This is a genomic window from Rhizobium sp. YTUHZ044 (genome assembly GCF_051123975.1).
Classification (GTDB): domain Bacteria; phylum Pseudomonadota; class Alphaproteobacteria; order Rhizobiales; family Rhizobiaceae; genus Rhizobium.
Window position 1 is genome coordinate 110,892 of record NZ_CP101426.1, and the last position, 57,491, is coordinate 168,382.

Annotated in this window: 49 protein-coding genes, 2 tRNA genes, 1 pseudogene and 1 riboswitch (2 of these 53 cut by a window edge); of the genes and pseudogenes, 23 read left to right on the top strand and 29 right to left on the bottom strand. The window is 62.6% G+C overall.

Annotated features, from left to right (window positions below; genetic code table 11):
- The 3 genes from otsA to NL154_RS00575 form a co-directional block, all read right to left on the bottom strand.
- Nucleotides 1-234 carry the beginning of an alpha,alpha-trehalose-phosphate synthase (UDP-forming) gene (gene otsA / locus NL154_RS00565; protein ID WP_434733420.1) on the bottom strand. The gene continues 1,164 nt to the left of window position 1, outside the view, so only the first 234 of its 1,398 coding nucleotides appear in the window; it begins with the start codon at nt 232-234; its stop codon lies off the left edge, out of view.
- Nucleotides 235-881: 647 nt separating this feature from the next.
- Complete coding sequence (pgi, locus tag NL154_RS00570) at nt 882-2,507, bottom strand: glucose-6-phosphate isomerase (RefSeq protein ID WP_434733421.1); 1,626 nt, start codon at nt 2,505-2,507, stop codon at nt 882-884.
- 136 nt (nt 2,508-2,643) lie between these two features.
- The gene (locus tag NL154_RS00575) at nt 2,644-4,344 is read right to left on the bottom strand and encodes a long-chain fatty acid--CoA ligase (protein WP_221145859.1); all 1,701 of its coding nucleotides are present in this window, start codon (nt 4,342-4,344) and stop codon (nt 2,644-2,646) included.
- A 259-nt stretch (nt 4,345-4,603) separates the two neighbouring features.
- On the opposite strand from NL154_RS00575, the gene NL154_RS00580 reads away from it, so the two are divergent.
- Entirely contained in the window at nt 4,604-4,996 is a 393-nt protein-coding gene (locus tag NL154_RS00580) for a PRC-barrel domain-containing protein (protein WP_037143114.1), read from the top strand.
- Between the two features lie 149 nt (nt 4,997-5,145).
- Here the strand turns inward: NL154_RS00580 and NL154_RS00585 are convergent, their stop codons facing one another.
- From NL154_RS00585 to osmF, 6 genes are all read right to left on the bottom strand, one after another.
- Nucleotides 5,146-7,599 (bottom strand): glycoside hydrolase family 2 protein, encoded by a 2,454-nt coding sequence (locus NL154_RS00585; RefSeq protein WP_434733422.1) that lies wholly within the window; start codon nt 7,597-7,599, stop codon nt 5,146-5,148.
- Between the two features lie 65 nt (nt 7,600-7,664).
- Nucleotides 7,665-8,060, bottom strand: coding sequence for a VOC family protein (locus tag NL154_RS00590; RefSeq protein ID WP_210629366.1), 396 nt, complete (start codon nt 8,058-8,060; stop codon nt 7,665-7,667).
- Nucleotides 8,061-8,107: 47 nt separating this feature from the next.
- Nucleotides 8,108-8,857 carry an ABC transporter permease gene (locus NL154_RS00595; protein WP_210629365.1) on the bottom strand — a complete coding sequence of 250 codons (750 nt, stop codon included), beginning with the start codon at nt 8,855-8,857 and terminating at the stop codon, nt 8,108-8,110.
- The gene (locus NL154_RS00600; protein ID WP_210629364.1) at nt 8,854-9,798 is read right to left on the bottom strand and encodes an ABC transporter ATP-binding protein; all 945 of its coding nucleotides are present in this window, start codon (nt 9,796-9,798) and stop codon (nt 8,854-8,856) included. The genes NL154_RS00595 and NL154_RS00600 overlap by 4 nt, the downstream gene beginning before the upstream one ends.
- The gene (locus tag NL154_RS00605) at nt 9,795-10,961 is read right to left on the bottom strand and encodes an ABC transporter permease (RefSeq protein WP_434733423.1); all 1,167 of its coding nucleotides are present in this window, start codon (nt 10,959-10,961) and stop codon (nt 9,795-9,797) included. Before NL154_RS00605 ends, NL154_RS00600 begins: the two co-directional genes overlap by 4 nt.
- 71 nt (nt 10,962-11,032) lie before the next feature.
- Entirely contained in the window at nt 11,033-11,941 is a 909-nt protein-coding gene (gene osmF, locus NL154_RS00610; RefSeq protein ID WP_210629362.1) for a glycine betaine ABC transporter substrate-binding protein OsmF, read from the bottom strand.
- Nucleotides 11,942-12,353: 412 nt separating this feature from the next.
- On the opposite strand from osmF, the gene NL154_RS00615 reads away from it, so the two are divergent.
- On the top strand, nt 12,354-13,592 hold the full coding sequence (locus NL154_RS00615; protein ID WP_221145865.1) for a LysR family transcriptional regulator: 1,239 nt from the start codon (nt 12,354-12,356) through the stop codon (nt 13,590-13,592).
- On the top strand, nt 13,589-14,314 hold the full coding sequence (locus tag NL154_RS00620) for a copper homeostasis protein CutC (protein WP_210629360.1): 726 nt from the start codon (nt 13,589-13,591) through the stop codon (nt 14,312-14,314). Before NL154_RS00615 ends, NL154_RS00620 begins: the two co-directional genes overlap by 4 nt.
- 311 nt (nt 14,315-14,625) lie before the next feature.
- Here the strand turns inward: NL154_RS00620 and NL154_RS00625 are convergent, their stop codons facing one another.
- From NL154_RS00625 to NL154_RS00655, 7 genes are all read right to left on the bottom strand, one after another.
- Nucleotides 14,626-15,645 (bottom strand): zinc-binding alcohol dehydrogenase family protein, encoded by a 1,020-nt coding sequence (locus NL154_RS00625; RefSeq protein WP_210629359.1) that lies wholly within the window; start codon nt 15,643-15,645, stop codon nt 14,626-14,628.
- 264 nt (nt 15,646-15,909) lie between these two features.
- Nucleotides 15,910-16,884, bottom strand: coding sequence for an ABC transporter permease (locus NL154_RS00630; protein ID WP_210629358.1), 975 nt, complete (start codon nt 16,882-16,884; stop codon nt 15,910-15,912).
- Between the two features lie 75 nt (nt 16,885-16,959).
- Nucleotides 16,960-18,513, bottom strand: a complete 1,554-nt coding sequence (locus NL154_RS00635) for a sugar ABC transporter ATP-binding protein (RefSeq protein ID WP_210629357.1) — start codon at nt 18,511-18,513, stop codon at nt 16,960-16,962.
- Between the two features lie 103 nt (nt 18,514-18,616).
- Nucleotides 18,617-19,606 (bottom strand): ABC transporter substrate-binding protein, encoded by a 990-nt coding sequence (locus tag NL154_RS00640; protein ID WP_210629356.1) that lies wholly within the window; start codon nt 19,604-19,606, stop codon nt 18,617-18,619.
- Nucleotides 19,607-19,814: 208 nt separating this feature from the next.
- Nucleotides 19,815-20,261, bottom strand: coding sequence for an RbsD/FucU family protein (locus NL154_RS00645; protein ID WP_434733424.1), 447 nt, complete (start codon nt 20,259-20,261; stop codon nt 19,815-19,817).
- A gap of 10 nt (nt 20,262-20,271) precedes the next feature.
- Complete coding sequence (locus NL154_RS00650) at nt 20,272-21,291, bottom strand: aldo/keto reductase (protein WP_210629354.1); 1,020 nt, start codon at nt 21,289-21,291, stop codon at nt 20,272-20,274.
- A 48-nt stretch (nt 21,292-21,339) separates the two neighbouring features.
- Nucleotides 21,340-22,842, bottom strand: a complete 1,503-nt coding sequence (locus NL154_RS00655) for a UxaA family hydrolase (protein ID WP_210629353.1) — start codon at nt 22,840-22,842, stop codon at nt 21,340-21,342.
- 236 nt (nt 22,843-23,078) lie between these two features.
- Between NL154_RS00655 and NL154_RS00660 the strand changes: the two genes are divergently transcribed.
- From NL154_RS00660 to NL154_RS00670, 3 genes are all read left to right on the top strand, one after another.
- A complete protein-coding gene (locus tag NL154_RS00660) occupies nt 23,079-23,978 on the top strand; it encodes a GntR family transcriptional regulator (protein ID WP_434733425.1) in 900 nt (299 codons plus the stop codon).
- Nucleotides 23,979-24,140: 162 nt separating this feature from the next.
- A complete protein-coding gene (locus NL154_RS00665; protein ID WP_434733426.1) occupies nt 24,141-25,265 on the top strand; it encodes a hypothetical protein in 1,125 nt (374 codons plus the stop codon).
- Nucleotides 25,266-25,360: 95 nt separating this feature from the next.
- Nucleotides 25,361-27,310 carry an ABC transporter ATP-binding protein/permease gene (locus tag NL154_RS00670; protein ID WP_434733427.1) on the top strand — a complete coding sequence of 650 codons (1,950 nt, stop codon included), beginning with the start codon at nt 25,361-25,363 and terminating at the stop codon, nt 27,308-27,310.
- Between the two features lie 229 nt (nt 27,311-27,539).
- On the opposite strand, the gene NL154_RS00675 is transcribed toward NL154_RS00670, so the two are convergent.
- On the bottom strand, nt 27,540-29,030 hold the full coding sequence (locus NL154_RS00675) for an MDR family MFS transporter (RefSeq protein ID WP_434733428.1): 1,491 nt from the start codon (nt 29,028-29,030) through the stop codon (nt 27,540-27,542).
- A gap of 229 nt (nt 29,031-29,259) precedes the next feature.
- A complete protein-coding gene (locus NL154_RS00680) occupies nt 29,260-29,616 on the bottom strand; it encodes a hypothetical protein (RefSeq protein WP_259669840.1) in 357 nt (118 codons plus the stop codon).
- Nucleotides 29,617-29,846: 230 nt separating this feature from the next.
- On the opposite strand from NL154_RS00680, the gene NL154_RS00685 reads away from it, so the two are divergent.
- Entirely contained in the window at nt 29,847-30,983 is a 1,137-nt protein-coding gene (locus NL154_RS00685) for an acyltransferase family protein (protein ID WP_434733429.1), read from the top strand.
- Nucleotides 30,984-31,733: 750 nt separating this feature from the next.
- Complete coding sequence (locus tag NL154_RS00690; protein WP_434733430.1) at nt 31,734-32,315, top strand: hypothetical protein; 582 nt, start codon at nt 31,734-31,736, stop codon at nt 32,313-32,315.
- 66 nt (nt 32,316-32,381) lie between these two features.
- Here the strand turns inward: NL154_RS00690 and NL154_RS00695 are convergent, their stop codons facing one another.
- From NL154_RS00695 to NL154_RS00705, 3 genes are all read right to left on the bottom strand, one after another.
- Nucleotides 32,382-32,855, bottom strand: coding sequence for a hypothetical protein (locus tag NL154_RS00695; protein WP_434733431.1), 474 nt, complete (start codon nt 32,853-32,855; stop codon nt 32,382-32,384).
- A 203-nt stretch (nt 32,856-33,058) separates the two neighbouring features.
- Nucleotides 33,059-33,134, bottom strand: a tRNA-Thr gene (locus tag NL154_RS00700).
- A gap of 118 nt (nt 33,135-33,252) precedes the next feature.
- A complete protein-coding gene (locus NL154_RS00705; RefSeq protein ID WP_221122728.1) occupies nt 33,253-34,212 on the bottom strand; it encodes an NAD(P)H-dependent flavin oxidoreductase in 960 nt (319 codons plus the stop codon).
- Between the two features lie 283 nt (nt 34,213-34,495).
- Here NL154_RS00705 and NL154_RS00710 point away from each other — a divergent pair, with 283 nt between their 5' ends.
- A complete protein-coding gene (locus tag NL154_RS00710) occupies nt 34,496-35,695 on the top strand; it encodes a regulator (RefSeq protein WP_210629331.1) in 1,200 nt (399 codons plus the stop codon).
- Nucleotides 35,696-35,708: 13 nt separating this feature from the next.
- Here NL154_RS00710 and ppk2 read toward each other — a convergent pair whose 3' ends face one another.
- Nucleotides 35,709-36,590: a polyphosphate kinase 2 gene (gene ppk2 / locus NL154_RS00715; RefSeq protein ID WP_210629330.1), complete on the bottom strand. Its 882-nt coding sequence runs from the start codon at nt 36,588-36,590 to the stop codon at nt 35,709-35,711.
- Nucleotides 36,591-36,827: 237 nt separating this feature from the next.
- Here ppk2 and phoR point away from each other — a divergent pair, with 237 nt between their 5' ends.
- The 7 genes from phoR (at nt 36,828) to phoB (ending at nt 44,848) form a co-directional block, all read left to right on the top strand.
- On the top strand, nt 36,828-38,048 hold the full coding sequence (gene phoR / locus NL154_RS00720) for a phosphate regulon sensor histidine kinase PhoR (protein WP_221163642.1): 1,221 nt from the start codon (nt 36,828-36,830) through the stop codon (nt 38,046-38,048).
- A gap of 346 nt (nt 38,049-38,394) precedes the next feature.
- Nucleotides 38,395-39,429 carry a substrate-binding domain-containing protein gene (locus NL154_RS00725; RefSeq protein ID WP_221122729.1) on the top strand — a complete coding sequence of 345 codons (1,035 nt, stop codon included), beginning with the start codon at nt 38,395-38,397 and terminating at the stop codon, nt 39,427-39,429.
- Between the two features lie 167 nt (nt 39,430-39,596).
- Nucleotides 39,597-41,078 (top strand): phosphate ABC transporter permease subunit PstC, encoded by a 1,482-nt coding sequence (gene pstC, locus NL154_RS00730; protein ID WP_210629328.1) that lies wholly within the window; start codon nt 39,597-39,599, stop codon nt 41,076-41,078.
- Entirely contained in the window at nt 41,075-42,397 is a 1,323-nt protein-coding gene (gene pstA, locus NL154_RS00735) for a phosphate ABC transporter permease PstA (RefSeq protein WP_210629327.1), read from the top strand. The genes pstC and pstA overlap by 4 nt, the downstream gene beginning before the upstream one ends.
- A gap of 15 nt (nt 42,398-42,412) precedes the next feature.
- A complete protein-coding gene (gene pstB / locus NL154_RS00740) occupies nt 42,413-43,228 on the top strand; it encodes a phosphate ABC transporter ATP-binding protein PstB (protein WP_085776826.1) in 816 nt (271 codons plus the stop codon).
- 43 nt (nt 43,229-43,271) lie between these two features.
- Nucleotides 43,272-43,985 (top strand): phosphate signaling complex protein PhoU, encoded by a 714-nt coding sequence (phoU, locus tag NL154_RS00745; RefSeq protein ID WP_096764942.1) that lies wholly within the window; start codon nt 43,272-43,274, stop codon nt 43,983-43,985.
- Nucleotides 43,986-44,164: 179 nt separating this feature from the next.
- A complete protein-coding gene (phoB, locus tag NL154_RS00750; RefSeq protein WP_004672768.1) occupies nt 44,165-44,848 on the top strand; it encodes a phosphate regulon transcriptional regulator PhoB in 684 nt (227 codons plus the stop codon).
- 293 nt (nt 44,849-45,141) lie between these two features.
- Here the strand turns inward: phoB and NL154_RS00755 are convergent, their stop codons facing one another.
- Nucleotides 45,142-45,675, bottom strand: coding sequence for a GcrA family cell cycle regulator (locus NL154_RS00755; RefSeq protein WP_210629326.1), 534 nt, complete (start codon nt 45,673-45,675; stop codon nt 45,142-45,144).
- A 423-nt stretch (nt 45,676-46,098) separates the two neighbouring features.
- Here NL154_RS00755 and NL154_RS00760 point away from each other — a divergent pair, with 423 nt between their 5' ends.
- The 3 genes from NL154_RS00760 to NL154_RS00770 all read left to right on the top strand — a co-directional run bounded on the left by NL154_RS00760 (nt 46,099) and on the right by NL154_RS00770 (nt 49,336).
- Nucleotides 46,099-47,298 (top strand): aspartate aminotransferase family protein, encoded by a 1,200-nt coding sequence (locus NL154_RS00760; RefSeq protein ID WP_210629325.1) that lies wholly within the window; start codon nt 46,099-46,101, stop codon nt 47,296-47,298.
- Between the two features lie 37 nt (nt 47,299-47,335).
- Nucleotides 47,336-48,250, top strand: a complete 915-nt coding sequence (gene argF / locus NL154_RS00765) for an ornithine carbamoyltransferase (RefSeq protein WP_210629324.1) — start codon at nt 47,336-47,338, stop codon at nt 48,248-48,250.
- Nucleotides 48,251-48,343: 93 nt separating this feature from the next.
- On the top strand, nt 48,344-49,336 hold the full coding sequence (locus NL154_RS00770; RefSeq protein ID WP_221102936.1) for an Hsp33 family molecular chaperone: 993 nt from the start codon (nt 48,344-48,346) through the stop codon (nt 49,334-49,336).
- Between the two features lie 196 nt (nt 49,337-49,532).
- Here the strand turns inward: NL154_RS00770 and apaG are convergent, their stop codons facing one another.
- Both apaG and NL154_RS00780 read right to left on the bottom strand, forming a co-directional pair.
- A complete protein-coding gene (apaG, locus tag NL154_RS00775) occupies nt 49,533-49,925 on the bottom strand; it encodes a Co2+/Mg2+ efflux protein ApaG (RefSeq protein WP_009988717.1) in 393 nt (130 codons plus the stop codon).
- A gap of 223 nt (nt 49,926-50,148) precedes the next feature.
- Nucleotides 50,149-51,333, bottom strand: a complete 1,185-nt coding sequence (locus tag NL154_RS00780) for an O-succinylhomoserine sulfhydrylase (RefSeq protein WP_221158007.1) — start codon at nt 51,331-51,333, stop codon at nt 50,149-50,151.
- A gap of 42 nt (nt 51,334-51,375) precedes the next feature.
- Nucleotides 51,376-51,454: riboswitch (SAM riboswitch) on the bottom strand.
- Nucleotides 51,455-51,528: 74 nt separating this feature from the next.
- Here NL154_RS00780 and NL154_RS00785 point away from each other — a divergent pair.
- Nucleotides 51,529-52,623, top strand: coding sequence for a 2'-deoxycytidine 5'-triphosphate deaminase (locus NL154_RS00785; RefSeq protein WP_041678538.1), 1,095 nt, complete (start codon nt 51,529-51,531; stop codon nt 52,621-52,623).
- Between the two features lie 61 nt (nt 52,624-52,684).
- Nucleotides 52,685-52,758 (top strand) — tRNA-Gly (locus NL154_RS00790).
- A gap of 24 nt (nt 52,759-52,782) precedes the next feature.
- Here the strand turns inward: NL154_RS00790 and NL154_RS00795 are convergent.
- Complete coding sequence (locus NL154_RS00795) at nt 52,783-53,061, bottom strand: hypothetical protein (RefSeq protein ID WP_210629321.1); 279 nt, start codon at nt 53,059-53,061, stop codon at nt 52,783-52,785.
- Between the two features lie 60 nt (nt 53,062-53,121).
- Between NL154_RS00795 and NL154_RS00800 the strand changes: the two are divergent.
- A pseudogene (locus tag NL154_RS00800) lies at nt 53,122-53,202 on the top strand (VOC family protein); the annotation flags it as partial.
- A 209-nt stretch (nt 53,203-53,411) separates the two neighbouring features.
- Here the strand turns inward: NL154_RS00800 and NL154_RS00805 are convergent.
- The gene (locus NL154_RS00805; protein ID WP_221145889.1) at nt 53,412-55,430 is read right to left on the bottom strand and encodes a methyl-accepting chemotaxis protein; all 2,019 of its coding nucleotides are present in this window, start codon (nt 55,428-55,430) and stop codon (nt 53,412-53,414) included.
- Nucleotides 55,431-55,765: 335 nt separating this feature from the next.
- Here NL154_RS00805 and NL154_RS00810 point away from each other — a divergent pair, with 335 nt between their 5' ends.
- The gene (locus NL154_RS00810; protein ID WP_210629319.1) at nt 55,766-56,641 is read left to right on the top strand and encodes a transporter substrate-binding domain-containing protein; all 876 of its coding nucleotides are present in this window, start codon (nt 55,766-55,768) and stop codon (nt 56,639-56,641) included.
- A 9-nt stretch (nt 56,642-56,650) separates the two neighbouring features.
- Here NL154_RS00810 and NL154_RS00815 read toward each other — a convergent pair whose 3' ends face one another.
- Together NL154_RS00815 and NL154_RS00820 are read right to left on the bottom strand one after the other, a co-directional pair.
- A complete protein-coding gene (locus NL154_RS00815; protein WP_210629318.1) occupies nt 56,651-57,064 on the bottom strand; it encodes a tellurite resistance TerB family protein in 414 nt (137 codons plus the stop codon).
- 88 nt (nt 57,065-57,152) lie between these two features.
- Nucleotides 57,153-57,491: the 3' portion of a thermonuclease family protein gene (locus NL154_RS00820; protein ID WP_210629317.1), read on the bottom strand. 366 nt of this gene lie beyond the right edge of the window; only the last 339 of its 705 coding nucleotides appear in the window; its start codon lies off the right edge, out of view — the gene reads right to left on this strand; the stop codon is at nt 57,153-57,155.

A 57,491-nucleotide genomic window follows, 5' to 3' on the forward strand; every position in this document is an offset into this window, starting at 1 on the left:
TTCCTCGACATCGGTGTCGGTGAGATCGGTCAGCGCATAGGTGATGTTGCCCTTCTGCAGCAGCGAGAGCGGGCCAGGCTCCCTTTCTCCGCTCGACTCTCCCGACCATCCCATCCAGATGCCGCCGCGCGCCTGCAGGGCTGCCTGCAGCGCAACCGCGAGGCCGCCGGCCGCGGCACTGCCATCCTTGGCTGGCATGGGGACACGATTGGAAACGACGATAAGACGGCTCATGAGCTTCCTTTAGTGATGATGAAACGTGAAAACGCTCTGTGCCGGGCGCCTTGGAGAGCCTTATGGACGGGGCAGGGACGATCCGATGCTGGCGCCGCCATCGAAAGGACACGTCCGGACGCGAGTGGCCCATGTATAGGCTTCGGAAAACGGTGAAACGGGGTGTCGTCCCCGGTTTGATAGGCCATGTCGTCGGAAGTACCCTGCGCACAGATTTTGCTTGAATCTAGGGCGACGACGGTGGATTGAAAGAATTCTTTCTACAATTTTCTATTAGCGGAACGTTCAATCCGGTTTCGCACCAACAGCCCATCGACACCGATGCGCTGGCCTGGCCGATATCAGGTCATCATTTGCGGCCGCATGACGCTGTCGTCCGATCCGCCCCGGGCGCGTGAATTTCCTGGTAATGCTGAAGCCGGCCTCCGCTCCTTGCCAGCCGCCGGCACCGCCCTTCAGACCCGCTTGCGGGGCGAAGGGATATATACCGCAGCCTCGCGCCTCCCTCTTCTCACCGGCGAGGAGGATACGCCGCGACCTCTCCGTTCCCCTACTCCCTCGCCCGGTTACGAGGCTCCGCAGGACGGGTCGAGACCAGTGGCTCGACCCCGAGGGTTAGGGTGAGGGGCGAGCCCGGCTTTCGAAACTTACTTCGCAAGCTTCGCCAGCGCCGCAACCAGCCCCTGGGTGGAGGAATCGTGGCTCGCCGCACTCTCTTTGCCCTCGACGACGGGCAGCAGGCCCGTTGCCAGTTCCTTGCCGAGTTCGACGCCCCACTGGTCGAAGGAGTTGATGCGGAAGAGCACGCCTTCGACGAAGACGCGATGTTCGTAGAGCGCGATCAGACGGCCGAGCGCATAGGGGGTCAGCTTGTCGTAGACGAAGGTGATCGACGGGCGGTTGCCCTGGAAGACGCGGTGCGGCGCGATGAAATCGGCCTTCTTGTCGTCCATGCCCTTGTCGGTCAGCTGCTTCTTGGCTTCCGCGAAGGTGCGGCCCTTCATCAGTGCTTCAGACTGGGCAAGCACGTTGGAGATCAAGAGCTGGTGTTGGTGGCGCAACTCCGACTCGAAGGCATTGGCGGCGATCATGAATTCGGCCGGGATGATGCTCGTGCCCTGATGGATGAGCTGGTAGAAGGCGTGCTGGCCATTGGTGCCGGGTTCGCCCCAGACGACCGGGCCGGAATTGCCCTCGACCGGCGTGCCGTCGATGGTGACGCCCTTGCCGTTCGATTCCATGTCGAGCTGCTGCAGATAGGCCGGGAAACGCGACAGGCGCTGGTCGTAGGGCAGGATGGCGCGGGTGGGATAGTTCAGCACATTGCGGTGGTAGAAGCCGATCAGGCCGAGCAGCATCGGCAGGTTTTCGGTAATCGGCGCCTTACGGAAGTGGTTGTCGACCGCATGCGCGCCGTCGAGGAACTTGCCGAAATTCTCAGGCCCGATCGCGATCATCAGCGGCAGGCCGATCGCCGACCAGATCGAGTAGCGGCCGCCGACCCAATCCCAGAAGCCGAAGACGCGGGCGCTGTCGATGCCGAAGGCGGCGACCTTGTCGAGCGCCGTCGAGACGGCGGCGAAGTGGTGCTGCACGGCCGATTCGCCGAGCGCCTTCGCGATGAAATTGCGCGCCGTCTGCGCATTGGTCATCGTCTCGACGGTCGTGAAGGTCTTCGAGGCGACGATGAACAGCGTCGTTTCCGGCTGCACCAGCTTCAGGATGTCGGCAATATGGGCACCGTCGATATTGGAGACGAAATGGGCGCGCGGGCCGTCATGGAAGGGGGCAAGCGCCAGCGTCGCCATGACGGGGCCAAGATCGGAGCCGCCGATGCCGATATTGATGACGTCGGTGATCGTCTTGCCGGTGACGCCCTTCAGCGTGCCGGAGCGGATGTCGTCGGCAAACTTGCCCATGGCGGCAAGCACGGCGTTGACGTCAGGCATGACATCCTTGCCGTCCACCAGAACAGGCGTATTCGACCGGTTGCGTAGCGCCGTGTGCAGGACGGCGCGGTCCTCGGTGAAGTTGATCGCCTTGCCGGAGAACATCTCCTCGCGCTTCTTCTCGACGCCGCCTTCTTCGGCAAGCCTGACCAAAAGCTTGAGGATCTCGTCGTTCACCGCCGTCTTGGAAAAGTCCATCAGCAGATCGTCGAGCGAGACGGAAAAGCGCGAAAAGCGCTGCGGATCGGCGGCGAAGGCGGCGCGGAGATCGGTCGCCTTGGTGGCATCAGCGGTGCTTTTCAGCTGTTCGACGATGGGGTTCATGGGAGGCTCCTTTTGAGGCGGAAAGGTTGCGGAAACTATTCGCTTTCTCAGGCGCAAATCAAGTTCAGCCGCCGCTCCAAATATGAAAAATCATCCGCGGCGAGCGGAGGGCTTTAATTTCATCAGATCGTCAAATTTAGCCGCGCAGGTCCTTGCGCAGGATCTTGCCGACAGGCGACTTCGGCAGTTCGGCGCGGAATTCGATGAAACGCGGGCGCTTGTAGTTGGTAAGATTGGCGATGCAATGGGCCCTCACCTCCGCCTCCGTCAGGGTCGGATCCTTTCTGACGACGAAGAGCTTGACCGCCTCGCCGGAATGCCCGTCCGGCACGCCGATCGCCGCCGCCTCCAGGATGCCGGCATGCATGGCGGCGACTTCCTCGATCTCGTTCGGATAGACGTTGAAGCCGGAAACGAGGATCATGTCCTTCTTGCGGTCGACGATCTTGGTGTAACCGCGCTCGTCCATGAAGCCCATGTCGCCCGAGCGGAAATAGCCGTCTGATGTCATCACCCGCGCCGTTTCCTCCGGCTTCTGCCAATAGCCGGCCATCACCTGCGGCCCGCGGATGCAGATCTCGCCGATTTCGCCTGTTGGCAGCGAACGGCCCTCCTCGTCGCGGATATCGAGTTCGGTCGAGGGAAGCGGCAGGCCGATCGAGCCGGTGAACTCGGGCGAATCGAAGCGATTGGCGGTGGCGACAGGCGACGTCTCGGAAAGGCCGTAGCCCTCTGTCACCGCCGTGCCCGTTATCTTCAACCAGCGTTCGGCAACCGGGCGCTGGACGGCCATGCCCCCGCCAAGCGACATGATGAGAGAGGAGAAATCGAGCTTGGCGAATTCGGCGTTGTTCATCAGCGCGTTGAACAGCGTGTTAAGGCCGGGGAAGATATGAATGTTCGACCTTCCGAATTCCTTGACGAGGCCGGGAATATCGCGCGGGTTGGCGATCAGGATATTGTGGGCGCCGAGCGACATGCCCATCAGCGAATTCACCGTCAGCGCGAAGATGTGGTAGAGGGGCAGCGCGCAGAGGAAGTTCAGCACCTCCGGTTGTTTCTTGCGCTGGAAAGCCGATCGCAGCCAGAGCGACAGCTGCAGCTTGTTGGCGAGCAGGTTCTGATGCGTGAGCACCGCGCCCTTGGCAATGCCCGTTGTGCCGCCGGTATATTGCAGGAAGGCGATGTCGCCGCCCGCAAGCGTGACCGGGCGGAGACTTTTCCTTGCGCCTTCGCTGAGCACCTGACCGAAGCTCTTATGCTGAGGGATCGACCAGGAGGGAACGAGCTTCTTTACCTTGCGCACGACGAAATTGACCATCAGCCCCTTCGGCCCCAGCATTTCGCCGAGCGAGGTGACGACGACATGGCGCAGGTCAGTCTTGTTGAGGACCTGCTCGACGGTACGGGCGAAATTCTCCAGCACGAAGATCGCTTTGGCGCCGGAATCACGCAGCTGGTGTTCGAGTTCGCGCGGCGTATAGAGCGGATTGACGTTGACGACCACCAGGCCGGCCCGAAGGATCGCATAGGTGGCGACGGGGTTCTGCAGGACATTCGGCATCATCACCGCGACGCGGTCGCCTTTCTCGAGGCCGATGCTCTGCAGCCAGGCGGCGACCTTGCGCGTCTGGCTTTCGAGCTCGCGGTAGCTCATCGCCCTGCCCATGCTCGAAAAAACCGTCCGGTCGGCGTAACGGGCGCAGGATTTTTCCAAAAGCTCGGCAAGCGAGGCATATTCCAGCGGCGGCAGTTCGGCCGGAACCATATCGGGATAGGTGGCAAGCCAGGGCTTGTCCGCTTTTGCTCCGTTCGGATGGACGGAAATGCTGCTCATCGTGTCTCTCTCTCCCTTGCGGCCGCCGCGCCGGTCGAGCCCTGGTCGACCGGCTCTCATTGACCGGAAGCATCCTCCATCTTCCAGTCCGGCAGCTTATGCCATTGCCTGAACGGTTCAAGCCGAATGAAGCTATACTAACCTTGACGTAAACGTCAACAATCAGGCCCGGTGCGGTCATGGAAAGGCAGGGAACTTTGAGTCCGCGTTGGCGTTGACCTTTCATACCAACCATGAGGAAACACCAAAGGAGGTTCAAATGTTGAATCAGGACACCGACGCCAGCCGCCGTGACCCGAACGCCAAGGAAACGCATTCGCTGATCGCCAGCGACCGCGTCGAAGGCACCCGCGTCTATGGCGCCGATGGCCGGCATATCGGCTCGATCGAACGCCTGATCATCGGCAAGCGCGACGGCCGCGTCGCCTATGCCGTGCTAAGCTTCGGCGGCTTCCTGGGCATCGGTCATGACCACTATCCGTTGCCTTGGGAAAAGCTGAATTACGACACCCAGCTGGACGGCTACCGCATCGACCTGACCAAGGAGCAGATCGAAGGCGCACCCAGCTATTCGGACGATGACGACACCTGGTACAACGACAATGGCCGCCGGGTGTATGATTATTACGGCGTGCCGCCCTACTGGATGTAACTTCGTTCGATGGACCGAGCTGGAAGGGCCCCGTTGGCAGCGGGGCCTTTTGGTGTGTGGTGACCGTCGCCACGCCCCCTGTGCCAGGGTCGGCGCTCACCCTAACCCTCTCCCCGTAAAAACGGGGCGAGGGGACGGATGAGGGGCTTTCACCGACCCGCGAGTAGATCATTGGCCGATCGCAGCACCGTGCCGGTAGCAATGTCATCAGCCTCAATCACCTTCGCCGTCCTCACGTCAAACACATGGCTCTCCCCCGGCAGCAGCGTCACCAGCATCGAATCGACGACCGCATCCGGATCCAGCCGATCCGCCATCAGGCAGAGATCCTTGAGAAAATTCTCGGCCTTCACCTTGACCGCGTAACCATCCTCTATCGCAGTCACATCGACGCTCAGCCGCGGCGCCGGCAGGGCAAGGTCGATATCCTCGACGAAATAGTGAAACGCTCGCCGGTCGAGCATGTCGACGACAACGACCTCGTCCTTCGGTAAATCCGGCCTGACGACCTCCTCGGGCAGCGGAAACTCCCTGGCCTCGAAGCGGTCGCAGAGCAGCCGCCAGAATTCGAATTCCGCAAGCACGCTGCCATCGAGCCTCAGGCGTTTGCCGCTGATCTTGGCTCGCCAGAACAGCGTCCTCTCGTTGATCGCCACCGCTGCCAGTCCGCCGTCGCGCGGCTGGATCGTTAGCAGGCGCGGGTCATAGGCCGCCTTCAGCGCATACCAGAGCGGCTTGCGGCGTCCGGCCGAATCGAGGGCGGCCCAGGAGGTTACCGGCCAGCAGTCGTTGAACTGCCAGACCACCGCGCCCTTGCAGATTGCCCGGTGCGAGCGCATGTGCTCGATGCCGAAGCGGATGGCGCGCGCCTGGTTGAGCTGGGTGGCGAAGTGCCAGTCGTCCATCGTCCTTGGCGCCGGCAGATGGCCGGCCAACCCGCGGATCAGCTTGTCATTGCCCTGCGTCGCCTTCTGGTGGTGGAAGACGCCGTTCGATTGCGGCGTCAGCGGCTGATCGTGGACGCTCTCTTCGATCGTCGCCCAATTGGCCGGCGCCTGCCAGCCGAATTCGGAGCAAAAACGCGGGATGTAGTTGCGGTAGACCTCGTAGCCGACATCGTTCCAGACGTCCCAGATATGTTTGCAGCCATGTCCGTCGGCATTCGGCTCGATCTCCATCGAGCCGGAATAGGGGCTGCCGGGATAATAGGGCCGGCGGGGATCGAGTTCGTCGCAGAGCTTCGGCAGCAGGTCGAGATAATAGCCGAGCCCCCAGCTCTCGCCCGCCTTGACGATCGGCCGCCAGCCCCATTCGTCGAAACCCCAGATATTCTCGTTATTGCCGTTCCAGAGGACCAGCGAAGCATGCGGCATCAGCCGCACGACATTGTCGCGCACCTCCGCCTCGACCTCGCTTCGAAGCGGCTCCTCCTCCGGATAGGCGGCGCAGGCAAAGAGGAAATCCTGCCAGACCAGCATGCCCATGCGGTCGCAGGCTTCGTAGAATTCGTCGCGCTCGAAGATGCCGCCGCCCCAGACGCGCAGCATATGAATATTGGCGCTCCTCGCCTCTTCGATCCGGGCAGCATAACGCTCGCGCGTCACCCGCGAGGGAAAACAATCGTCGGGGATCCAGTTGGCGCCGGCGATGAACAACGGCACGTCATTGATGACGAAGGTGAAGGCCGAACCGTACGCATCTGCAGCGGTATCGAGCCTGAGCGAACGGAAACCGAGCTCGCGCTCAAAGCTGTCGAGCCGATCGCCGCTGGCCTCATCGATCAGCGTAAGCGTCAGCGGATAGAGCGGCTGGGCGCCGAGATGATGTGGCCACCAGAGCTGCGGCGAGGGCAGCGTGATCTCGAACGAAACCTCGTCTTCGCTGGCGGCGATCGTAACCGACGTCGTCACATCGCCGATCTCGGCGACCAGCCGGAACGGCCTGGAATTGCTGTGGCGCGCCAGCCTTGCATGCACCGTCACCAGCCCGTCGCCGCCGGCAAGCGTGGCCGACGCCCGTGTCTCGGCGAGCCGCGCCCCATCCCAGCTCTCCAGCCTCGCCGGCTTCCAGATGCCCGCCGTCACCAGCGTCGGCCCCCAGTCCCAGCCGAAATTGCAGGCCATCTTGCGCATCAGATTGCCCGGCCCCGGATAGTTGTTGGGCCGGTAGCCGTAATGTTTTTCCATCTCAGCGCCATAGGCGTAGGCGGAGCGGAAGGTGACGGAGAGTTCGTTGGCGCCGGTCTTCAGTAGACCTGAAACATCGAAACGGTAGGTGCGGTGCATGTTGAATGTCCGGCCGATCTCTTCGCCGTTGAGGCTGATGACCGCGATCGTATCCAGCCCGTCGAAGACGAGTTCCTGCATTCTGCCATCGTCGGGCGTTGCCTCGAAGCGGCAGCGATAGGTCCAGTCCGCCCTGCCGATCCAGTCATTGGTGATCTCGTTGACATCGATATAGGGATCGGGGATCAGCCGGCTGGCGAGAAGGTCGGTATGGACGCATCCGGGCACCGTCGCCGGCATCGCATCCGGCAGGTCGGGTCTTCCTGTATCGTTGCAGGTGAGCGTCCAGCCGGAATTGAGCGCGGTTTTCTCGATCATGGCGGGCTCCTGGTTATGCCGCTCGAAGCTGTGGGATTATGGTTGGATCGGAAGATCGCGCGCCGTCAGAGAAACCGGCCGTGGCGCTGCAGCACTTCGATCTTGTAGCCGTCGGGATCGCTGACGAAGAAGAACAGGCCGAACAACTTGCCGTCGCGGTTGAGCTCCACCAGCTCGCCCGGCTTGAGCCCCAGTTTCACCATGCGCTCGCGCTCGACGGCGACTTCTTCGACCGAGACGGCGAGATGGCCATAGCCTTTGCCGAGATCATAGGGTTCGGTGCGGCCCTTGTTGACGGTCAGCTCCAGCTCAAAGCCGGTCTCGGCATTGCTCAGATAGATCAGCGTGAAGGTGTCGAAATCGACACGGTCGGCAACCGAGAGACCGAAGGCCTTGCCGTAGAACTCGACCGAGCGCGCCTCGTCGAGAACGCGGATCATGGAGTGGATCATCTTCGCCAAGGCGGCCTCCCGTTCAATCGATCACCGCAGCCTTGGTAGCGGTCCTCTTACGCCGGGCGCAAGCCGATTCTTCGCGTGATCGCCGCTTCGACGAGGCCCATGGCGTCATAGATCAGTACCGCCATCAGCCCGACGATCAGCCCGCCCTGCAGGATGAAGGCGGTATTGTCCGATATCAGCCCGGCGATGATCACCTCGCCGAGACCCTTGGCGGCAACCGTCGAGCCGATCGTCGCCGTGCCGATATTGATCACGGTCGCGACCTTCAGCCCTTCGAGGATCAGCGGCAGCGCAAGCGGCAGCTCGACGCGCGTGAGCCGCTGCGTGCCGTTCATGCCCATGCCGTCGGCCGCGTCGAGCACCTGCGGCGACACCTGCTTCAGGCCGGCGACGGTGTTTTCGAAGATCGGCAGCAGGCCGTAGAGGAAGAGCGCGATCAGCGTTGGCATGGCGCCGAAGCCGGTGGCGGGCACGGCGAGCGCCAGAACGGCGACCGGCGGGAAGGTCTGGCCGGCATTGGCGATGGCGCGCGACAGCGGCAGGAAATCCGCGCCGCTTTCCCGAGTCACGAAGATGCCGCCGGCAACGGCGAGCACGGCGCTGCAGACGATCGATCCGATCACCAGTTGCAGATGTCCGAGCGCCAGCGAGACAAGGCTGTTCTGCGTATAGACAGCGGGCGCATTGTTGCTGGTCAGCGGCGTCAACAGGAAGGAAAGCCACTGGGTCCTGAAAAGCAGGATCAGCAGCAAGCCGAGTGCGGTCAGCCGGAAGAGATTGGCGACGACGAGTTTCATGCCTTGCGGCCCAGTTCGAGCAGCCTTGTCATCGAGATCGATCCCACCGGCGCCTTTTCGCCATCCTGCACCGCCGCCTCGTCGACCCCCTGCCAGATCATTTCGGCGAGCGCATCGCGAAGGCTGAGCGACTGCGGCAGGGCATAGGCGAGGCCGCTCTTGGCCGGCTCCATGCTCTCCTTCAGCGGCAGCAGCGACATCAGCTTCAGCGCCCGGTCGGAGGTGCCGGTCAGTTGCTGCACGAAGGGATCGGCCGGTTCGGTGAGGATCTTTTCCGGAGTCGAGCATTGCAACAGTCGCCCCTGGCTCATCACGGCGATCTGGTTGCCGAGATGGAAGGCCTCGTCCATGTCGTGGGTGACGAGGATGACGGTCGTGCCGAACTGCTTCTGGATCGCCAGGAGATCATCCTGCGCCTTTCCGCGGATGACGGGATCGAGCGCACCGAAGGGCTCGTCCATCAACAGCAGTTCCGGTTCGGCGGCGAGGGCGCGGGCGACGCCGACGCGCTGCTGCTGGCCGCCGGAAAGCTGATGCGGATATTTCTCGGCGAACTCGGCCGGATCGAGGTTGAAAAGCCCGAGCAGTTCCTCCACGCGGGCGGCTATGCGCCTGGAATCCCATTCGAGCAGCCGCGGCACTGTGGCGATATTCTGCGCCACGGTCCGGTGCGGAAACAGTCCGTGCCCCTGGATCGCATAACCGATCCGGCGGCGGAGCTCGGTCACCTCGACATCCATCACATTCTGGCCGTTGACGAAGATCTGGCCCTCGCTGATCGGCACCAGCCGGTTGATCATCCGCATCAGCGTCGATTTGCCCGAGCCCGACGTGCCGACGATGACGGTGATCTCGCCCTTTTCGACGTTCATCGAGACCTTGTCGACGACGGTGGCAGCACCATAGCGTTTGGTGACGTTCCTGATCTCGATCATGCTCATGCGGCAGGTCCCCGGATGCTGTCGATGACCGCATCGAGGATGACGGCCGATGAGAAGGCGAAGAAGACGGTCGGCACGGCGCCGAGCAGGACGAGGTCCATCGCCGTCTGGCCGAGCCCCTGGAAGATGAAGATGCCGAAACCGCCGCCGCCGATCAGCGCGGCAATCGTCACCATGCCGATTGCCTGCACCAGTACGATGCGGATTCCGGTGAGGATGACCGGAAAGGCAAGCGGCATGTCGATGCCAAAGAGGATCTGCCGGCGCGTCAGCCCCATGCCGGCGGCGGCATCGCGCACCGAGGGGTCGACGCCCTGCAGGCCGACGACGGTATTGGCGACGATCGGCAGCAGCGAATAGAGCACGAGTGCAATCAAGGCAGGCGCCGTGCCGATGCCGCGAATGCCGATGGCAGCAGCAAGCGGCACATGGGTGGCGAGATAGCCGAGCGGCAGCATCAACAGGCCGAAGAGCGCCAGGCTCGGGATCGTCTGGATCAGGCTTAGGCCCTGCAGCACGACGGCCCTGAGCTTCGGCACCCAGAAGCACAGAATGCCGAGCGGCAGCCCGAGAGTGATGGCGATAACGAGCGAGCCGAGCGCCAGCAGCAGATGTGAGAATGCCTCGGTCTCGAACTGTGCCGACCGCGTCGAGAATTCCTTCATGATCGAGAGGCTGTCCAGCAGGCCGGAGGCGAGAAAGGCGAAGAGCAGCGCCGCGTAGACGCCAAGCGCTGCCACCCGCATCCAGGGCGCCAGCCGGATCTTGACCAGCGCGTCCGATATGATGAGCCCGAGCACCGCGAACAGCACCCAGAAGCCGCCGCCGGGCGTCATGCGCGCCACCGTGCTGCCGGGCGGCGTCGCCGCGGTCGAGACCAGGCCGATCGCAGCGATCAGTGCGGCAAGGCAAAGGGTGGCAATGACGAGCCGCGCCATGGCATTTCGGAGAAACAAGGTGGCGAGGGCGGTCAGGACGAGAAGGGCGGTCAGGATGATGACGGAGGGCTGGGGAAGAAGCTGCGTCAGCAGCATCGGCTTGCCGGCGGCGATGCGGTTCGCCTTGACGTAGATGAAGGGCATCAGTGCCGTCGCCGCAATGCCGCCCGCCACCAGAACCACGCCGAGCCGATCCAGCCTGCGGACCGTTGAGCTTTCTTCCATCAATCCAACCCTGTCTGGCCGACCCTGTCGTCAGGGGAGGCTCCGCCCGCGACGGGGCGGAGCGGCAATGATTACTTCAGGAAACCTTTTTCCTTGAGATAGGCTTCGGCAACAGACTTTGCCGGCTCGCCGTCCACCTGGATCTTGGCATTGAGCTTGCGCAACTCGTCGGCGCTCAGGCTCTTGAAGATCGGCGAGAGGATTTCCTCAATCTTCGGATTGGCCTTCAGCACCTCTTCGCGGATGATCGGGGTCGGCGCATAGACCTGCTGCACGTTCTTGTCGTCTTCGAGAACGGTGAGCTCGGCCGCTTCGATCGCGCCGTCGGTGCCGTAGACCATCGCGGTGTTGACGCCGTTCGTCTGGTCGGCGGCCGCCTTGATCGTCGCCGCGGTATCGCCGCCGGAAAGAACGACCATCTGGTCGGGCTTCAGCTGGAAGCCATAGGTGGTCTGAAAGGCGGGCAGCGCGCCGGCCGAATTGACGAATTCGGCGGAAGCCGCAAGCTTGGCAGCGCCGCCGCCGGCGACCCATTTGCCGAAGTCAGTCAGGCTCTTCAGCTTGTTCGGCTGGGCGACGTCATTGCGCACGGCGAGCGCCCAGGTGTTATTAGCCGGCGACGGCGTCAGCCAGACGATCTTGTTGGCCTCGTAGTCGAGCTTCTTCGCCAGCTCGTAACCCTGGTCGATGTTCTTCCAGGCGGCGTCATCGGCCTTGTTGAAGAAGAAGCCGGCATTGCCGGTATATTCTGGGTAGATGTCGATTTCGCCTGCGGTGATCGCCTTGCGCACCACCGGTGTGGCGCCGAGTGCGATACGGTCCTGCGTCTTGATGCCGTTGGCTTCGAGCGCCAGTGCGATGACGTTGCCGAGCAGCGTGCCTTCCGTGTCGATCTTCGACGAGACGACGACGTCGGCGGCCTGAACCGCGCCCGCTGCGAAGGCGGAGAGCGAAACGGCAAGTGCGAGTTTCTTCAGCATTGAATATCCCCTTTTAAACACCGTGATGAGGCCCAAGCCGGCAAGGCTTGCGCGCAGGAAATCCGCCGGCGAAGGCGGTAAGGCCGCCATCATCCGAATTGCGTGCGTCATGGAAATAGCGTGCCCGCCCGAAAAATCGATGCAAGCCCCCTCCAGTATTTGCGGTCGCGCCGACGATTATGGCGGCGAACCTCTTTCCGCGCGCGGAAATGCATTCCCTTTTCCAAGGCCGGCGCGATTTGTTTTTGTCCCCTTGCGTGTTCCCACGATGGTCCGGTGCTCGTTTGCGGGAATTCCGCCGCCCGGCTTGTTATGAAGGTGACGATAGCCCCGCTCTCCCGGGGCAGGGATATCTTTTTTCGCGAACACGTCATATCGTCCGGTTCTTCCAGCGCTTTCCGGAGCCCGCCTTTTGCATCTCGGCGCCCTGTTCATAACGCACCACGTCCTGACCTCAGGTTCAGTCCGCGAGACCGCGCGCCGCTTCCAGCTGTCGCCGTCCACCGTGTCTGCGGCAATCCGTAATGCCGAGACCGAACTGGCGATGAAACTGACGGAACGCGCTTCCGGCGAACTGGTGATGCTGATCGCCGCCGGCGGGTTGCTCGAAGGCCTGCAGCCGATTACCGTCGCGATCGGCGAACTCGGCAAATTTGCAGGCCACGACGCCAGCGGGACGGCCGAGGCCTGGGCGTCGCGCATCCCCGTCAAGGTGGTTGCGATCGAGCGCTTTCTCGAGGTGGCCGACCAGGGCAGCATCAACCGCGCTGCCCGCCGCCTTCACTTGGGGCAACCGCAGCTTTCGCTGCAGCTCGCCAATTTGGAGCGATTTCTCGGCCGCCGCCTGTTCGAGCGGCAGGCGCAGGGCTCGGTGCTGACGGAGGAGGGCAGGCGCGCCTACCAGATCTTCATGGCGATCAGCCAGGCATGGAACGATCTGAAATCGGCCGCCGACGAGCGCTACCGCCGCACCGCGCGGTCGCTGCGCATCGGCTCGATCATCCCGACGGGATCGGAAAGCTGGGTGGCGCGCTGCCTGGGCCTGCTGGTCTCCGAATGGAATGCGCGCCGCAGCAACAACGCGATTTCGCTGGTCTCGATGACCGCCGACGACCTGCGCGAGGCGCTGAAGAGCGGCCGCATCGACGTCGCCGTCCTGGATTCGGTCTTCGGCCTGGAACATTTCCGGCATCGCGAATTGCTGCAGACCGACATGGTGGCGATCGCGCCGCCGCAAAGCACCCAAACCACAGTCGCCGAACTCGTCGCCGCGCATGCGATCTGCACGCCGAGCCCGCGCACCGGTCTCGGCCACGCCGCCATGGCCTTCAGCGAAGCGAGCGCACCCGACCGGCGCTTGCGCAGCCGGGATATCACCGCGGCGGATTCGCTGCCTGTCATCGTCGATCTCGTCGCCAATCACGGCTACGTCTCCTTCCTCGGCCGTGTCAGCGCCATGCCGATCGCCGACAAGGTGCGCATCGTCGATCTCGACGAGCATCTGCCGATGTCCTATCACGTCGCCTTCAACCATCGAAAAGCCGCTGCCGATGCCTGCGAGATGATCATCGCGGCGGCCGCCAAAATCACCTCGGAATCTGCCGCGCCCATCACAAAGCAGGTCGACGGGGCCAGGGAGACGGCAGCGTGACGATTTTACTGGAAGTCTGCGTCGACAGCGCCGCGGGCCTTGCCGCCGCAATCGAAGGCGGCGCCGGCCGCATCGAGCTGTGCTCGGCGCTGGAGCTCGGCGGTCTGACGCCGCTGCCGAGCCTGATGCGGATCGCCGCCCGGGCGCCGATTCCGGTCTATGCCATGATCCGCCCGCACGCCGGCCCCTTCATTTTCGACAGCGTCGACGAGGAGGCGATGATGCTCGATATCGACGCGGTGCGCGCAGCCGGCCTCGCCGGCGTCGTCATCGGCGCCAACCGCCCGGACGGCACGCTCGACCTGCCGCTGCTCCACCGTCTGAAGGCGCATGCCGCCGGCCTAGGCTCGACGCTGCACCGCGCTTTCGACCTGGTGCCGGATGCCGATCAGGCGCTGGAACAGGCGATCGAACTCGGCGTTGAGCGCATCCTGACCTCCGGCTGCGCGCCGAAGGCGGCCGACGGCCTCGATACGCTGAAGCGTCTTTCAGAGAAAGCGGCCGGCCGCATCTCGATCATGCCTGGCAGCGGCGTCCGCCCTGCCAATGTCGGCGAAATTCTCCGTGCGACCGGAGCCCGAGAGGTCCACGGCTCCTGCAGCTCGCCGGTCGAAAGCCGCGATCCGCGTGCGGTGGCTTTTGGTTTCGAGGCGAAAAGTGCGAACCGGACGGATGCCGCGGCGGTTAGGGAGATGAGCAGGGCGATTGCGGCGGTGTGTTAGCGGTTTCTGCACTGTTGACGACAAACGGTTGCAGTTTGGAACGCGAATGGAGCGCCTGCGGCCATGGGTCCTCGGGTCAAGCCCGAGCACGATGGAGAGTGGGGGAGCCTGTGCGGCAGGTACCGCAAACCCAGTGGCTTTTGCAGTTACCGTGTTTGCCTAGGCGAGTTCCACCCAAAACCGCTCGCATTTTGCTGGAATTCCTCCGGACGTCCCGCCTCTCGCTGCAGCCGCCTCCTCATACTCCGTCCTACTCGGGCTTGACCCGAGTATCCACGCGCAGCACTCCGCGCGCATGATACACGTCCTACCTACCCACCAACCCTGATCACCGCCTTGATCAGCCCGCTCTTCTCATGCGCCCAGCGGGCCACATCGCGCGGCGCGTCGGCGAGTGTCGTGCGGTGGGTGATCAGCTTGTCGACCGGCACCAGCCCTTTGGCGATCGAATCCGCCACGTGCTCGAAATCGGCGCGAGTGGCATTGCGGCTACCGATCAGCATCATCTCGCGCTTGTGGAACTCCGGATCGGAGAAGCGGATGTCGTCCTTGACGACGCTGACCAGCACCAGCGCGCCGCCGTGGGCGACGAAGGAGAAGGCTTTCTCCATCGACGGGCCGTAACCTGTGGCGTCGAAGACCACGTCGAAGCCGTCGCCATTGGTCTTTTCCTTGACGGCCTCGGCCGTCGCCTCGTTGGCGACGATGCCGGAGGTGAAGCCGAAGCGTTCGGCGGCCATCTGCAGCCGTTCGGCGCTGGTATCGAGCAGCGTCACGTCATGGCCGGCGATGCGCGAGAAGATCGCAGCGCCGAGCCCGATCGGCCCGGCGCCGATGACGAGCGAGCGCGCGCCGGCGCCGGCGAGCGAGCGGCGCACCGCATGGGCGCCGATCGCCAGAAATTCCGTCGTCGCCGCCGCTTCGAGGCTGAGGCCCTTGGCGGGATAGAGATTGCCTGCCGGAACGGAGATCTCCTCGCAGAAGGCGCCATCGGTATGGACGCCGAGGACCTTGATGTTGGTGCAGCAGTTCGGCTTGCCCTTGATGCAGGCGACACATTGACCGCAGGAGAGATAGGGGTTGACGATGACAGGCGTGCCGGCCGTAAGCGCCACGCCGTCGCCGGCCTCGATCACCGTCGCCGAGATCTCATGCCCCATCACCCGGGGATATTCGAGGAAAGGGTGCTTGCCCTCGTAGATGTGATAATCCGTGCCGCAGATGCCGACATGGCTGACGGCCAGCCGCACCCATCCGGGCGCCGGTGCGGAAGGTGATGGGCGTTCGACGATGTCGAGCACGCCGGGTTCGCGGCAAACAACTGCTTTCATGACGGGTCTCGCATTCTTCGTTCTTTACTCTGTGTCGTGCCAACTGCTGTTCGGTTCGGGCGGATAGCTGCCCCTCACCCTAGCCTTACCAGGGTCGAGCCACTCGTCTCGACCCGTCCTGCGGACCCCCGCTTGCGGGGCGAGGGGACGTGCCCAGCGAGACATTGGCGAGGGACCGAGAGGTTGCGGCCTGGTCCCTTCTCCCCGCGAGCGGGGAGAAGGTGGCGGCAGCCGGATGAGGGGCAGGCCGCTCTCTCTCGCTGCTCAGCTGCTCTTGCGGCGGCGCAACTGGTCGAAGAACACGATCACGATGATCAGCAGTCCGGTGATGATGCGCTGCCAGAAGGAGTTGACGTTCAGAAGGTTGGCGCCGTTGTTGATGGTGGCGAGAATGAAGGCGCCGATCAGCGGGCCGTGCACGGAGCCGACCGCGCCGAACAGGCTGGTGCCGCCGATGACCGAGGATGCGATCGCCTGCAGTTCCCAGCCGTCGGCTTGCGTCGCATTGCCGATCGCGATGCGCGAGGCGAGCAGCACGCCGACGAAGGCGGCAAAGCCGGCCGAGAGGATATAGGCGAGATAGATCATGCCCTTGACGTTGACGCCGGAAAGGCGCGCGGCTTCCGCATTCGAGCCGACCGCGAAGAGATAGCGGCCCCAGCGGCTGAGATGCAGGAAGACGAAGGAAGGCACCGCCACCAGGATGACCATCCAGAACAGACTGGGAATGCCGAGGAAATCGGCACGGGCGAAATTGCTGAAGCTCTCGTCGGTGATGCTGATCGTCGAACCGTTGGTGATCAGCAGGCCGATGCCGCGCAGCGATGTCAGCGTTGCCAGCGTGATGATGAACGGCGGCAGGCCCATATGGACGATGCCGAAGCCGTGGAAGGCGCCGATCGCCACACCGATGGCGAGCGTCAGCACGATCGCCGCCCAGAGCGGCACGCCGGCCTGCAGCAGCCAGGCGATGATGACCGTGCAGAAGCCGACGATGGCGCCGACCGACAGGTCGATGCCGGCGGTGATAATGACGAAGGTCTGGCCGAGCGCCAGAATCGCCGTCATCGCCCCCTGACGCAGCAGGTTCGAGATGTTGAGCGGCGTCCAGAAGCTGGCGGTGACGAAGCCGAGCACGACCCAGAGGAAGATCAAGAGCCCGATCAGCGTCAGGCCGAACAGGATATTCATTTTCCGACGCGGCGGCGGCGCGACGATTTCGGTGGGGGTGGCAGTCATGAATTTTCTCCCTCTTAGAGCCTTTCCGTTTTTCTCCGAACCGCGGAAATGCTCTATCTCTTTGTTGTCTCGTGCTCAGACGCCGATCGCTTCGCTGAGCACTTCTTCATGCGTCGCCGCGTGGAAATCATGGCTGGCGACGATCCTGCCGCCGCGGAAGACGTGCAGCCGGTCGGCCAGTTCGTAGACCTCTGGCAGATAGGAGGAGATCAGGATGATGCCCGCCCCCTCCTTCAGAAGCTTGGCGAACAGCCGGTAGATTTCCGCCTTGGTGCCGACGTCGACCCCGACGGTTGGTTCGTCGAAGATGAACAGCCTGGCGCCGTGGCTCAGCCACTTGCCGATGACGATCTTCTGCTGGTTACCGCCCGACATGCTGGAGGCCGGAACGCGCCGGCTCGGCGTCTTGATGCTGAGATTGCGGATCTGATTGTCGGCATTCGCCGATTCCCGCGCATGGTTGATGACCGGCCCGTGGCTGAGGCGCCCGAAGACCGGCAGGTTGATATTGAGGCCGATCGACTGATTGAGGCAGAGCCCCTGGTCGCGCCGGCTTTCCGGCGCCAGCGCAATGCCGAGCTCCATGGCCGTGCGTTCGTTCCGGATGTCGACGCGCTTGCCCATCCAGTGGATTTCGCCGGCGCTTTTCGGCTGGCGCCCATAAAGGCCCAGCGCGAATTCGCTGCGTCCGGCGCCGATCAGGCCATAGAGGCCGACGATCTGTCCTGATTTGACGCTGAGCGACACGTCCTCGAAGCCCGGACCCGAAAGCCCTTTGACCTCGACGATCGTCTCGCCGAAGGCGATCTCTTCCTTGTGGTAGATCTGCTCGATCGAGCGGTTGATCATCAAAGCGATCAGCTCGGCATCATTGGTCTCGCCGATCAGCCGCGTGCCGACATGCGTTCCGTCGCGCAGCACCGAGACCCGGTCGGCCAGTTCGAAGACCTCCTCCATGCGGTGGCTGATATAGACGATGGTCACGCCTTCGCCCTGCAGGCGGCGGATCAGCTTGAACAGCTGCGCCGATTCCTGGCGTGTCAGATAGGCGGTGGGTTCGTCGAAGATCAGGAATTGCGTGCCGCGCATCGCCGCGCGCGCCGTTGCCACCAGCTGCTGCTGGCCGATCGTCAGCGAACTTAGAAGCGCGCCGGCCGGCAGGCCGAAGCCAAGATCGTCGAGTACCGCCTGCGCCATCTTTTCCATCTGCTTCTTGCGCATCAGGCCATAGCGGTTGACCTCGTCGCCGAGGAAGAGGTTGGCGGCGACCGTCAGGTGCGGGCAGAGCACCACTTCCTGGTGGACGGCATTGATGCCGCGGGCGATCGCCTCGTTCGGCGTCGACAGCCCGACGGGATGGCCGCACCACAGCACCTCGCCGGCCGTGCGGGTGATGACGCCGGTGAGCAATTTGATCAGGGTGGATTTGCCGGCGCCGTTTTCGCCGACGATGGCGTGGATCTCTCCGGCCAGGAAGGTCAGCGTCGCCGGTTTCAGCGCCTGCACATGACCGTAATTCTTCTGCAGGCCCTTGAGTTCGAGGATAGGCGATCCGGCGGGAATGCGATTGGCTTCTTTCAGCGTGGCGCTGTCATCGTGGCGATGACTGACCTCTTCCAGTCCGATCATGGACCTCTCCTCCTCTTGTCGCGTCTGCTCCATCCCTGCTGAACCATACCATGGATGGAAAAGGCCGCGCCGGTTTTTGAGCCGGCGCGGCCCGTCTGTCGTCTTACTTGATCTTCGGGTTCAGGAGCGCGTCGATCTTCGGATCGGCCATGTTCGCCTTGGTGACGAGGTTTGCGCCGGTGTCGACATTCTCAGGAACCTTTTCGCCCTTGGAGACGGCAAGCGCGGTCTTGATGCCGTCATAGCCCATGCGATAGGGGTCCTGAACGACGAGGCCGGCAATCGCACCGTCCTTGAGGAAACCGACCGTCTTGTCGTCACTGTCGAAGCCGATGACCTTGATCTTGTCGCCGAGCTTGTTTTCGGCGATCGCCTGGCCGACGCCCTGCGCCAGGATCAGGTTCGAGGCGAAGACGCCGACGAGCTTCGGGTTGGCCGTGATCAGGTCGGTCATCATGTTGAGGCCGGTGGTTGCCTGGCCGTCACCATACTTGTCGGCGATGACCTTCAGACCCGGATGCTTGGTCTTGATCTGATCGAGGAAGCCTTCGCGGCGCTGTTCCAGTGAGCCGACGCCGGGAAGATTGGTCAGGATGACGATGTCGCCTTCTTCCTTGCCGGTCATCTCCTTGATGGCGGCGGCAAGACCGTCGGCGGCGATGCGGCCGCCCTGGACGTTGTCGGTCGTCAGGAACGAGCTGAACGCCTTGGAGTCGGCACCGGAGTCGATGCCGATGATCGGAACCGACTTGGCGGCTTCGTCGATCGGCTTGCCGAGCGCCTTGAATTCGGTCGGCGAGATGACGATGGCGGCCGGCTTGCCGGCAACGGCATTCTCCAGAATGCTGATCTGGCCGTTGATGTCGGATTCTGCCTGGGCGCCGAGTTCCGGCACGTTGACGCCGAGATCCTTGCCGGCCTTGCGGGCGCCGGCCAGAACGATCTGCCAGTAGAAGGACGTCGTGTCCTTGACGATGATCGGGATCGTCACGTCGGCGGCAAAGGACGTGACCGGCATCGCTGTGGCGATGACGGCGGCACCCGCGAGCGCGGTAAAGGCGCGGCGGGACAGCAGGGATTTCACGATGCTCATAAAAGTTCTCCTCTCAGGATGCGTTCTCCTCCAATAAACCGGACCGCTGAACGCTGGCGGAGGGTTTTTATCGATAAAAAACATTTGCAGACAGAAGCTAGCCGAGGCGCAATCAAATTGCAAGGGCGTCAATCCAGCTTTTTTGCTACGGAAAACTCCTTCCAAGCATCTGATTTTATTCCAATACTACGATAACCTAAAATAGCTATCAGGTGAAATCGACCTCGTGCGGATGCACGACGCCCTTTTTCAAAATCAGGTTGCCATACAGCCGGAATTCGGTTGTCGCCACGATATAGGCGGCCTTGCGCGCCATCGCATAAAAGGCGAAACGCTCCACCGGCACGATCGAAAACTCGCCGGCGCGCTGGGCGACGATTTCCTGAAATTCGGCGCAGACCTCGGGCACGGCCTGCGGGTCGCCGACTACCTCCATCCGCCAGGCAGTCTCGGGTACGAAAGTGTCGAGCGGCATATGTGTCAGGATCGCCTCGGCCATCGCGGTGGCGCTGACGCCGTCGGCGCGGATGACCGGTGGGCCCATCGAGCCCGCGGGGAAATTGGCGTCTGCGATGACCATGTCGTCGCCATGCCCCATCGTCTTCAGCGCATGAAGCAGATCGGGCCCGAGCAGCGGATGAATACCTCTCAGCATGTTGTCTCCCTCAGACCCGGACCGCTTCGGCGCCGAGCGGCGGCGCAGTGAGCGTATAGGGTTCGAATTCGTCGTAGATCTCGTCGGCTAGCGGCGGCTCGACTGTCTCCATGTTGCGCGTCAGGCTCGACGGTTTTGCCGTGCCGATCAGCACCGAGGCGACGATCGGGTCGCGCAGTGGAAATTGCATGGCGGCGGCCGCGAGCGGCACGCCGTGACGCTTGGCGATTGCCTCCATGGCGCCGACCTTGGCAAGAACGTCCGCATCGGCCGGCATATAGTCGAAATGTGAGCCCGGCACCGGGCCTGTAGCGAGGATGCCGGAGTTGAAGACGCCGCCGACGACGAGCGATGTGCCCTTCTGCCGGCAGAGCGGCAGAAGTTCGGCGACCGCCGAACGGTCGAGCAGCGTATAACGGCCGGCAAGCAGGATGCAGTCGAGATCGGCATGGCGCATGACGTCGAGGCAGACCGGCACCTCGTTGACGCCGAGGCCGAAGGCAGAGATGGCGCCCGATGACTTGAGCGCGTCCAGCGCCTTGATGCCGGAATCGAGAAGCTGCTTCTGGTAGACCGCGTTCTTCGCCGCGCCATGCGTATAGACGCCGATATCATGCACGTAGAGAATGTCGATGCGGTTGAGGCCGAGGCGCGCATAGCTGAACTCGACCGAGCGCATGATGCCGTCATAGGAATAGTCGTAATCGGCGTCGAAGGAGAGCGGATTGACATAGCTATAGTCGGGAACGGTACCCGTCGGCACCGGCCTCAGCAGCCGGCCGACCTTGGTGGAAAGCACATAGGCGCCATCCGGCTGATCGCGCAGGAAATCGCCAACGCGCCGTTCCGCAAGGCCGAGGCCGTACCAGGGAGCGACATCGAAATAGCGGATGCCGCTGTCCCAGGCTGCCTGCAGCGTCTCCATCGCCTGATCGCGCGGGCAGTCGCGGTAGAGACCACCCAGGGGAGCTGCACCGTAGCTGATCTCGGTCACCTCAAGCCCGGTCTTGCCGATCCGTCTCGTCTTCATCATGCCCCCCCCGGGAATTGCCTAAAAACAACAGCTTAGCATCGCAATCTAGAGCGTAGCGCCGAGATGCCAAGGCACGAATTCGTTATCGCCGTAACCGAAGATCTCGCTCTTGGTCTTCTTGCCGGAGGCCGTGTCGACGATCAGATCGAAGATCTCGCGGCCCTTGCCGCTGATCGTCGCGTCGCCGGTGGCGATCGTGCCGCAATCGATGTCCATGTCCTCTTCCATCGAGGCATAGAGCGCCGAATTGCTGGACAGCTTCAGCGACGGCGCCGGCCGGCAGCCGAAGCAGCTGCCGCGGCCGGTGGTAAAGGCGATCATATTTGCCCCGCCCGCCACCTGTCCGGTCGCTGAAACCGGATCGTAGCCGGGCGTGTCCATGAAGACGAGGCCGGGCGCGGTCACCCGCTCGGCATAGCCATAGACCGCCGTCAGCGGCGAGCGGCCGCCCTTGGCGACGGCGCCGAGCGACTTTTCCAGGATGGTGGTGAGCCCGCCGCGCTTGTTGCCGGGCGACGGATTGTTGTCGAGCGAGGCGCCGTGCAGCGCGACGTAATCTTCCCACCAGGCGATTTTCTCGTCGAGTTTTCGCGCCACCTCGTCGCTGACGGCGCGGCTGCGCAGCAGATGTTCGGCGCCATAGATTTCCGAGGTCTCCGACAGGATCGCCGTGCCGCCGGCCGCCGCCAGCAGATCGGCGGCGACACCGAGCGCCGGATTGGCGGTGATGCCGGAAAAGCCATCCGAGCCGCCGCATTGCAGGCCGATGATGATCTCGCCGATCGAAATCGGCATGCGCTTCTCCCTGCCGACATCGGCGGCGATCTCGCGCAGCACGCCCATGGCGCGCTCGACCGCGCGGCGCGAACCGCCGGCATCCTGAATGTTGAAGTGGCGCTTCGAGGCGCCCGCACCGCTCTGGCCGTAAAGCGTCAGCTGGTTGACCTCACAGCCGAGGCCGATCATCAACACGCCGCCGAAATTGACATGCCTGGTATAGCCGGCAAGTGTGCGGTGCAGCACGTTCATGCCGTCGCCGGTCGAGCTCATGCCGCAGCCCTGATCGTGCACGATCGGCACGAAACCGTCGATGCCGTCGTAATGCGGCAGGATCGTCCGGTTCGCCTCGTCGGCGATTGCCCGGCAGACGGTGGTGGAACAGTTCACGCTGGCGATGATGCCGATATAGTTGCGCGTCGCCGCCCGCCCATCGGCGCGGCGATAGCCCATGAAGGTGCGCGCCTTGTCCTCTGCGGTTGCTTCTGCCGGCGCCGAATTGGCGGTGGCGGCCAGACGGTCGTTTTCAAAATGCAGATTATGGCTGTGCACATGGTCACCGGCCTTGACCTCGGCGGTGGTGCGGCCGATCGCCTGCCCGTACTTCACCACGGCCGATCCCAGCGGAATATCCGCGATCGCCACCTTGTGGCCCGGCTCGATCTTCTGGCGGGCTGCAATGCCGGCAACCGTCGAGCCCTCGGCGATGGCGGCCGTTGCGACCGCTACATTGTCGCCGGCCGACAGGATGATCCAAGGCTGTTTGTCCAATCTCTTCTCCCTGAAGGAAACGCTCGCTGCATCGGCGAATGCGATTGATTTTGTTTTTTATCTACAATAAACATTTTCAAGTCAACGGGAATATTGAACCTGTGGACCAGGGAGGCAATGCGCCGCAGACGATCGGAAATACGCTAATGGTTTTTTCAACAAGCTCCGGTCGGGCGCCGTTTCGCTGTTGAAGCGGAACGGCAATCCCGGCACGCGGGCGGAAAGCGGGGGATCTGATGGCAAGGCAGAATACGGTCTTCAAGGAAGCCTACAACAGGTATGCCGCGGCCCTGCGCACGGATACGGCGCTGCCGTCGGAACCGGAGATCGCAGCCCAGCTCGGCGTCAGCCGTTCAACCGCGCGCGCCATCCTCACCCGCCTCAGCGATGAAGGCATCATCCGCTGGAACAAACGTCAGAAGATCGTGCTGCGCGAGCCCACCGACCGCGACCTCTTTCCTTCCGAAGAGACGGATTCGCTGCACGACATCATCGAGCGCAGCTTCATGCGGCGCATCCTGGCCGACGATGCCGCACCCGGCATGCAGATCAACGAGCTGGAGCTTGCCCGCGAGATCGGCACCGGCACAACGAGCGTGCGTGAATTCCTGATCCGCTTCTCCCGCTTCGGACTGATCGAAAAGCGGCCGAACAGCCATTGGACGCTGAAGGGCTTCACCCGCGAATTCGCGCTCGAGCTTGCCGATGTCCGCGAAATGTTCGAGCTGCACTCCGCCGCCGAATTCGGCAGGCTTTCGCGCGAAAATCAGGCCTGGATCGATCTGGCCGCCATGCGCGAGGAGCATCTTTCCATGCTTGCCGACATCAACCAGCGCTTCAAGGACTTCTCGGTCCTCGACGAGCGCTTCCACCTGTTGATCCACCGCGCCTCGAAGAACCGCTTCATTGCCGATTTCTACGATGCGATCGCCATCATCTTCCACTATCACTACCAGTGGAACAAGACGGCCGCCCGCGAGCGCAACGAACGCGCCATCCACGAACATCTGGATTATATCGCCGCACTGGAATCCGGCGACCAGGCAGCGATCGGAAAAGCCTGCCGCGTCCACCTGCGCTCCGCCCGTCAGACCCTGCTGCAATCTCTGCCGCAGAATATGAGCGAAAACGCCTGAGCCGAGGAGGGCTGCTCCGGTGCCGTGCCGCAGCCATGTCGGCAAACGTCTGGGTTGATGCGAATGCTCCGTTACAGCTATTGAAATAGCTCTTTGATGCGCATGGTCGATCTCCGCCGTCGGCGATGAGCGATGATCATGAATGGAGAGCAAGTTTCACCAATGGAAAACACCTCTGCACCCTCCACCGCTGCCGAATGGAAGCTGGCCGAATTCTTGAGCACCTATCGCTATTGGGCGGTCTTTTTGTCGTCGCTTCTTGTGGCGATGGCCGGACAAGGGTTGAGCACGGTCTTCCCCGTGATCTCGCAGATGGCGGGAAGCAGCGCGCAGACAATCGGCATTTTCTATTTCGGCTCCACCCTTGGCTGGGTGGTCGGCGCCTTCCTGGCCTTTGTCGTTGCGAGCCGCCATGGTCGGTCGGCTTTGATTTCGCCAGTTCTCGTCTGCGCGGTCGTAGCCGTCTGTTTGCTGCCGGCGCCTGCGCTCTGGGCATCGCCGGTATTTCTGTTTTTGTTCGGCCTGGTGGTCGGTGCGATGCGGGCTGTCTATCCTCTCGCGGCCGCGATATTCCTGGTGGGTGGGCGGCCGGGCAAGATCGACTTCGGCTGCGTCCTGACGCTGATGTCGACGACGATCCTGATTTCAGCCTTTGCACCGGCCGTCGCCTCGTGGTTGTACGGGTTCGATCTCGGCGCCGTGCCCGTTGTTTCAGCTTTTCTGGCCTGCCTGCTCCTCGCCGTCATAGTGCTGGTGCCGGCTGGAAACCTCGCCTTCGATGAACCGCCGCGTCCTCGGCACAAACCGCTTGCACCGCGGCGGCGATCACCCCTCTTGGTCGCCATCATCCTGGTCGCACCGCTGATCCTTATTTTCCTGACGGTGCTCGGGCTCAATCTGCTGCAGGCGGGTGATTTCGAGGTCGCCCGTTCTCCGGTCGCGCTGCTTTTGGCGCTTCTGGTCCTCGGCATCGCGCTGGCCGCCTTCGTCTACCTTGCCTATCGGGTCTATCGCATCCACGGGGAGCTTGCGGGCGCCGCACGGTCGCAGCGCCTGCTCACGCCGCTTGCGGCCATGCTGATCGCCATCCTCGTGCCGCTCGGATTGCCGGTTCTTGTCATGACCCTTGGCGACGTGCTGAGTGAGCGGGCCCGCGACAGAGGCCAGGGAAATCCGATCTCGATTGCCTGGCTCGGCATCTGGAGTTTCATCCTTCCGCCGATCGCCATCGCAATGGTCCAGAAGGCGGCGAACGACAGCTATGTCCTGGGTGCAAGCAGGACCTAACGGCGACAGTAAGGCCGTGGCCCTTCGGCGCCGCCGACGCCGTGTCCCGCACCGGCGCCATGAAACCTTCTGATTTGTACGCCGTTATGGTGCTCATGACCGACGTTACACTCAAACCGAAATCGGTCGATGGCACCGAGCAGGACGGTGCCGAAAAGACGCGCCAGGAGAAGGCATCGACTGTCGAGGTCGAGCCGCCGCAAGATGTCATCGAACCAAGTCAGAAGCTCACGCCCGAGGAGGCCGAGCAGGCGCGCAAGCGATATTTGCTGAGGCGTTTCTGGATCAGCGCCCGCCGCTACTGGGGCAGCAGTGGCGACAAGCTCGCCTGGCCGTGCTCGATCGGTCTGTTGACGATGATCTGCATGAATGTCGGCTTCCAATATGGGATCAATCGCTGGAACCGCGGGATCTTCGACGCCATAGAGCGACACGACGCCGGCACCGTCTATTATCTCAGCGCCGTCTTCGTGCCGCTTGTGCTCGGAAGCGTCGCCCTCGTCACCGCACAAGTCTATGTTCGCATGATGATCCAGCGTCGCTGGCGCTCCTGGCTGACGAAGGCGGTGATCACGCGCTGGCTGGCCAACGGTCGTTATTATCAGTTGAACCTTATCGACGGCGACCACAAGAATCCCGAGGCGCGCCTCTCGGAGGATTTGCGGATCGCGACCGAAGCACCGGTCGATTTCGTCGCCGGCGTCATTGCCGCGTTTCTGTCGGCCTCGACCTTCATCGTCGTGCTGTGGACGATCGGCGGGGCGCTCACGCTGCCGGTCGCGGGGTCGACCATCACCATCCCCGGTTTTCTCGTCGTCACCGCGGTCCTCTATGCCGTGATCACCTCGACCGTGATCGCGGTCATCGGCCGCCATTTCGTCCAGGTCTCGGAGGTCAAGAACCAGGTCGAGGCCGAACTCCGCTACACGCTGACCCGTGTGCGCGAAAACGGCGAGAGCATCGCATTGCTCGGCGGCGAGGAAGAGGAGCGTAGCGACCTCGACAAGACATTTTCCAATGTGCTCAAGCAATGGGCGCTGCTTGCGCGCCAGCACATGCGAACGACCTTCGTCTCGCACGGGTCGATGCTGATTGCTCCTGTTGTGCCGCTCCTGCTGTGCGCGCCAAAATTTCTCGCAGGCGGCATGACGCTTGGCGAGGTCATGCAGGCGGCCTCCGCCTTCGCCATCGTTCAGACGGCCTTCGGTTGGCTGGTCGATAACTACCCGCGCCTTGCCGACTGGAACGCCTGCGCCCGACGCGTCGCCTCGCTGATGATGTCGCTCGACGGCCTCGAGCGCGCCGAACAGAGCGACGTTCTGGGACGCATCAGGCACGGTGAAACCAAGGACAATGCGATCCTGAACTTGAACGATCTCGCGGTGTCTCTCGACGACGGCACCGCGGTGGTCAAGGAAGCCCAGGTCGAGATCGCACCGGGCGAGCGGGTCCTCGTGGCAGGCGAATCCGGCTCGGGCAAGAGTACGCTGGTGCGCGCCATTGCCGGTCTTTGGCCCTGGGGTCACGGCAGCGTCGATTTCCACGGCGAACGGCGCTTGTTCATGTTGCCGCAGCGGCCCTATATCCCGTCCGGGACGCTTCGCCGCGCGGTGGCCTACCCCCGCGCCGCCGACAGTTGGACGCCGGAGGAGATCAAGGCGGCCCTTGCCAAGGTGGGGCTGGATTATCTGAGCGAGAAGATCGAGGAAGACGCGCCCTGGGACCAGATCCTGTCCGGCGGCGAAAAGCAGCGGCTCGCCTTCGCACGGCTGCTGCTGCATACCCCCGATATCATCGTGCTCGACGAAGCGACCTCGGCACTCGACGAGAAGAGCCAGGACAGGATGATGGAGATGGTGATCGATGAATTGCCGGCGGCAACCATCATCAGCGTTGCGCATCGCGCCGAGCTGGAAGCCTTCCACAGCCGCAAGATCACCTTGGAACGGCGCGAGGGCGGCGCAAAGCTCGTCAGCGATATTGATCTCGTCCCACGCAAGGGAAGACGAAACCTGATCCTGCGGGTTTTGGACAACCGCCGCTAAAGCTATTTCAGGAGAAGGACGAAGCGGTTTCCGTAGTTACGTGGATACCGGCGACGTCATCCTCGGCCTTGTGCCGAGGATCTGAGCACGTCGAACAAGTACCTGACAATAAATGGTTCTCGTGAAATCGCGGTGCTCAGATGCTCGGCACAAGGCAGCACAAGGCCGAGCATGACGGAGGAAACGTTGTCAACAAACTGCCAGGCGCTCCCCGTGAGGAGCAACCGTGTCAATGCGAGGCCGCCTCGCTTGCCGCCGCCGGCTCTTCGCGTGCCTGGCGGTGGCCGACTGGGATCAGCCAGGTGGTGAAGAAGGTCAGCACCGCGACGACCACCACGCCCCAGAAGCTCCAGTGCAGGGCTGCGTCGAAAATGCTGCGGATCGCCGGATCGGCGGCGAGCGCCGAAAGTCCGGTCGGCTGGTTCAGCGCCTTATGAAGGGCGGCCGCCGTTTCGCCGCTCGCATAATGGCTGATGCCGGCATTGAGAATGGCGCCGAGTACCGTGGCTCCGAGGGTATTACCGAGGCTGCGGGCGAAGATGATCGAGGCCGTGGCGCTGCCGCGCATCGACCATTCGACGCTGTCCTGCACCAGCACGATGCTCGTCAGGCTGATCAGCCCCATGCCGAAGCCCATGAAGAAGGAGCCGGCGCCGGCCAGAACCGGCGAGCTTTCGGGCGTCAGGAACAACAGGAAGCAGGCGCCGAACGGAAACAGCAGGCTGCCGACGCGCAGTGTGCGGCGAATGCCGAAGGCCCTGTAGAAGCGGCTGGAGAGCATTACCGCCAGCGGCCAGCCGACGATGAGCATGGTGAGCGTGAAGCCGGCGACAACAGGCGAACGGCCGAGCACGCCCTGCACATAGATCGGCAGGATGGTGGAAAGCCCGATCAGCGCCATGCCGGCAAGCAGCGTGGCAGCATTGCTGGTCGCGATCAGCCGGCGGCTCCAGAGGGCGATCGAAATGATCGGCTCCGGCGCCCGCCTCTCCTGGGCGAGGAAGAAGAGCCCCGCGACGACGAAGACGGCGAAGAGCGACAGTAGGATCCAAGCGCTCGCTTCGGTTTCCGTCAGCATGACGAGCAGGGCGACGATCGAAATCGAGAACAGCACCGATCCGAGATAATCGATCCTCGCCTGCTTGTGCGCGACGTCCTCCTTCAGGAAGATCATGAAGGCGACGATCGAGACGATGCCGATCGGCAGGTTGATCCAGAAGATCCAGGCCCAGGAGAAGGTATCGACGATGATGCCGCCGGCAAGCGGCCCGACAACGGCCGACGTCGCCCAGACCGTCGCCATCGCGCCCTGCACGCGGCCGCGTTCCTCAAGCTTGAAGAGGTCGCCGATGATGGTCATCGTCACCGGCTGGATCGCGCCGGCGCCGAGCCCCTGCAAGAGCCGGAAGAGTACCAGCGACATCATCGACCAGGCAAAGCCGCAGAGCAGAGAGCCGGCGAGGAAGATGAGGATGCCGGCGATCAGCACCGGCTTGCGCCCGAAAATATCGGAAAGCTTGCCGTAGATGACCGTCGTCGTCGACTGCGCCAGCAGGAAGGCCGAAAAAACCCAGCTGTAATAGGAAAAGCCGCCGAGCTGCCCGACGATGCGCGGCATCGCCGTCGCCACGATCGTCGCCTCGATGGCAACCATGAATGTCGCCACCATGATGGTCGCGACGACAAGCACGCGGTTCGAGCGATGCGCTGCATTCGACATGATGATCCTCTTCGGGTGCTCCGCAGGGCCGGAAAAATCGGCAGGCTGGCTGGGTGCGGCGATCGCCATGTGCGGAGGGATGCTGTTCTTGTACGACCGGAATGCCGGCCGGTAAAGCAATTCTCTTAGGCAGTCGTCATTTTGCGCGACGTCAGCGGCGGCAGTTAAATGAAGGCCCGGCGCCATCATGACCGGGCTCATTCTTTCGGCAGACTGGCGCCCGCTATTCTCACTGCTGGCATGCCTCGCTGAGCGAGCCGCTGCCGTCGGTGCAGCCGGGCGTCTGCTGGAGGTCCGGATTGACTCCACCCGGATTGATCGTGCCGCGGCCGCTGTTGAGATCGACGCCGCCATTGCCGGTGGTGCTGCCTGTCGTGCCGGGATCGGTGCCGACGGACCCCGTGCCCGCCGAGCCCGTGCCGGCGGAGCCGGTACCAGCCGAACCCGCGCCTGTATTGCCCGAGCCGCCGATAATGGGCGCCACCGAAAGCCGCCCGCTGGAATTCGCCCCACCGGCTATCTGGGCCAGAGCCGAGCCGGCAAGACCGATCGAAAGGAGGGATATTGCGATGAGTTTACAGGACATGGTCTTCTCCATCCTTGTTGTCTCAAGGGGAAACCGGTTCGGCAGCGGCATGTTCCTTCCAATATTTCGCAGTCGAATGGACGCAAATGGGCAGCCTGACGCCGCCAGCCCTTCATCGACTGTCAACCCGCGCAAGTTGTGCCGAAGCCCATAAAAATTTACTCAACACTATCCGGTTGCCGTCGAAGATGCTAACCCTGCCCGCGGATACGAATGGATAGAGGTATCTCATGGACGCGATGAAGAGCGGCAGACGCATTGAATGTCTGGATGGTTTGCGTGGTTTGGCAGCGCTGTGGGTGCTGATCGGCCACGCGCACATCCTGACGGGGTTCAAGGTGCCTGTTATCGGAGATCCGGAGCTCGGGGTCGACCTGTTCATCATGCTCTCCGGCTTCCTGATGGTGTTTCACTATCAGCGGCGGAAGGGCAGGGAGCCATGGGAGAGCCCGCAGACGTGGGCGGTGTTCTGGGCGCGTCGCTTCTTCCGCATCGCACCGCTCTACTACGTCATGCTGGTGATTGCTCTCATCGCCGGGTCCGAGATCTATCAGGCAAGGATGATCATCGATGCGTTCAACGGCAATCCGCCGCAAGCCGCATCCCGCTATCTGGACGATAGCCTGACCAACTACCTGATGCATCTCTCCTTCCTGTTCGGCTTGTCCCCGGCCCATGCTTTCCGTACGGCGCTGCCCGATTGGAGCATCGGCCTGGAAATGCAATTCTATGCGGCTTTGCCCTTCATCATGATCGTCCTCGGGCGGCTGGGCTGGCTCAAAGGCATGCTCGTCACCGTCGGGTTGGCGGTCATTGGCGCCTGGGTGATCCATCACCTGGGCTTTCGCTTCCCGATGCCGTCGTTTCTGCCGATGAAAATGCACATCTTCGCCGCCGGCATGCTTCTCGCGGGTGCATTATGGATGTCGCAGGGCAGGGCTTACCTGGCTTTTGCGATTTCGACTCTGCTGGTCCTCATCCCTCTCGGCGGCGACGTGACTGTGCTGCACGAAACTGTGCGCGTGGGGATCGTGGCGCTGTTCTTTGTCCTGGTGCATGCCGATCGTTTTCCGGGTTCCGCCGGCCATTATTCGCGCGCGGTCAATGCGGTGCTCGGCAACAGCTTCTTTCGAAATCTCGGGGAACTTTCCTTCGGCGCCTATCTCATTCACCTGCTGATCATGCAGCCGGTGATCGCCTGGCTGATCGGCAATACCGACCTCAGCAATCCCGCTCGCTGGCTGGCGACGCTGATCGTCACCATCCCTGTCGTCTATGTCTCGTCCTTCATAGGCTACAAGTTCATCGAGCTGCCCGGTCAGTCGGTTGGCAGGCGCCTGACGCAACAGAGGCAGGTGGCGACCTAGAGCCGGCGACACCTTGCCTGCAACCGGGGTCGCGGGCCACAGGCGGTTTCAGCAATTTTTCGGCCTGCTGGAGAGACGCCAGAGCAGACGCCAACAACAGATCATGGATAGGCCATTTGTTGCGGTGTTTTCGCCGACTCACTTCGGCGAAGTGCGGGCTGCACAGAAACTCTGCGAGCGACAAAGCACCTTTGGAGCGGTTGCATCCATGGCAGGCCGGAATCGTGAGCCCGCCGCTTCCGTGCGCCTTCGGCACAAGATGATCACGCGTCGCCTTGGTCTCGGGAAGCGGGCGACCTGACCCGAACTTCCGTCGCATGGGGATGCCGCAATAGGCGCACCAGTGGCGACGATCGTCCTGCCACCAGTTGCCCAGTTCTTTTTGTAGTAAAGCGACCGCCTTGCTTGTTCCCCTCATGGTGCGATCTAAGCACAGAAACGTGGAATAGTCGATCCGTGAAGTGTTCATCTTCTACAGTGCCGTCATGGTAAGTAGAACTGCCTGCATGATCTTCGTCAGTGCGTGTCGTGAAGAACTCCCGCGAAGAAATTGCGCGGATTGCCGAAAGGCAGCCCCGTCGCCGACGACGGGCGGAATCGGCGCTTACGTGAGGATAGCGCGTTGCTTGGGCTTAAGATCAACTAGACGGGCTCGCCCGGCCCAACCAACCGCTACGACGAACGTCCGGTCTTGTTCGTCGTACCCGACTTTGAGGTTGAGTAACGCATGTGATCAGGCATAGTCAGGGCATGTTTGATCTCTCGTTCCCTTGGCCCATTGGCCCCATTCCGATAGCCATGACTGCCTGGGCATCTTATGGTCTTTACCGTGCAGTTGTAACCCGCGACGGGGTTACGTGGGCTTCAGTAGTTTCAGTACTGGGGCTTGTGGCATTCATGGCAGCCCTCACTGCCCAAATGGTGAGGCCCGCCATCGATCAGACACTTGTCCTGATCATAGCCCAATTTCTCGGAACGGGTGCGTGTTTCCTGCTCGGCAAGCTACTGTGGTCCGTTCAAAAAACGAAACCGGAATTGTCTCCCAGACGTCCCGATGCGAGCGTGTTTCGCGGCATGAGCATTAGCCTGATCTTCCTCATAGTTTTTGACGCGCTTTTCTTTTTGTTCCCTGATGCCGGAAAGTGTGACCATTTCAAAGAATACATGGCTGATAAGTGTGCTGGGCAGGAATTCGCTATAGGAATTCATGACCTCCCAATGGTGATTTATTTCGGAGTTCTCATGGGTGTTCCTGCACTGGCTGTATTGGTTATCGGAATTTGGTCGCTGTTTGCCGGCGAACTCAGTCCAAAAGGCAGTGTCGACGGTTGAGATCCGGTAGCTTGGCGGGGCGGAAGCCAGTGCAAGTCCGTCGTCAGTGCCAAGACAGCCATCCTGTCATTCGCCACCAATCATTTTAAACTTTCGTGCCGCCCGAGGGCAGAGCATCGTGAACTGCTCGATCAGCGGCGGCATGCCTGAGGCGCACGACACATCTGCATCCTCTGGCAATGGGAAAGTGACGCGCAGCGGTTCTCCGCCAGCAGGAAAGAAGGACAGGGTGCCCTTGCGGCAATTGGCGGTGGAACGGTAAGTGTCCTTCCCATTTTGTTTCATGTACATCGCCACGCACTGCTCTACAGTCAATTTCCCTCCATGTGCGGTCGTCTCGCCTCCCGGGTCTCGCTCGCAATATTCCTGGAGGTTGGCCTGATTGACGTTCCCTTCCATAACCGCAGTGCTCGAATCGGTCCCGGTCCTGCTGACCAGCGTTCCGTTCCATCCGCTACATGAGGCCAGAGGGAAATCCTTGGCTTGGGCGGGCGACATGGTAAGGGTGAAAAGTACGGTACTCAGAAGCGATATCCTCATAGATCCTCCTAATTGCTGGGCTGCTCGCGCTCGATCGACATCGGTCGCTCATGCGAGCGCAAGTGGCAGTCCGACCGTCTTGGGAGAAGAAGCCCACCACCTGCTGAAGCTTGCCTGGAGAGCGTCCAGGCGAAGCTGAAGGTGAACGCAGGTTATTAAAAGAGGCTTATAATGGAGACTGTTAGCATGCGGTGGAAGAAAAATGGTGCCGCTTACGTGACTCGAACACGTGACCCCATCATTACGAATGATGTGCTCTACCGACTGAGCTAAAGCGGCATTTGGCGGCCGAAGCGTGCGGCCTGCGATTTGCATGGCGCTGATACAGGCATTGTCTGAAGATTTCAAGCACCCTGTCATGCCTTTGGCAAAAAAGAGGGCGGGGTGTGGAAGATCCTCAGAGCGCCAGCCGGGCGCGGGCGGCCTTGTATTCAGCTTCCAGCCGGTCGACGAGATTTGCCACCGGCTCCACCGCCTTGACGGCGCCGATGCCCTGGCCGCTGCCCCATATGTCCTTCCAGGCCTTGGCGCCGCCGGTCGCCTGCTCGAAATCCATCTTCGAGGGGTCGGCGACGGGCAGGTTGTCGGGGTCCATGCCGGCGGCGATGATCGACGGTTTGAGATAGTTGCCGTGCACGCCGGTGAAATAGTTGGAGTAGACGATGTCGGCTGCCGCGCCGTCGACGATCGCCTGCTTGTAAGCCTCGCTAGCGCGCGCCTCTTGCGTTGCGATGAAGGGCGAGCCGATATAGGCCATGTCGGCGCCCATCGCTTCGGCGGCCAGGATCGCGCCGCCGGTCGCGATCGCGCCGGCAAGCAGCAGCGGCCCGTCGAACCACTCGCGGATTTCCTGGACAAGGGCGAAGGGCGACAGCGTGCCGGCATGGCCGCCGGCGCCTGATGCCACGGCGATCAGCCCGTCCGCACCCTTGCGGATCGCCGAATGGGCGTGGCGGTTGTTGATAATGTCGTGCAGCACGATGCCGCCATAGGAATGCACGGCGGCATTGACCTCGGGCACGGCGCCGAGCGAGGAGATCACGATCGGCACCTTGTATTTGACGCAGAGCGACAGGTCGTGCTCCAGCCGCTTGTTCGACATGTGGACGATCTGGTTGACGGCAAAGGGCGCGGCCGGCCGCTCCGGATGGGCGGCGTCGTGGCGGGCGAGTTCCTCGGTGATCTCGGCCAGCCATTCGTCGAGCTGGCTCTCCGGCCGGGCGTTCAGCGCCGGAAAGGCGCCGACGACGCCCGCCTTGCATTGCGCCAGGGTCAGCGCCGGATGCGAGATGATGAAGAGCGGCGAGCCGATCACCGGCAGTCTGAGTTTGTCCTTGAGGATGGGGGGCAGGGCCATGATTCACCGCGCATTGACGTTTACGAAAACGTCAATCTCATAACAGAGAAGAAAGGCTGATAAAAGAGCGGCCGCCACGCCTTCGTCGATTTCAGGCGGATATATCAGGCGCGCATAAAGAAGAGGGCAAGGCCCGGGAGCCGCGAAAGCTGGCGATATCGCCGCCGATCAGCGGCCGGCGGGGCTGCAAGGCTTGCGGTTTGCCGCGCTTGCCGCTACCGAATTTTGATAGAGAACGGCAGGGACGGCAGTCCGATGCCGGGTTCGAAGTGAAGGACTTGACGTGAGCGGATTAGAAACGGCCATCAGAACAGCGCTCGAAAATGCCGATCGCGACAATCCGGAGGTTCGAGCGAGGATCTACCAGTCGGCCCGCCAGGCGTTGGAAGCCGGCCTGCGCAAGCAGGATATCACCGATGCCGATGCCGTCGCCCATCATCGCCATCGCCTGGAAACCACCATCCACGCTATTGAAAGCGAGGAGCGCGACCGTCTTCACCCGCGCCAGAGACCGCCTGAAGTGCCGGTGCCACCGGTCGTCGACATGCCGGCGCCGCCGGCTCATCGAGGGGATGTGGCCGATATCGACAGCCTGATCGACAGCCCGGTGGCGGCGGGCGAGACCCGTGGCCCGGACGTGATCATGCACCGCGGCGACGAGTCGCGCCTTGACGACGTGCATGCGAGCACCGCCGATCATCTCTCCGCCGCCCCGCTCGGCGAGGAGCGGCTGCAGCGCGGCCAGCGCGCCGCCAACATGGATTTCCGTCCGGAGCGGGCGGCCGGCCGCCGCAAACCGCGCAAGTTCTTTTCGAGGCTTCTCGTCTGGTGTGTGCTGCTCGCCTTCATCGGCATCGGCGCCTGGTGGGCCTATACGTCGGGCCTGCTCCTGACGGCGGCCGAGCGCGACACCAGCGTCGCCAATCCGCCGGCCAGCACCCAGCCGGAGGATTTCACCGGCAATGACGACAGCGCCGGCAATGCCGCCAGCCACACCGATCAGCCGGTGACCATCGATCCGCAGAACAGTTTTTCGGCCGATTGGATCCCGGTGTTCAAGCCCGACGAGGCCGACAAGATCACAAGCGGCCCGCGGGCGCGCACCGAAAACATCACCGAGAATGACGGCCCGGCAGTGCGGCTGATTTCCGAAAGCGGTGCGGCTGACGGCAATATCTCGGTCAGTGTTCCCGCCTCGGCGCTGCAGCAGCTTGCCGGCAAATCCTCGACCATCGCGCTGACGCTGCAATCGACCACCGACGAGCCGACGCAGGTTACGGTCGAATGCAATTTCCAATCGCTCGGCAACTGCGCCCGCCATCGCTTCAGCGTCACCCGCGAAAAGTCGGATGCGCTGCTGCAGGTGAGATTCGACCGCTCGCTGGCGCCGAATTCGCCCGGCACGCTTGTCATCAACAGCGATCTCGACGGCAAGGCGCGCGGCATCAACCTGTTCGCAATCCGCATCCTGCCGGGGCAGTGAGGCGGCAACTGACCTATTTCAGGAAGCCGGGCCCCGAGCCGATGATCTGCTCGTCGCGCTCGCCGAGCGCCGCTTTGTCCTTGCCGTCATAGTCCATCCTGTGGAGCATGTGCCGGATAAGCTGCAGATGCGCACGCCGCTTGTCATTGGCGCGGATGACGGTCCATGGCGCGAATTCCGTATGGGTTTCCTTCAGCATGCGGTCGCGCTTTTCGCTGTAATCGCCCCATTTGGTCAGGGCCGCGATATCCATCGATGAAAGCTTCCAGACTTTCAGCGGATCGTGCCTGCGATCGTGGAAACGCTTGAGCTGCATCTCGCGGCCGATATCGAGATAGAATTTGAAGAAGAAGATGCCCTCATGGGCAATGATCTTTTCGAGCTGCGGCGCCTGGTTGAGGAAAGCTTCATATTGCTGCGGCGTGCAGAAGCCCATGACCGGTTCGACGCCGGCGCGGTTGTACCAGGAGCGGTCGAACAGCACGAATTCGCCTGCGGTCGGGAACTGCGCGACATAACGCTGGAAATACCATTGCCCCTGCTCGCGCTCGGTTGGCTTGGCGAGCGCGACGGCGCGCGCAAGGCGCGGGTTCATATGCGCCGAGGAGGCCGAAATGGCGCCGCCCTTACCGGCCGCGTCGCGCCCCTCGAACAGCGCCATCACCCGCTTGCCGGTCGCCTGCAGCCAGAACTGCACCTTGACGAGTTCCACCTGCAGCTTTGTAAGCTGCTCCAGATAGTCCTCCTCGTTGAGCTTCTTCTTATAGGGAAACCCGCCGGACTCCAGCGCGTGTTCCTCCACCCAGTCCGGCAGGACCGGATCGTCGACGTCGAAGACGCACTTCCTGCCGTGGATATCAAGCTCCACGGCCCTGCTTCCGACAGTCTCGCTCATATGCCCCTCCTGGGCTGGTGTCCTCTTGCCGTAGGCGAACATATTTGCCGTTGAAAATCAAATCTTTCGCTTTTGGCCGGTGATTTTTCCCGCGTTTGCCCGGCAGTCTTTCGCTTGAGCGGCGCCAGCCGAAAACTTCTGTCATGAATTGCCGCTATCAGGCAGAGTTCAATATAAAGAAACGAATCGACGCCCGAGGCCCAGTTGCAAGACGAAACCCCCTGGAGAAAAAGCCTGCTGGCGCGCATCCGGCGCGAACGGCCGGTGCTGCTCGCGGCCATCCTCAGCGCGCTCGCCGCCCTTGCCGCCGGGATGAACAAATGGGTCGTGCTCGTTCTCCTGCTCGTCATGATCTTGACCGCGCTGTTCAACGAGGCGCCAGTCCTCAAGGCGGAACCCATCGAGCCGATGGAGGCAGAGCCGCAAGCGCCGCCAAGCCGCCTGCCTGATGTTGCCGCCACGCTTGCCGGGCTCGATATTCCCGCCATGGTGCTGTCGCACGACGCCTCGGTGCTGTTCCAGAACCGCGCCGCCGAAAAGGCCTTCGGCGAGGTGGCGCTCGGCGCCCATATATCGGCCCGGCTGCGCTCGCCCGGCGTGCTCGACATGGTGCGCGAAACCATCGCCACCAATGCGCCGAACCAGATCGAGCATGCCGAGCGGCTGCCGTCCGAGCGCGTCTATATCGTCCGCAGCGCGCCCGTCGAGTTCCAGGCCGACGGAGAGCGGGAGCGGTTTTTCATCCTGTCCTTCCGCGATATATCGGAGGTCCGCCGCATCGACCGCATGCGATCGGATTTCGTCGCCAATGCCAGCCACGAGCTGCGCACGCCGCTTGCCTCGCTGCGCGGCTTCATCGAGACGATCCAGGGCCCGGCGAAGAACGACCAGAAGGCGCAGGCGCAGTTTCTGGGCATTATGCTCGATCAGACCACCCGCATGAGCCGACTGGTCGATGACCTGCTGTCGCTCTCCCGCCTGGAGCTGAAATCGCACCTCGCGCCGGATGAGAAGGTCGACCTGGTGCCGCTGCTCGGCCATGTCCGCGACTCGCTGGTGCCGCTCGCCAGGGATGTCGGCGTCGAGATCGACCTGCATCTGCCCGACGGCAAGGTGGAGGTGCTGGGAGACCGTGACGAGCTTGTCCAGGTCTTCGAGAACCTGATGGAGAATGCCTGCAAATATGGCCAGGAAGGCAAGATCGTCGATGTCTGGCTGAAGAACGGCGCCGGTGGCCCCGTGGAGGTCAGCATCGTCGACAAGGGGCCGGGCATCCCGGCCGAGCACGTGCCGCGTCTGACGGAACGCTTCTATCGCGTCAGCATCGAGGACAGCCGCTCGAAGAAAGGCACCGGCCTTGGCCTTGCCATCGTCAAACATATCCTCACCCGCCACCGCGCCCGGCTGATCGTCAAGTCCGAGGTTGGCAAAGGCACCGATTTTACGGTGCGCTTCTAAGGCGCAATCTCTCGTGGTCCCCTCTCCCCGCAATGACGGGAGAGGGGACGTGCCCTGTCGAGGGTGGGACGGAGACAGGATGCCTTTCCGCAACCGCCGGATCACGTGTTGTAAACTTACAATGCATGGTCGAACCGCGATCCAAACTTTGCCATCCGTCGACACGTTCAGGCGGGATCCATAAATTTTATCGTTGTAAAACAGCGATTTAACCTGTCACAAATGTTTCACGGGTTTGACATAAAAGGACGGTGCTTACAGCGTTAAGAGAGTCCCGCCGATGAAAAAAGGCACTGCGAGGGCCTCTCAGGCCGCACTCACACAAGCCCAATGCGGGAGATTTCTAATGAACACCTTCAAGCTCACCGTTGCCGCGCTCGCTGCAACTGCCGCCTTCGCTGGCGCAGCCGTCGCTCGCGACCAGATCCAGATCGCTGGTTCGTCCACCGTCCTGCCTTACGCCAAGATCGTTGCCGAATCCTTCGGCGAGACCTTCACCAACTTCAAGACGCCGGTCGTCGAATCCGGCGGCACGGGCGCTGGCCTGAAGGAATTCTGCAAGGGCGTCGGCGAAGACACCATCGACATCGCCAACGCTTCGCGTCCGATCAACAAGAACGAGGCCGAAGCCTGCAAGGCCGCCGGCGTAACCGACATCCAGGAAGTCAAGATCGGTTATGACGGCATCGTCTTCGCAACCGACTCGTCCAACCCTGATGTCGCTTACGTTCCGGCCGACATCTACAAGGCACTCGCTGCCCAGGTCGTCGTCGACGGCAAGCTCGTCGCCAACCCCTACAAGAAGTGGTCGGAAGTCAATCCGAAGCTCCCGGCCGTTGACATCGCCGCCTATATCCCGGGCGAAAAGCACGGCACGCGCGAAGTCTTCGAACAGAACGTTCTTGCCGCCGGCTGCAAGGCTTCGGGCGCTCTCGACGTCATCGCCAAGGAAATCTCCGACAAGGCCGCCCAGACCAAGGCTTGCGTCGCGGTCCGCAAGGACGGCGCTGCGGTCGACATCGACGGCGACTATCCGGAAACCCTCGCACGCATCGCGGCCAACAAGACCGGCGTCGGCGTATTCGGCCTTTCCTTCTATGAAAACAACGCCGACAAGCTGAAGGTCGCCAGCGTGAACGGTATCGTTCCGTCCACCGAAACGATCGCCAACGGCACCTACCCGGTTTCCCGCCCGCTGTTCTTCTATGTCAAGAAGGCACATCTCGGCGCCGTTCCGGGCCTGAAGGAATACGTCAGCTTCTTCGTATCCGACCAGATGATCGGCCCTGACGGCCCGCTGGCTGAATACGGCCTCGTTGCCGCTCCGGATGCCGAGCGCGACGCGATCCGCAAGGACGTCGAAGCTGGTAAGTCCATGTAATGACTTTGCCGGCGCGGTGCTTCAAAGCCCGCGCCGGCATCGTTTATGGCCCTGTGTCCCGGTCTTTCCGCGGCAGGGTCGAATTCCTTCTCCATGATTGGAAGCCGAAGGCAGGCTGATGAAGCCGCCCGCGCTTTTTGGGGGCCACGGGCCTGGGGACGTAACGAATGAGCACATCCGTCATACTTCTGTGCCTTGTGGCGATCGGCGCCGTCGCCTATCTGGTCGCGCGCGGCCGTGCCGCAGCCCTTGCCGGAGGCAGGTCCTCCGCACTGCATTCCCGGCCGGCCTATTACGGCGCCTATGCCGCGATCTGGACGGTTCTTCCCGCCCTCGTCGTCCTCTGCGTCTGGCTCTCCGTCAGCCCCGGCGTCATCCAGTCCTCGGTGCGCGGCACTTTCCCTGCCGAGGTCAAGGCGCAGGCCGCGGTCGAACAGGATCTGAGCTATTCGATGGTGGCGACGGTCGCGCGCGGCCTGACGATGCTGACATCGGACGAAGCCGCCGCGGTGGCAAACGATCCGGCCGCCCTGCAGGCCAAGCTCAGCGAAAAGGGCGTGCCGCTCGCCGGCCAGCCGCAGCCATACATGGTCGAGGCCGCCAAGACGCTCAATTCCATGAGCATGACGAGCCGCCTCGCCATGACCGCGATCGTCTTCATTCTGGCCGTTGCCGGCGCCTTTTATGCGCTGCGCGCCATCGCGCCGCGCTTCCGCGCCCGCAACCGCGTCGAGCGCGTCATGCTTTGGGGCCTGCTGCTCGCCTCCTCGATCGCCATCCTGACGACGGTCGGCATCGTGCTGTCGATGCTGTCGGAAGCGGTTCGCTTCTTTGCCGTCGTTCCCGCCGGCGATTTCTTTTTCGGCACTGTCTGGGATCCGCGCTTTGCCGGCGCCGGCAGCTCGTCCTTCGGCCAGTTCGGCCTGATCCCGCTCCTGCTCGGCACGCTTTATATCGGCCTGGTCGCCATGCTGGTAGCCGTGCCGGTCGGTCTCTTCGCCGCCATCTACATGGCCGAATACGCCTCGCCGAAGGTGCGCGGCGTCTCCAAGCCGCTGCTCGAAGTGCTCGCCGGCATCCCGACGATTGTCTACGGCTTCTTCGCCCTCGTCACCGTCGGCCCCTTCCTGCGCGATTTCTCCGCGCAGATCAGCGGCCTGCTCTCCGGCAACTATTCGAACTTCATCCAGGCACAGAGCGTTCTGACCGCCGGTATCGTCATGGGCATCATGCTGATCCCCTACGTTTCCTCGCTGTCGGACGACATCATCACCGCCGTACCGCGGGCGCTGCGCGACGGTTCGCTCGGTCTCGGCGCCACACGCTCCGAAACCATCAAGAAGGTGGTCCTGCCGGCGGCACTTCCCGGCATCGTCGGCGCGCTGCTGATGACCGCCTCGCGCGCCATCGGCGAAACCATGATCGTCGTGCTGGCCGCAGGTGTTGCCGCCCGCATTCAGATCAACCCCTTCGAGCCGATGACCACGGTGACCGTCAAGATCGTGAATCAGCTGACAGGCGACCTCGAGTTCACCTCGCCGCAGACGCTGGTCGCCTTTGCGCTTGGCATCACGCTGTTCTGCATCACGCTTAGCCTCAACATCTATGCGCTCTACATCGTGCGCAAATATCGGGAGCAGTACGAATGACGAACATTGTTTCTCCCGCCGTCGGTGTCACCGTTTCCAAGGCGCCTGCCCGCCGTGACATCGGCATCAAGCGCCGCTATGCCGCCGAGCGCCGGTTCCAGGCCTACGGCATCGCCGCCATTGCCTTCGGCCTCATCTTTCTCTTCGTCCTGCTGTGGACGGTGATCGGCAAAGGCTACACCGCCTTCCAGCAGACGACGATCACCCTGCCGATCGAATTCGCCGAAAAGACGATCGATCCGAACGGCAAGCGGGCGACCGATCCTTCGGTGCTGATCGCCGCCAACTATCCGGTTCTGCTGCGTGACGCGATCGTCAAGCAGCTGAACATCAATGCATCGAGCCGTCCGGATGTGCGCGATGCAACCGCCATGCTCTCCAAGAGCGCGCCGATCCAGCTGCGCGATCTGGTCGTCGCCGATCCCTCGATCATCGGCAAGACGGTCAATGTCACCCTGCTCGCTGATGCCAATATTGACAGTGCCAACAAGGGCCAGATCGATCTTTCCGTCGATGAGAAGAACCGCAAGGTCAACGACAAGCAGGTCAACTGGATGAACCAGATGAAGGCGGGCGGCGTTCTCCAGAAGCAATTCAACAGCGGCCTCTTCGTCAACGGCAATTCCAGCCGCCCGGAGGCCGCCGGCCTCGGCGTTGCCCTCATCGGCTCGCTTTACTTGATGCTGATCGTGCTCGTTCTGTCGCTGCCGATCGGCGTCGCCGCCTCGATCTATCTCGAGGAGTTTGCGCCGAAGAACAGGCTGACGGACCTGATCGAGGTCAACATCAACAATCTCGCCGCCGTCCCGTCGATCGTCTACGGTCTGCTCGGCCTTTCCGTCTTCATCAACTTCATCGGCCTGCCGCGCTCGGCTTCGCTGGTCGGTGGCCTGGTGCTGACGCTGATGACCCTGCCGACGATCATCATCGCCACCCGCGCGGCTCTGCGCGCCGTGCCGCCTTCGATCCGCGCCGCAGCGCTCGGCCTCGGCGCCTCGAAGATGCAGATGGTGTTCCACCATGTCCTGCCGCTTGCCATGCCCGGCATCCTCACCGGCACGATCATCGGCCTGGCGCACGCGCTTGGCGAAACCGCGCCGCTGCTCTTGATCGGCATGGTCGCCTTCGTCGCCAATGCGCCCACGACACCGCTCGAGCCCTCGACGGCCTTGCCCGTGCAGGTCTATATGTGGGCGAACGAGGCCGAACGTGCCTTCGTGGAGCGTACTTCGGGTGCCATCATCGTCCTGCTCCTGTTCCTGATCGTCATGAACATGGGCGCCATCCTCTTGCGTCGTCGCTTCGAGCGCCGCTGGTAAACGGAGTTAAACATCATGAACATGCTGACGGAAGCTGCAGTTGAAAAGGCGCTGGATCAGAAGATGAGCAACGTCCCGTATAAAATGATTGGACAGGATGTCTCCGTATATTACGGCGAGAAGCGCGCGCTTTTCGACGTGAACCTGAACATCCGCGAAAACACCGTAACCGCCCTGATCGGCCCCTCGGGCTGCGGCAAGTCGACCTTCCTGCGAAGCCTCAACCGCATGAACGACACGATCGAAGGCTGCCGCGTCACCGGCAAGATCACGCTCGACAGCGACGACATCTATGATCCGGATATCGACGTGGTCGAACTTCGCGCCCGCGTCGGCATGGTTTTCCAGAAGCCGAACCCGTTCCCGAAGTCGATCTACGAAAACGTTTCCTACGGCCCGCGCATCCACGGTCTCGCCAAGTCGAAGGCCGATCTCGACCAGATCGTCGAGAGCAGCCTGCAGCGCGCCGGCCTGTGGAACGAGGTCAAGGACCGCGTGCACGAATCCGGCACCGGCCTCTCCGGCGGTCAGCAGCAGCGCCTGTGCATTGCCCGCGCCGTCGCCGTCAGCCCGGAGGTCATCCTGATGGACGAACCCTGCTCGGCCCTTGATCCGATTGCCACCGCCAAGGTCGAGGAGCTGATCCACGAGTTGCGCGAGAACTACACGATCGTCATCGTCACCCACTCCATGCAGCAGGCCGCGCGTGTTTCGCAGCGCACCGCCATGTTCCACCTCGGCAACCTCGTCGAGGAGAACGACACCGACAAGATGTTCACCAACCCCGACGATCCACGCACCCAGGATTACATCATGGGTCGCTTCGGCTGATCCCGGCGACACGAAGCTTTCCGTTATTCGAGGACAAAGCCCCATGGCATCGACACATATTTATTCCGCCTATGATGATGATCTGAAGTTCCTCTCCAGGCGGATTTCCGAAATGGGCGGCCTGGCCGAACAGATGGTCGCGGAATCCGTCCGGGCGCTGGTCAACGGCGATACGGCGCTGGCGCAAAAGGTCATTTCCGACGATGTGATCCTCGATCACACCGAACGCGAGATTGGCGACAAGGCGATCGTCACCATCGCCCGCCGTCAGCCGATGGCCTCGGACCTGCGCGAGATCATGGGTTCGATCCGCATCGCCGCCGATCTCGAACGCGTCGGCGACCTCGGCAAGAACACCGCCAAGCGCGTCATCGCCGTGCAGAGCACAGGCGTGCCGCGCAAGCTCGCCCGCGGCCTCGAGCACCTCTCCGAGCTGGCGCTCGTCCAGCTCAAGGAAGTGCTCGACGTCTATACGACACGCGCCGCCGACAAGGCGACCGCCATCCGCGAACGCGACAACGAGATCGACGCGATGTACACCTCGCTGTTCCGCGAGCTCTTGACCTACATGATGGAAGATCCGCGCAACATCACGAGCTGCACGCATCTGCTCTTTTGCGCCAAGAACATCGAGCGCATCGGCGACCATGCCACCAACATCGCCGAGACGATTTACTACATGGCGACGGGCGCCCAGCCGGAAGGCGATCGTCCGAAGGATGACAGTGCCAACACCGTCGGCGCCGCGACGGAATAATTGTTCCGAACGAGAATAATTGTTCCGAACGAGCCGCCCGGGCCAGCCGCCCGGACCAGTCACTTGCGTGCGCGCCCGTTCGGGGCGCGCAAAGAGGTCGCAGCCAATTTCTGAATTTGCGCAGGACGCCTGCTTAAATCGTCCCGGTTTAAGGCTTGTGCGCGAGGAGACGGACACGCATGATCCCGAGAGTCGCAGTTGTTGAAGACGAGGAAGCGCTGAGCGTGCTTCTTCGCTATAATCTTGAGGCGGAAGGCTTTGAGGTCGATACCATCCTGCGCGGCGACGAGGCCGAGATCAGGCTTCAGGAGCGCACGCCCGACCTTCTCATCCTCGACTGGATGCTGCCCGGCGTCTCCGGCATCGAACTCTGCCGGCGCCTGCGCATGCGGCCGGAAACCGAGCGGCTGCCGATCATCATGCTGACGGCGCGCGGCGAGGAGAGCGAGCGTGTGCGCGGACTGTCCACCGGCGCCGACGATTACGTCGTCAAGCCCTTCTCGACCCCCGAGCTCGTCGCCCGCGTCAAGGCGATGCTGCGTCGGGCCCGTCCCGAGGTGCTGTCCTCGGTGCTGAAATGCGGCGATATCGAGCTCGACCGCGAAACCCATCGTGTCCACCGCAAGAGCCGCGAAGTCCGCCTCGGCCCGACCGAATTCCGGCTGCTGGAATTCCTGATGTCGTCGCCGGGCCGGGTCTTTTCCCGTTCGCAGCTGCTGGACGGCGTCTGGGGCCACGACATCTATGTCGACGAACGCACCGTCGACGTCCATGTCGGCCGCCTGCGCAAGGCGCTGAATTTCTCCAACATGCAGGACGTCATCCGCACCGTCCGCGGCGCCGGTTATTCGATGGAGGCCTGAAGGCTGAGGGAGTGTGGGGTTGGCGTTCCCGCCAAACGCACGGCAGTACGGCTTGTGAGGCCCGCCTTGTCGTCCATCGTCGCCGCTGCGGAGCCAGCGTCGTTGCGCCGGCGAGGCTTATGCGTCTCGGCACCACCTTTCCATCGCGCCTGCAAAGCCGACTTGTCCCGGCGCCACCTCTCCTCCGTCAAGCCCTGGCATGACGGAGTGTGGGGGTTGCTAAACGCAAAGGTCACTTCCCACTCGAATAAGAAACGGCGGCCCGTTTTTTATGTCTGGCTATACCGGTCCGCTCAGCTGACCCGCGCCGCCGCCCGGCGGCGTTCGTTGATCGGCTGATAGGCAAGCTTCTGATGATAGCTGCAATAGGGCGAATTGTCCGGGGATTCGCAGCCGCAGAAATGGAAATCTTCCTTGAGCGGATCGCCGACCGGCCACTTGCAGGTGCGTTCGGTGAGCTCCGTCAGGCCGAGGCGGCGGGAAATCGGCACCACCACGTTGCCCTTCGGCACATATTCCATTTCCTCGACTGTATCGATCTCGATCTCTTCCTTCAGCAGGGTTGCGCCCTGCTGGCGGGTCACGGTGCGGGTGGCGATCCGGGAGGCGTAGTTCGGCGCGCGCGGCGCGGATGTCTGGCGCTTCGGCGTGCGCGCCGCGGTGGCCGTGCCGCCGGCCTTGGCGCGGCCGGGAAGGCTGAGCCTGTGCACCTTGCCGATAACGGCGTTTCGGCTGACCCCGCCAAGCTGCGCAGCAATCTGGCTGGCGCTCAGTCCTTCGGCCCAAAGCTTCTTGAGTTTCTCGACCCGCTCGTCTGTCCAGTTCATGCCCTGTCTCCACCTTTTGCGTTGGTGATGGCAGAATCCCTCACCGTTGTCCCGGAAGCCTCCGAAACAAGAAACGCTTGATCAATTTTGGTGACTAGTTCCGCCGCATGCAGTCTAGTAATTGAACTTTAACCTAGTGTGAGGCTGACTCCGTGACAAGAGTCGCGGGAATCCGGATGAATCGAATTTCAAGTTTTTCCCCAACTTGCTGCCTCTGCGTGTCATTTCTGCAATAATGCCTGTTGAAGGCCGAAAGTGCCCCTGTACAAGCTTGCGGCATACGCTAAGGCCGCAGTTTTGTTGACATTGCAGCGCGAAAAGGAAATAGTACCGCTCGCCGCCGAAAGGCGGCATTTTTGATTTTTCGGACCTGGTTTTGTTAGCCGGAATCCGCGCATGACAACATTGAACGGGAGACCCGCGATGGCTGAAGCCGCGCCGCTTTACGACACCTATTCTCGTGCCCCGCTGCGGTTCGAGCGAGGCGAGGGCGTATGGCTGATCGCCGAGAGCGGCGAGCGTTATCTCGATTTCGGCGCCGGGGTCGCCGTCACCTCCGTCGGCCACGGCAACCCGCATGTGGTCGCGGCGCTGAAGGAGCAGGCCGACAAGGTCTGGCACCTCTCCAATATCTATGAAATTCCCGGCCAGGAGCGCCTGGCCAAACGCCTGACCGACGCCACCTTCGCCGACAAGGTGTTCTTCACCAATTCGGGCGCCGAGGCGCTCGAATGCGCCATCAAGACGGCGCGCCGCTATCAGTTTTCCAAGGGCCATCCCGAGAGGTTCCATATCATCACCTTCGAAGGCGCTTTCCACGGCCGCACGCTGGCGACGATCGCCGCCGGCGGCCAGGAGAAATATCTCGAAGGTTTCGGCCCCAAGGCGCCGGGTTTCGATCAGGTGCCGTTCGGCGACATCGATGCCGTGCGTGCCGCCATTACCGATGCGACGGCCGCAATCCTGATCGAGCCGGTGCAGGGCGAGGGCGGCGTGCGTGCCGCCACCAGCGAATTCATGAAGGCGCTGCGCCGGATCTGCGACGAAAATGGCCTGCTGCTGATCCTCGACGAGGTGCAGACGGGCGTCGGCCGTACCGGCAAGCTGTTTGCCCATGAATGGTCCGGCATCACGCCTGATATCATGGCCGTCGCCAAGGGCATCGGCGGCGGTTTCCCGCTCGGCGCCTGCCTTGCAACCGCCGAGGCCGCTTCCGGCATGAAGGCCGGCACGCATGGTTCGACCTATGGCGGCAATCCGCTGGCCATGGCGGTCGGCAGCGCCGTGCTCGACGTCATCCTCGCCGATGGCTTCCTTGAGCATGTGCGCGACGTCGCGCTCGTCTTCCGCCAGGGACTGGCCTCGCTCAAGGATCGTTATCCCGATGTGATCGAGGATATCCGAGGCGAAGGGCTTCTTCTCGGCGTCAAGGCTGCGGTTCCCTCGGCCGAATTGCTGCAGGCGATCCGGGCCGCGCATCTGCTCGGCGTGCCGGCCGGCGACAACGTCATCCGCCTTCTTCCGCCGCTGGTGGTCACTGCCGAGGAAGCTCGCGAAGGGCTTGTGCGCCTCGAGCGCGCCGCCGAGAGCATCCGCGCCGCCAAGATCAAGAAGACGGCTTGAAGGGATCGCCGCCTTCGGGCGCACGACAGGTAAGAACATGGCTCCTAAACATTTCCTCGATCTTTCGGCCGTCACATCGGCCGACCTCAGAACCATCATGAACGACGCGCTCGCCCGCAAGCAGGCCTTCAAGGCCGGCAAGGGCGACAAGCCGCTCGCCGGCAAGATGCTGGCGATGATCTTCGAGAAGCCGTCGACGCGCACCCGCGTCTCTTTCGACGTGGGCATGCGCCAGCTCGGCGGCGAAACGCTGTTCCTCTCCGGCACCGAAATGCAGCTCGGCCGCGCCGAGACGATCGGCGACACCGCCAAGGTGCTGTCGCGTTATGTCGATGCGATCATGATCCGCACCACCGAGCACTCGCGCCTGCTGGAGCTTGCCGAACATGCGACCGTGCCTGTCATCAACGCGCTGACGGACGATACCCATCCCTGCCAGATCATGGCCGATATCATGACCTTCGAGGAGCATCGCGGCCCGATCAAGGGCAAGACCATCGCCTGGACCGGCGACGGCAACAATGTGCTGCATTCGCTGGTCGAAGGGGCGGCGCGCTTCGGCTACCGCATGAACATGGCCGTCCCCCTTGGTTCGGAGCCCAAGGATCACTATCTGAACTGGGCCCGCAATGAGGGCGCCGAAATCATGCTCTGCCATGATGCCGACCGTGCGGTCGAAGGCGTCGATTGCGTGGTGACCGATACCTGGGTCTCCATGAATCAGGAACATCGGGCCCGGGGTCACAACGTCTTCCAGCCTTATCAGGTCAATGCGGCCTTGATGGCCAAGGCCGGCAGCGATGCATTGTTCATGCATTGCCTGCCCGCGCATCGCGGTGAGGAAGTGACGGACGAGGTGATCGACGGCCCGCAATCCGTGGTCTTCGATGAAGCGGAAAACCGTCTTCATGCGCAGAAATCGATTCTTGCTTGGTGCCTGGGCGCGATCTGAACCATAATCGGATGTTGCGAGTCATAAGCTTGCGGCCCGACTGCGCGAGCGCCGGACACTTTGGCCGCCGCTCCCGAAACTAGGAGTAAAGCCATGGCAGAAGCTGCAGCCGCCCTCGGCCAGTTCGATTTCGCCGGCGATGATCATGTCGTCCCCTTTCAGGTGGAGGGTCTGGATGTGCGCGGCCGCGCCGTCCAGCTCGGCCCCATGCTCGATGCCATCCTCGAGCGCCATCATTATCCCGCGCCTGTTGCCCGGCTGCTTGCCGAAGTCGTCGTGCTGACGGTGCTGCTCGGCACCTCGCTGAAGTTCGACGGCAAGTTCACCGTGCAGACCAAGGGCGACGGCCCGGTCGATCTGCTCGTCGCCGATTTCTCGACGCCGGAGAACGTGCGCGCCTACGCCCGTTTCGATCGGGCGCTGCTCGACCAGGCGATTGCCTCAGGCGAGACCGAGCCGGAGCAACTGCTCGGCAAGGGCGTGCTCGCCTTCACCATCGATCAGGGCAAGTTCGCCCAGCCCTATCAGGGTATTGTCGCGCTCGACGGCACCTCGCTCGAGGAGATCGCCGGCGTCTATTTCCGCCAGTCGGAGCAGATCCCGACGCGGGTGCGCCTGGCTGCGGCCGAACTCTTCGACCGTGACGATGCCGGCAAGCCGCGCCACCGCTGGCGGGCAGGCGGCCTCGTCGCCCAGTTCCTGCCGGAGGCGCCGGAGCGCATGCGCCAGCCCGATCTCCACGGCGGCGACGGCGATAACGGCGACCGTCCGCATGGCGAGGATGACGCCTGGACCGAAGCCCGCTCGCTGGTCGAGACCATCGATGCCGACGAGTTGACCGATCCGCAGGTCGGCACCGAACGCCTCTTGTTCCGCCTGTTCCACGAGCGCGGCGTGCGCGTCTTCGAGCCCCGCGCCGTCTTCGACCGCTGCAGCTGTTCGCGGGAAAAGATCGGCAACGTGCTGAAGGGTTTCACCGCCGAGGAGATCGAGGCCAGCCAGGAAAACGGCGAGATATCCGTCACCTGCGAATTCTGCTCGACCACCTACCGCTTCCAAGCAGCCGAGCTTCAGCCGGCGGAATAGGCTCAGTTAGCATTGAGAGCTGCCCCTCACCCTATCCCTCTCCCCGCTCGCGGGGAGAGGGGACGTGCCCTGCGAGAGGTCGGTGGGGATAGATCGATCGCGGCATGGTCCCTTCGCCCCGTTTACGGGAAGAAGGTGCCGGCAGGCGAATGAGGGGCGGGGTCTCGGCAATCTCTTGAGCGGGAGGAACTTGCCCTCAATTCAGCACGCGCAGCAGCCCCGGCGAGTCAAGCGAGAAGGCGGGGATGTCGACGTCGAACAGCTCGCCTTCATCCGTTTCCATTTGATAGTGGCCGAACATCAGGCCTGAGGGCGTGTCGAGCGGGCAGCCGGAGGAATATTCGTAGGTGTCGCCGGGGCTGAGCCGCGGCTGCTCGCCGACGACGCCGGGGCCGGTCACTTCGTCCACCTGTCCGTTCTGATCGGTGATGTTCCAGTAGCGGTTGATGAGGCGAACGGCGACGCCGGAATTGTTGCTGATGACAATCCGGTAACCCCAGACATAGCGGTCGTCCTCCGGATCGGATTGCTCCTCCAGATAGAACGGTTCGACCACGACTTCGATATCTCTTGTGAGGGCGCGATACATGCCTTGCACCATAGTCAAGATATGTTACCCGTATCTTATAAGAGGCCCGGTCCGTCAAGAAACGGAACGTTGATCAGCGGTCAAATAGTGATGATCATATGGTTTTCGATCATTAAGCCTAATCGTCAGCCTTAATTTTACTTCGCAACGCCGGCGCGGCTGAACTTGTTCCCGCGGATCGGCGGCCGGCTCCACATTGAAATCCGGCCGCTATTCCAGTCGATCAAGCCGATACCTTGGAAAGCGCCTGCGCGAAATCCTCGATCAGGTCGTCCGTGTCCTCGATGCCGGCCGAAAGCCGCACCGTACCCGCAGAAATGCCGAGTTCGGCGCGCGCCTCTTCCGTCAGGTTCTTGTGCGTGGTCGTTGCCGGATGGGTGATCAGGCTTTTGCTGTCGCCGAGATTGTTGGAGATCTTGATGATCTCAAGCGCATTCTGCAATGCGAAGGCCGCCTCCTTGCCGCCCTTCAGCTCGAAGCAGACGAGCGTCGAGCCGCCGGTCATCTGCTTGGCGATGATGTCGGCCTGCGGATGATCCTTGCGGCCGGGATAGATCACCTTGGCGACCTTGCCTTGCTCGGCCAGGAAATCGGCGATCTTCGCCGCATTCTCGGTCTGCTGGCGCACGCGCAGCGGCAGCGTCTCGATACCCTTCAGGAGCGTCCAGGCATTGAACGGCGACATGGCCGGGCCGGTATGGCGGAAATAGTCGTGCAGGTTCTCGTCGATCCATGCCTTGTCGGCGAGCACCACGCCGCCGAGACAGCGGCCCTGGCCGTCAATATGCTTGGTGGCGGAATAGACGACGATATGGGCGCCGAGCTCCAAGGGCTTCTGGAAGAGCGGGGTCGCAAAGACGTTGTCGACGATCAGCTTGGCGCCGACCTGGTTGGCGAGCCTGGCGACGCCTGCAATATCGACCACTTCGAGCGTCGGATTGGTCGGGCTTTCCAGGAAGAACACCTTGGTGTTCGGGCGGATCGCCTTTTCCCAGTTGGCGAGATCTCGGCCGTCGACCAGCGTGCACTCGACGCCGTATTTCGGCGCCAGCGTTTCTACGACCCAGCGGCAGGAGCCGAACAGGGCGCGGGCGGCGACGATATGGTCGCCTGCCTTGACCTGGCAGAGGACGGCGGCAGTGACGGCCGCCATGCCGGAGGCGGTGGCGCGGGCATCTTCGGCGCCTTCCAATGCGCACATGCGCTTTTCGAACATGTCGTTCGTCGGGCTGCCGTAGCGGGCGTAGATGAAGCCGTCCGTTTCGCCCTTGAAGCGGGCTTCGGCCGCTTCCGACGTGTCATAGACGAAACCCTGGGTGAGATAGATTGCTTCCGACGTTTCGCCATATTGCGAACGCAGCGTGCCGCCATGGACGAGTTGGGTTGCCGGGCGCCAGGTCTTGCTCATGCCATCACCTTCACATAACAAAAAAACCGGCCGCAAAAGCAGACCGGTTTCAACCCGGTCTTTTTAGCCACTTGTTTAACGTGGCTGCAAGCCGACCGGCCAAATCACCACGGGATAATTCTGCAATACTGCTGTTGGCGGCTTGCGTCAATTCCCCGAGTTTGGTTTTGTCGGCGGCAAAATGATGGATGGGGCATGATGGCTCGCGAAACTGGAATTCTGGCGGATCGCGCGATTGCGGCGCTGTTCGAAACGGGGCGTCTGAACTCCGAGCGGGAGCTCGACCGCGATCAGATCCAGCCGGCAAGTCTCGACCTGCGCTTGGGAAGCAAGGCGTTTCGTGTGCGTGCCTCCTTCATGCCCGGTCCCTCGCATCTGGTCTCGGACAAGCTCGATCGGCTGAGCCTGCACGTGATCGACCTGTCCCAGGGTGCGGTGCTCGAAACCGGCTGCGTCTATATCGTGCCGCTGATGGAAAGCCTGGCGCTGCCGGCCGACATGTCGGCTTCGGCCAATCCGAAGAGCTCGACCGGCAGGCTCGATATATTCACCCGCGTCATCACCGACTACGCCCAGGAATTCGACAAGATCCCGGCAGGTTATTCCGGCCCGCTCTATCTCGAAATCAGCCCGCGCACCTTCCCGATCGTCGTGCGCCGCGGCTCGCGTCTGTCGCAGATCCGCTTCCGCGTCGGCCAGTCCGTGCTCGGCGAGCCGGAACTTTTGAAGCTGCATGAAAGCGAGACGCTGGTTGCCAGCAAGCAGCCGAACGTGTCGGGCGGCGGCATCGCGCTGTCGATCGATCTCACCGGCGACAAGGACGGCCTGATCGGCTATCGCGGCAAACACCACACCGCCGTCGTCGATGTCGACGAGAAGGATCAGCACGACATCTTCGATTTCTGGGAGCCGCTCTATAGCCGCGGCCGCAACGAGCTGATCCTTGATCCCGACGAATTCTATATCCTTGTCTCGCGTGAGGCCGTGCATGTGCCGCCGGATTATGCCGCCGAAATGACTCCCTTCGATCCGCTGGTCGGCGAATTCCGTGTCCACTATGCCGGCTTCTTCGATCCGGGCTTCGGCCATGCGCCGGCAGGCGGGCGCGGCAGCCGCGCCGTACTCGAAGTGCGCAGCCACGAAGTGCCCTTCATCCTCGAAGACGGCCAGATCGTTGGCCGCCTGGTCTACGAGCACATGCAGGAAAAACCGGCCAGCCTCTACGGCTCCGGCCTCGGCTCCAACTACCAGGCCCAGGGCCTCAAGCTTTCCAAACATTTCCGCATCTGACGCCGGCCTGACGGGCGGCGACTTGACAGCGGCCCCCATCTGTTGGAAATCTCAGCGCATCGCGGGTGTAGCTCAATGGTAGAGCAGCAGCTTCCCAAGCTGAATACGAGGGTTCGATTCCCTTCACCCGCTCCACTTCCCTCAGTGGCGCTGTGAAACTTAGTCCCGGAAAAACCGGATCGGCTTGTATCGCCGGTGCGCGATGATCAGGCTTCGGTCAGGCTGGATGATGTAGGTCTCCTCCACCTGCTGGCCATACTGGTCGATGAAATCATGCGGGAAGCTCGATCCGGGCGGGGATTTGGTGAGCTTGGTGCGCGGCTGGCCGGTATAGGTGATGCTGCCCGGGATGGGCTCCAGCCCCGGGCCGGTGTATGTCGTGGTGTTGCACCCCCCAAGAGCGAGAGTGCCGATGAGGCCGATGATCGCGGATTTCATGTCTATCCCCTCCGAAGCTCCGAACGTTCCAATCTTACTCTGGATTGGCTCCAACTCATTGCGCAAACGCGCGGCGGCTGGTCGTTTTATTGCACGGCGCCTGGAAACATTCTTGTCGAGGCCGGCTGGCGGCCGGACTAGACGGCCCCGCAAAAAGTAAGGATGGCCGCTGCTTGCCTCTACCCGCCTGCCGGTCATCTCCGCGTTCTGAGCGGAGAAGGGGAGGTGCCGCACCCTCTCCGTCCCCGCTCATCGCAGGACACGTTCCCCGCGAGCGGGAGAGGGATAGGATGAGTGGCAGGCGTCAGTTCCACAGGCGTCAGTCTTGCTAGAGGTCGCGGAGCTTCTGCTTAGAATTCCGTCCAATCGCCATCCTGGCTCTTCGGCGTGCTGCCTGCGCCGAAGGCGTTGGCGAGTGTCTGGCCGAGCGCGCGTGCCGGTGAGGCGGCCGGCCGGGCGGTGCCTTCGCCAGCGATGCGGATCGATGTCTTGGCTGCCGTGCGTACCGTGGCTCGCGGTGCAGCGGAGTGAGGTGCTGCAGTCGGTGGTCGGGACGATGTCATCGGTGCTGCTGCGGCAAAGGCGCCGGTGCCGGTCAGACGGAACTGGCCGAGCAGCATGTTGAGCGCCGATGCTTCGCTGGCGAGGCTGTGGCTGGCGGCCGTCGATTGCTCGACCATTGCCGCATTCTGCTGCGTGCCCTGATCCATGGTATTGACGGCGGTATTGATCTCCTGCAGCCCGATCGACTGCTCGCGCGAGGCTTCGGCGATCGCGTGGACGTGCTGGTTGATTTCCTGCACTTCGGTGACGATCACGTCGAGCGCCTTGCCGGTCTCGCCGACCAGCGTGACGCCGGTCTGCACATGCATGCCGGAATTGGTGATCAGCGACTTGATCTCCTTGGCGGCATTGGCCGAGCGCTGGGCGAGCTCGCGCACTTCCTGAGCGACGACGGCAAAACCCTTGCCCGCCTCACCGGCGCGTGCCGCCTCGACGCCTGCATTCAGCGCCAAGAGGTTGGTCTGGAAGGCGATGTCGTCGATGACGCCGATGATGTTGGAAATTTCGCCAGAGGACTTTTCGATCTCATGCATGGCGGAGACGGCCTTGCGGACGATCTCGCCGGATCTTTCGGCGCCGAGGCGCGTGCGGGTGACGAGCTGGCTCGCCTCCTCGGCGCGCTTGGCGGCGTCGCGCACCGTCGTGGTGATCTCTTCCAGCGCCGCGGCGGTTTCTTCGACCGAGGCCGATTGCTGTTCCGTTCGCCGGGAAAGCTCGTCGGCGGAGGAACGAATCTCGTTGGCGCCGGCGCCGATCGCCCGGGCATTGGCCCCGACCGCCTGCATGGTCTCGTTGAGCTTCTCGATCGAGTGGTTGAAATCCTGGCGCAGCGCATCGAGATGGGCGACGAAGGGCTCGCCGATATCAGAGGCGAGATCGCCGGCGGCAAGGCGGCGCAGGCCATCGCCAAGAGCTGCGACGGCGCGTTCGAGTTCGGCTGCCTCGCGGGCTTTCTGGGCCTCGCGTTCGCGGCGCTCGCCGTCGCTGACGCTGCGGTCTGCCTCGGCGCGCGCCTGGATTTGACGACGCTCGATCGCGTTGTCGCGGAAGATCGAAACCGCCTTTGCCATGTGGCCGACTTCGTCGCGGCGATCGAGACCGCTGATATCGCTGTTGGTGTCGCCCTCGGCAAGCCGCGTCATGCGCAGGCTGAGATTCGTCATCGGGCCGGCAATGCCTTTTTGCGCCACGGCGACGGCGAAGCCGATCGCGGTGAGAACAGCGATGCCGATCAGGACGAAACAGAAGGTGATCCGGCCGTTGACGGACGCCGAAAGCGCGCCGCCGCCGTCGTTGAGCAATGCCATCATCGCATCGTTGTTGGCAATCATCTTCGGCGTCAGCGCATCGAGCTTGGCATTGATCAGCGCGACATTCGCGAGCGCACCGGTGCTGTCCCCGGCCCTGCTCTGTTCGATGATCTTGTTCGCCAGAGCTTCGATTTCATCGATGCCGGCCTCGATCTCGTCGATCGCTGCCTTACGGCTCGGGACCAGTGCGAGGGCCTGTTTCATCCGGTCGCGGGCCTGTGGCAGCTTGCTCGGTGTGGCAAGCGCCGTCTGGAAAGCCGGCGTATCGGGTTTCATGTCAGCCAGCAGGGTGACCTGCAGCACCGAGGCCACCACCGATGCGCTGGCGCGCGCGCTCAGCATCGATGCCTGCGCCTCATGATCGATAAAGGCGCTATAGGCGGCGTCGGCCTGGCGGAATTCGGAGATGACATAGGCCAGCCCCGCCATCGTGATAAGCCCGAGCAGCGCCACGACCGATATAATTTTGGTGCGGATTTTCAGATGCTTCAACATGGAAATGTCACCCGATCTGGCCGGGCGCGCCGCGCGTCCGGTGTTTGAAAATTGAATTTGTAAAGAGCGCTGCCTGAGTGTCGCGGCGCCGGAAAGGAAACTGACGCATGCATCATGCAATCGGCTGGCGGGGTCCGTATCGTCGCGACAAATAGAGGCGATATTCTTTAATTCCGCGCTAACGCGCAGGCGCAGGCGCACTCCTAATTTTGAGGGCAGGAGGTGCGCGCTATCGCTCAAGAGAGCCTCATCCGCTCCCCTCACTCCCATGGATATTCCCCGCCGGCCATGACTCTGTTACATCTCGGCGACCCCAACCCCGAAACTGGATCACCATGATTGAATTCCAGCAGGCATCCCCGACTCTCAGGGCTTTTCTGGCGATCGGCCTGTTTCTGGCAGCGCTGTTTTCGAGCTTTGAGGCATTCGCCCAGCAAGCTGCGCCCTCGCTGCCGTTGCTCTTCGATGCCCGCGAGCGTCTCGCCAGGCCGGATCTCTCCTCGCTGGTCCGCCTGCGCTTTCTGACGTCGGTCGATTTCCCGCCGTTTAATTTCACCGATCAGAACGGCAAGCTTTCCGGTTTCAACGTCGATCTCGCCCGCGAAATCTGCAGCGAGTTGGAGATTTCCGACAAGTGCCAGATCCAGGCAATGCCTTTTGCCGATCTCAAGGATGCGCTCGCCGCCTCGCAGGGCGATGCCGTCATTGCCGGCCTTGCGGTCACCCCGGAGCTGCGCCGGCAATTTCTCTTCTCCCGGCCATATCTGATGCTGCCGGCGCGCTTCGTGCGCAATCTTGGCGCCCCGCTCGATGGAAAGACCGCCGCCGCGCTCTCGAACCATCCGGTCGGCGTCGTCAAAGACACGGTGCACGAGGCGATGCTTGCAGCCTTTTTCCCGGCGCTGAAAGCGCAGGCTTTCGACACGAAGGACGCCCTGCTTGCGGCGCTGAAGGAGCGAAAGGTCGATGCCGCCTTCGCCGATGCGCTGCAGCTTTCCTTCTGGGTCTCTTCGGCGGCCTCCGACAAATGCTGCGCGCTGTTCGACGGCCCCTACCTCTCCGAACAATTCCTCGGCGAGGGCATGACGATCATGCTGCGGCAGAAGGACAGTGTGCTGACTTCGGCCATCGACCATGCGCTTGCGACGCTGTCGCGCAACGGCCGTCTTCAGGAAATCTATCTGCGCTATTTTCCTTACGGGCTCTATTGAAACTTGGGCTCAGCCCTTGCGGAAGCGGGCGATCGCGCTGCGCTCGATCGCCGCGCAGGTGAGCTTGTCGAGGCCGAGCCGGTCCCGCAGCAGGCTGAGCAGCCGCAGTTCCTCCGCCTTGACCGAGAGATCGGCGGAGGCCACTTCGACGGCAAGCGCATAGGCCGTGTCGTAGAGTTTTGCCGGCAGGGTGTCTCGTACGGTTTCGAGAACGACATCGAGGCCCTCGGGCCCGGCCAGCAGCGCGGCGCAGTCGCGTGCTATCGGAATGAGCTTGTCGTCATCGAAATCCTTGAAAACCGGCAGGAAGCCGATCAACTGGCCGATCCTTTCCATCTCCCTGTCGTTCATGGTGCTGTCGACGGCCGACGCCATCACCATCACGTAGATCAGCGCATCATGGGCGGAAAGCGGCTTGTTCATCTCTGATTCCTTGTTGATCAGCCCAGATTAGGAACTGGCGGCGGGCATTACAAGAGATCGGCAGCATCTCGCCCCGGCGGTCGGCTTGTCACTTGCGGCGCGGATCGCCGCCGTAAATACCTTTCTGCGCCTGCTTCGCCTTCTCGGCGACGGCTGCAAGCGACGAACCCGCCTCTGCCTCCGCCCAGCCGGTTTCGGCAAGCCATGCACCGAGATCCTGCGTGCCGAGCCGGCAGGCGGCGATCGCTGTTCCCTTCCATTCGGCCGTGTCGAGATCGCAGGTGATGCTGCGGTTGCGCAACAGCTGGCGCAGCGCCGTCTTTGCCAGCATGCCGCAGGGCCATTGCCGGCCTGCCGGCCCGCATATCCTGTCGGCCGGCGTGGGGACGATGCCGGCAAGCTGGAGCCGTCGCTCCCCGAAGGAAAG

Bases quoted from the DNA above. Each gene is read 5' to 3' on its own strand.
- pgi (WP_434733421.1), bottom strand. From the start codon at position 2,507: ATGAACCCCATCGTCGAACAGCTGAAAAGCACCGCTGATGCCACCAAG.
- NL154_RS00575 (WP_221145859.1), bottom strand. From the start codon at position 4,344: ATGAGCAGCATTTCCGTCCATCCGAACGGAGCAAAAGCGGACAAGCCC.
- NL154_RS00580 (WP_037143114.1), top strand. From the start codon at position 4,604: ATGTTGAATCAGGACACCGACGCCAGCCGCCGTGACCCGAACGCCAAG.
- NL154_RS00585 (WP_434733422.1), bottom strand. From the start codon at position 7,599: ATGATCGAGAAAACCGCGCTCAATTCCGGCTGGACGCTCACCTGCAAC.
- NL154_RS00595 (WP_210629365.1), bottom strand. From the start codon at position 8,857: ATGAAACTCGTCGTCGCCAATCTCTTCCGGCTGACCGCACTCGGCTTG.
- NL154_RS00600 (WP_210629364.1), bottom strand. From the start codon at position 9,798: ATGAGCATGATCGAGATCAGGAACGTCACCAAACGCTATGGTGCTGCC.
- NL154_RS00605 (WP_434733423.1), bottom strand. From the start codon at position 10,961: ATGGAAGAAAGCTCAACGGTCCGCAGGCTGGATCGGCTCGGCGTGGTT.
- osmF (WP_210629362.1), bottom strand. From the start codon at position 11,941: ATGCTGAAGAAACTCGCACTTGCCGTTTCGCTCTCCGCCTTCGCAGCG.
- NL154_RS00625 (WP_210629359.1), bottom strand. From the start codon at position 15,645: ATGAAAGCAGTTGTTTGCCGCGAACCCGGCGTGCTCGACATCGTCGAA.
- NL154_RS00630 (WP_210629358.1), bottom strand. From the start codon at position 16,884: ATGACTGCCACCCCCACCGAAATCGTCGCGCCGCCGCCGCGTCGGAAA.
- NL154_RS00635 (WP_210629357.1), bottom strand. From the start codon at position 18,513: ATGATCGGACTGGAAGAGGTCAGTCATCGCCACGATGACAGCGCCACG.
- NL154_RS00640 (WP_210629356.1), bottom strand. From the start codon at position 19,606: ATGAGCATCGTGAAATCCCTGCTGTCCCGCCGCGCCTTTACCGCGCTC.
- NL154_RS00645 (WP_434733424.1), bottom strand. From the start codon at position 20,261: ATGCTGAGAGGTATTCATCCGCTGCTCGGGCCCGATCTGCTTCATGCG.
- NL154_RS00650 (WP_210629354.1), bottom strand. From the start codon at position 21,291: ATGAAGACGAGACGGATCGGCAAGACCGGGCTTGAGGTGACCGAGATC.
- NL154_RS00660 (WP_434733425.1), top strand. From the start codon at position 23,079: ATGGCAAGGCAGAATACGGTCTTCAAGGAAGCCTACAACAGGTATGCC.
- NL154_RS00665 (WP_434733426.1), top strand. From the start codon at position 24,141: ATGGAAAACACCTCTGCACCCTCCACCGCTGCCGAATGGAAGCTGGCC.
- NL154_RS00670 (WP_434733427.1), top strand. From the start codon at position 25,361: ATGACCGACGTTACACTCAAACCGAAATCGGTCGATGGCACCGAGCAG.
- NL154_RS00675 (WP_434733428.1), bottom strand. From the start codon at position 29,030: ATGTCGAATGCAGCGCATCGCTCGAACCGCGTGCTTGTCGTCGCGACC.
- NL154_RS00680 (WP_259669840.1), bottom strand. From the start codon at position 29,616: ATGTCCTGTAAACTCATCGCAATATCCCTCCTTTCGATCGGTCTTGCC.
- NL154_RS00685 (WP_434733429.1), top strand. From the start codon at position 29,847: ATGGACGCGATGAAGAGCGGCAGACGCATTGAATGTCTGGATGGTTTG.
- NL154_RS00690 (WP_434733430.1), top strand. From the start codon at position 31,734: ATGTTTGATCTCTCGTTCCCTTGGCCCATTGGCCCCATTCCGATAGCC.
- NL154_RS00695 (WP_434733431.1), bottom strand. From the start codon at position 32,855: ATGAGGATATCGCTTCTGAGTACCGTACTTTTCACCCTTACCATGTCG.
- NL154_RS00705 (WP_221122728.1), bottom strand. From the start codon at position 34,212: ATGGCCCTGCCCCCCATCCTCAAGGACAAACTCAGACTGCCGGTGATC.
- ppk2 (WP_210629330.1), bottom strand. From the start codon at position 36,590: ATGAGCGAGACTGTCGGAAGCAGGGCCGTGGAGCTTGATATCCACGGC.
- NL154_RS00725 (WP_221122729.1), top strand. From the start codon at position 38,395: ATGAACACCTTCAAGCTCACCGTTGCCGCGCTCGCTGCAACTGCCGCC.
- pstC (WP_210629328.1), top strand. From the start codon at position 39,597: ATGAGCACATCCGTCATACTTCTGTGCCTTGTGGCGATCGGCGCCGTC.
- pstA (WP_210629327.1), top strand. From the start codon at position 41,075: ATGACGAACATTGTTTCTCCCGCCGTCGGTGTCACCGTTTCCAAGGCG.
- pstB (WP_085776826.1), top strand. From the start codon at position 42,413: ATGAACATGCTGACGGAAGCTGCAGTTGAAAAGGCGCTGGATCAGAAG.
- phoU (WP_096764942.1), top strand. From the start codon at position 43,272: ATGGCATCGACACATATTTATTCCGCCTATGATGATGATCTGAAGTTC.
- phoB (WP_004672768.1), top strand. From the start codon at position 44,165: ATGATCCCGAGAGTCGCAGTTGTTGAAGACGAGGAAGCGCTGAGCGTG.
- NL154_RS00755 (WP_210629326.1), bottom strand. From the start codon at position 45,675: ATGAACTGGACAGACGAGCGGGTCGAGAAACTCAAGAAGCTTTGGGCC.
- NL154_RS00760 (WP_210629325.1), top strand. From the start codon at position 46,099: ATGGCTGAAGCCGCGCCGCTTTACGACACCTATTCTCGTGCCCCGCTG.
- argF (WP_210629324.1), top strand. From the start codon at position 47,336: ATGGCTCCTAAACATTTCCTCGATCTTTCGGCCGTCACATCGGCCGAC.
- NL154_RS00770 (WP_221102936.1), top strand. From the start codon at position 48,344: ATGGCAGAAGCTGCAGCCGCCCTCGGCCAGTTCGATTTCGCCGGCGAT.
- apaG (WP_009988717.1), bottom strand. From the start codon at position 49,925: ATGTATCGCGCCCTCACAAGAGATATCGAAGTCGTGGTCGAACCGTTC.
- NL154_RS00780 (WP_221158007.1), bottom strand. From the start codon at position 51,333: ATGAGCAAGACCTGGCGCCCGGCAACCCAACTCGTCCATGGCGGCACG.
- NL154_RS00785 (WP_041678538.1), top strand. From the start codon at position 51,529: ATGATGGCTCGCGAAACTGGAATTCTGGCGGATCGCGCGATTGCGGCG.
- NL154_RS00795 (WP_210629321.1), bottom strand. From the start codon at position 53,061: ATGAAATCCGCGATCATCGGCCTCATCGGCACTCTCGCTCTTGGGGGG.
- NL154_RS00805 (WP_221145889.1), bottom strand. From the start codon at position 55,430: ATGTTGAAGCATCTGAAAATCCGCACCAAAATTATATCGGTCGTGGCG.
- NL154_RS00810 (WP_210629319.1), top strand. From the start codon at position 55,766: ATGATTGAATTCCAGCAGGCATCCCCGACTCTCAGGGCTTTTCTGGCG.
- NL154_RS00815 (WP_210629318.1), bottom strand. From the start codon at position 57,064: ATGAACAAGCCGCTTTCCGCCCATGATGCGCTGATCTACGTGATGGTG.